The following is a 45735-nucleotide window of genomic DNA, read 5'->3' as shown; positions in this document are numbered from 1 at the left end:
GGAAATTCAAGGGGTTTAATAAAGACAAGCAATGGCAAGGATATAATATAAAAGGAACTTAGTTCCTGGCGCACTAGTACCTTGGACAGGTTTTGTGGTTAGCCATTGTTTTGCCTCACAGGGGGTATCAAAAAATAGCGTTATTATAGGTTGTTGCTCCATACCTACACTAAAAAGTGTCTGTAATGAGTCTTGCGTATCGTGGTCTTTACTTTTAACCAAAGCTATTTTTGATACATTTTTTTTTGCCAGTTTAACAAATAAATTTTTCTCTATCCATTTTTGTGACTGAGCGTCAAGGCAAAAAGTAAAGTTAGAAAAATCAATCAAGGCTTTTTTGGTTTTATACTCATCAATAATGTATAAAAACTGATGAATACTTTGATAAAAATGTAAATGATTACGATGATGGGTGTAATTCCAGGTTTGTTGCAAAATTTCTTCACTTTCGTAGTATTGAAATTTCACAAATCGGCTATTATAGAATGTGATCATAATTTTGGTGTTTTTTGTTTTTAAGCAACTTTACACTTGCTATATAGCTAAAATACCAAATAATCACATCACTCACAAAACAATAGCACGGTTTTGCAAGGTTAACAATCAAAAATAGTAGTAATACCTACACTAATTATAGTAAAACAATCAACAAGGCATGAAGCACTTGACAAATGTATGGAAAAACAAACAGGTTTTTGTACTTTTACCCACCAAAGTAGCCTAACAACACTATGACCATGAAGAAAAAATTAAAAAAATTGGGACTAATATTTCTTGGAATCATTGTTATAAATATAATGCTGATTGTATTTTGCAATTGGCGCATTGAACAAAAGAGCAGCCCAGGCTTGTTCAGCAAAGTAGGTCAGATTCCTGCCAACAAAGTAGGCTTGGTGTTGGGTACTAGCAAATGGCTCAGCGACGGCAGGGTTAACCTTTACTTCAAATACAGAATAGAAGCCGCAGTAGCGCTTTATAAAGCTAAAAAAATAAAATATATATTGGTAAGTGGCGACAACCGCTTTGATTATTACAATGAACCCCGTGAAATGCATAACGCATTGGTTGCCAGTGGAGTTCCTTCTGAAGTCATTGTACTCGATTATGCTGGGTTCAGAACTTTAGACTCAGTTGTTCGCAGCAAAAAGGTATTTGGACAACAAGCCATTACCATTATTTCTCAGCCTTTTCATAACAAAAGAGCCTTGTTTATAGCCTCCAATTATGGTATGAAAGCGGTGGCTTTCAATGCAAAAGATGTTAACCTTTATATGGGGTTTAAGACCCAATTACGTGAAAAACTCGCCAGGGTAAAGGTTTTTCTTGATTTATATGTGACCAACAAACAACCTAGGTTTTTAGGTGAAAAGATAGAAATTGGGGCTTAGTACCTGTTTAACATTTTTTAGTCAATGATCAAAACACAAATTTCAGAAAAAGGGTATGCTATTTATCCATACACCCTGCCTGCACAAGTGACTCAGGAGCTCCTTAATCAAATCATCCAGACACCACTGCCACAAGACAACAGTTACTTTAGAGCCCACCAAGATTTGTTTGCTATTCGTAATTTATTAGGCGAAATACCCTCACTTAAGACAATACTAAAAGATAATCACGTACAACAAATCCTCCAACAACAGTTTTTGAACTCACCTGCCCGTTGTGTCAAAGCCATTTATTTCGACAAACCACCCCAGTCTAACTGGGTGGTAAACTGGCACCAGGATTTAACCATTAATGTAAAACAAAAGCCTGATGATATACCTGTGGGATTCAAAAAATGGATAAAAAAAACTGGGTTTTGGTCAGTGCAACCTCCTATAAACTATTTAGAAAACATTATAACGCTACGCATTCATTTAGATGATTGTACTGCGAATAATGGCGCTTTAAAAATATTAGAAGCATCTCACACACCAGGCCTCAAGCCTTCTCAAAACCTTACTGATCTCAAAAAAACGTATAATGAAATTACTTGTGAAGTGCCAAAAGGAGGCATATTTGTGATGTCGCCTTTACTCTGGCATGCATCGTCAAAAAATAAGAGTATGCTCCACCGTAGAGTAATACACCTGGAATTTAGTAACCTGAAGTTACCTAAGCATTTAGGATGGTTTGAGGATTATACATAAACTTGTATAATACAACCCTATTTTTTTTCACCAAAACAACATACACAAATAACCTACTATAAACCAACAAGTTGAATAATTACGAATATCACAAAGCACTACTCAAAAAACAATATAGTACAATTCACCACCCCAACTTTTTAGACATTGATTCGTATAGAGTACTACCCGATTATCAGGAAGATATGCAGATAAGAGTATGATATCTGGAATGGTTATGCAGCCCCCAAGTCTACTCCCTTTTTAAGCTTTTTCCTACTAACATATTAAAAAACCGCTCACTGGTATACGCCCATCGTTTATGGTGAAACATCCAGTGTGCGCTTATTTTCGGAAATAATTGCTATGTTCTTAAAATACCATTTTTCAACCAGCATGTATTTTATTCATTATTAACATCAGGCAGGCATTGGTTTCACACTTTTTCAGTTTATTAAATATCCACTATTATGGTATCCTATATTTCGTTGCTATTTATCATGTTTATTTGTTTACTGCTTGGCTCCAGCTTATTTGCAGAGACAACCTACCCTACACATAAGTTAGCCCTTCCTGCTTATTCACCAATGGCTCACTGGTACCCAGCCCCTTTGGTTGCTTATCGTTCGGATAAAAATGACACAAATCAATCAAAAAGTTATCGTGAGGCACGCGACAGCAGTCCTATAAGAGACGAGTATGTAGACTCTTTAGACCCCAAAGCTACAATTGAGTATATCATAGATTATTGCAAGAGTCACCCTTCGCCAGATGGTTATGAGGTAGGCTTGATTTACTTTGTACAAATGGTAGCCAGCAAAGCCAACACAGAAGAAGTACAACAACTTAAAGCAAAAGCCATTGCATTACTCAACCAAAAAATTCAAGAGAAGTAGACGGCTGTCAAACAGCTTATAAACCAGAGGGGATTACCCCCTTTGGTCATATTTATTAGGTAGGTAAGCTTACAATTACCCACTTGCCATCAATAAGCTCCAGGCTTACTTCGTCGGTGCCACTGTCTTTACGCCCGTTATATTCTATCTCTACCCATATTTTTACCCACAATTTACCTGGCTTATGTTCTTTTTTACTCACCAGGCGAAACTTAGTAAAAGTCCAGTCTTTGTACTTGTTCAAGGCATAGGTCAAACGACGTGACCAAGGTGTTTTTTTGGGTAATACTTTTTTCCACTTTTGGTCTTGCCTTATTTTCGAAGCATAAAAGTAAGTCACTAACGACCCAGGTTTATTTTTAAACCTCCGAACTTTACGGGCAGACTTTGCCTCTATCTGTTTGGCTTTTTTGTATACTATCCAACCTTTATCTGTATCAGTTTGGGCGTAAGCTCCCCACACTAACAAGGTTAATATCAATGTAATACTATAAGTTTTCATATATCAGGTGATTGATCAAGGTTTTCTAAAGGTTGCCAAACGCCTTGCCAATTGTAAAATTCCGTTCCAGTAAACTTTTTCTTATAATCATAATGCGAGTTTTCAGCAAAAGAATAGCCAGTATACACATATTTTTTGCCTTGAGTCTTGGCAAACTCTATTTCCATTAACAAGGTGTACAAACCGGGGCTATACGCCGAAAACTCAGGCAAAAACATGGCATAAATACTAGAAACCGCTCCAGGAGTTACATCAATAAAACTAATCCCAAATAAGCGGCCATTGAGGTAAAGGCAACACTCTTGAGTACAGCCACAAGGCACCACTGAGGGGTTACGGTCTACAAAATCATAAATAGAAGAGGGTACATTGTCTTTGAACCGCTGACAATGCGCATGAAATATGGCCTCTTTTTCTGAATTGATAGATGCAGGGTTAAACACTACTTGGGTATCATTATTTTTACGCAATGCTTTGCGCTGGCTTTTGCTTGGTTTAAATCTGTTGACATCTATTCTTAATGGAATTACCGGAGTAAGCCTGCCATTATTCCAGCTTATCCTATCACGAAAGAAAAAAGTACCAAAGTGTCTCCACCCGTCGGCCAACAACACCTCCAATTGCCTGGGGGTCAGTCTTTCTATCTCCATGTATTTCCAAGGCTCTTCCTGATCCAGTTCCATTGCTCTTCAAAGATTTTGATGATTGAACTCCGCCTGGCTTTTATCATTACCCACAAAAGCTCAAGACTATTTCATTGTTTTCTTTAAATCTACAAAAGATCTATACAAAATAAAACAGCCTAGCCAATTCACCTAAGAGGATGTTTAAAACTCATGTTCAGCACTAAAAAAGTAATTTTTAATTCCAAACACCTACTTTAAACTTATCTTTAGACGAAAGCCAAGCTGTTTTTCACATTATTTTACGTGCCAGACTACTTACCAATCAGAATAAAAGGCGACCAGTAGTAAGGTGCAGCATAGTTGCTACTGGCAATCATATCTCGTTTAGATTTATGTAAAGCTTCTATTTGGCTCTCCTTCGGGTGCTTCAGCAACTCTTCATAAAAATCCATCATCAATAAGGAAGTTGAATGATCAGCCACTTTCCAAAGAGACACCATAATGTTTTTGGTACCTGCATAAAGCAGTGCTCGTGACAGCCCTATTACTCCTTCACCTTTTGAAATTTTACCCAGTCCTGTTTCACACGCCGATAAAGTTACCAAATCACTGGACAGTTTTAGGTTATAAATTTCGCCAGAATATAGTATTCCGTCTTCATTAATAGTACTATCTTGTGCCAATAACAACCCTGAGAGTTCAGGAGTTTCCTCGTTTACAAACCCATGGGTGGCAATATGAATATAACGAGTATTGCTCAGTCCTCCATTTTTCACAAAAGCTTCGTTGGCTTTCAAGTGGGTGTGTACTTCGCCTGCTTTATTGTACTTGTCAAATTCTTTTAAGATGTCTTTCACTTCTTCTTCGGTCGCCTTAAGTGGTGATACATATTCGCCGCTCAGCAACAAACCACGAGTAACGTTAGAAGTATCAGACACTGCCGAATCCATTAGTTTGAGGGTGGTTTTGGTTTTGATGCTCATCCCAGCCACTTTCTTGTCATCAAACACGGGAGCCAATGCTACATACTCTCGTTTAGGTGTGGTTTTTTTCTGGTCATTTTTGTGTTGCAAAAATGTTTGATAAAGTAAATTTGCTGAAAAGGCATAGCTTACCTGATACTTTTTAATGAGGTAAGGCAATTCCTGAAAACTTTTACCTTCATAGTTTTTATCTGTAATAAGTGCTTCAAACGGGATCGTTGACAACTCACCATCAGGTATAATAATCAGGTGTTTTAAATAAGCTGGTAGTTTACCCGGAAAAAGCTGTTTATACAGTTTATAAGCATACTTGGCATAAAAACTTTTACGTTGGTACAAGATTCCTTTTCGTACTCCTACCACATACTTATCAAAACGATACTCTTTATTGGCTGAGTTTACCAATAAATCGTTTTTGGTTACTACCACCATGAATATCTTTTCGGGGGTAGTAAAATAAGAAACAATGGCAGTAGAATCATCCAACAACTGACGAATAGAGTCAATAGGAGCTACGCCCAGGTTATGCTTTAATTCGTAGTATTTAGGAAAGTGGGTCTCAAAATATTTGATGATATCATCGTACTCACGGTGGGCATTAAACAGTTTCTGTCTGTACATTAGCTCTGTTACACTGTCGGGCTTGGCAGCAATTTCGAGTTTAAGTTCCGCAATTTTTTTACTCAGTGAATCTTCTATTAATAACAAAGAATCGGGAATACCACCAAATGCTTTTGCCTTGGAGTGTACCAACGATTGCGACAAAACAGCTCCTTTATTTTTTTCTGAAAAATAAAACATATCTTTCAGGAATGACTTTTTGGTTTTGGCAATATCAAGCCCTTTACCTAATTGGTCTATGTTATATTTATCTGTAAACTTGTACAAGTTATAACTGGCACTTACGGCTGCTTTGTACAATTTAGCAGCATCTCTTCCCAAGGTTATTTTATCTTTTTCAGAAGTGTGGGTTTGCCTGATTTTTTCTACCAGCGTATCGCACAGATAGTAAGTATCCAACGCTATTTTCAAACCTTTCAAATCAGCATTGCCATCTTTTTCAAAACCTGCCTGAAGAATTTTCGCTTTGAGTTTAAGAAAATGAAACAAGTCATTTTCTACGTAGTAGTTTCGCAATGGCGGATTCACGTAAATATTTTCATCATCAAAATCGGTAATGCTCGCGGTCAACGCACGTTGTAGGTATTCCAAAGCTGTTTCGCGCCTTCCCTGCTCATTGTAAGTTTGCGAAATATTATAAAAAGCATTGGCAACATTGGGGTGTTTGTTTCCATACAAAATACGGTCACTATCAAGGGATTTCTGAAAATTACTCCGGGCAGTTACATACTCAGTTTTACCATAATAATAAATTGCTGCAATATTGTTATAAGCATTTGACGAACTCTTATTATACTCTCCCCGCAGATCGTAGTTAATATCTAGCACCTTATTATAATAATCAAGAGCAAGCCCGTAATCGTTACGTAAAAACGCCAGGTTTGCCAAGCCCAAATAACACTCTACTACTACTGGGTGGTAGTCGCCTATAGAATATTGAAAAATAGTCAAGGCTTTGTTATAGTACTCTCTTGCCTTATCAAATTCATCTTGTTGCTTATATACATCGCCCATGCCCAAATAGCAATAGGCAGGTTTTGGGTTATTTTTTTTCGTGATTTTCTGATAAATAATCAATGATTGGCTGTAGTATTCCAAAGATTTTTCAAGGCTACGTTTGTCACGGTAGATATTGGCAATGCTTACATAAATATCTGCTACTAAGATACTTTCCTCGCCAAAAGTTGCCTTTGCTATACCCAATGCAAGGTCGCAGTTTTTTTGGGCAAGCGAGTAACTTCCCTGATTTGTATAAAAAATGCCCAGATTGAGTAATGCCTGTGCTACTACTGGGTGTCCCTCTCCAAATACTGTTTTGCTTAGCTTCAAACCTTTTTTAAAATTCTCCAGGGCAGGCTTATATTGATCTTTCAGAAAATATACTCGCCCTAGTCCTAAACTAGCCAATGTAGCAAGTCGATTAGCGCGCGCCAGGTTCTTTGTCAAGGTTTGCTTAAAACGATCAATGGCAAGGTCATAATCTCCATTTTCGGTACGAATATACCCCAGGTTCAATAAGGCTTCAAGCGTTACTTCTGGGTATTTATATTTTTCGGCATCTTTCAATAGCTTTTTGCCCAGCTTTAGCGCCCGGCTCAATTGATAACTTCTCCATAGGCTTTCTACCAGTTTTGTCTGCACTTGCAATGCTCGCTTAAGTTGGTTTGCCCGCCTAAAATTAAACGATGATTTTTCAAGGTATAGGGCAGCACTGTCAGGCTTTCCTATAAACAAGAGTTTTTGCCCAGTAGCCAGCAACCTATTCGCCGCAGTAGTGTCAGACAAGTTACGAGACGATTGAGCCAAAGTCATTGATTGGACCATTATACAAAGTATACTTACAAATAGCAGTGGTTTTAAAAACTTCATAGGTTTATGTCTGATTAATTTTTTGGGGACAAAACAAAATAATATGTGACAATCCCACAAGTGGCTGGGTACACCCCAATGGTATGTTCCTCAGCAATACATTTGACATGTCATGCGTTGAGATGTCGTTGCTTTCACATAAAAACTTGGCTGACGAAGAATAAGGTAATTACTAATTTAGTAAATGAAGGATGAGCTGCAATATTCATAAAACCGAGCTCTGATATTCATAGAAGTGTCTACCAAAATTACTCCTAAAATTACTCAAAGTTGTTTTTTTTTGACAGACCTTCTATAATTATCGATGGGCAGGCAATAACTATGGTTTAATACCAAAATACAAAAAACCACCTAAAGAGTTATTACTAAGGCTCAAAAGGTAATCGAATCTACAAAAATCAAAAATAGTAGTATGCCAACTACGGTAAGTAACCTCATTATAATGACCATAACAAAGTAAATTTTCAAAATTATGGCACCAAGAAGCCGAAATAAATAAACCATAAAATTGTATGACCACTTATGAATTTCGGGCATTTTACCCAATATTTGCGTGATGAGTACTTTGATGCTCATGAGTGGAAGTGTTTTTTAGGTGTCGTAAACACAAAAATAGCTTCCACTCTTTTATTTAAAAGGTAATCTAAAACTCCACAGAGTATTGCATGAAAAGACTTATTTTTTTACCCATATTATCCGCTTTATTTTTAAGCTTCACTGTCAGCGCTCAGAAGGAACATGACACAGAGGAAGAAACCATGAAAAAGTTTGTTGAGTTCTTCACTATACATCCGAACAAGAAAGCTGCCGCAGCAGACTCCAGTTTATATCCTTCCAAAATCATACTGGCACCCATTATCACTTTTAGCCCTGAAACAAGCTGGGGTTTTGGGGTTGGCGCTAAGTATTTGTTTAAAATGAGGGGTAGTGGAGATGAGACCAGAACTTCCAATATGCCGCTTTCTGCCATGTATACTTTAGAAAACCAGTTTATTTTATTTTCTGGCTTTGAAATATTTACCAACAGAGAAGAGTGGATGATATATGGTAATTTTATTTACCAGGATTTTCCTCGTTTATATTATGGAATTGGCAGGAGTACGCCCACAGAGAATGAAGAACATTTTAATTTTAACCAGGTATTGTTTGAGCCATTGTTATTGAAACGAATATTCACCAAGCATTTATTCATAGGTGGCGGTATCAGGTATAACAGAGTTTACAACGTAAAGCCAAAAGAAAACGGAATACTTGATGAACAAACATTCCCTGGCTCCAATGGAGCTACCAATATAGGATTGGAGCTTGCGGCTGTATATGACAGCAGGGATAATATTCTTAATGCTACCAAAGGTTGGTTTATGGAACTAACGCATGGTATTTACAGTAAGTCGCTGGGCGGAGAGCACCGGTTTAATCTTACCAGGCTGGATCTGAAGCATTACATCAAGCCGTTCAAGAATGATGATGTGCTGGCATTCCAGTTCAAGGCACATATCAGCCATGGAGATGTACCTTTTAATGAACTGGCACTTTTTGGAAGCCAGGAGATCATGAGAGGATATTATGAAGGCCGATTTATAGAGAGGCATCTGCTGGCGGCACAGGTAGAGTACAGGAAACAACTGATTGGGCGTTTGGGTGGTGTGGCTTTTGTCGGTTTTGGAGATGTTGCCAACAGGCTCCAAGACTTTAGCATCAAGAACCTGAGGATTTCTGCTGGACTGGGATTAAGGTTCTTATTAGAAAAAAGAGAAAGACTGAATATACGCCTGGATTGGGGATTTGGCAAAAATACCAATAATTATTACTTGAATATTGCCGAAGCATTTTAATAGCATCTATCACTGAAAAACGGAATGGCTATGAGCTTTGCACTTTATTTTATACTCATTATGTTACAAGTTATGCTCATATTTAACCACTGATGAGGAAGGCTGCATAGAAGCAAGAGAAATAAGATAATTCTGATTTAGTAAGTGAAGGATAAGCAATATTCATAAAACCAAGCGCTGATATTTATAGAAGTGTATACCAAAATTACTTAACTTTGTTTTTTTTGACAGGTCTTCCATAATTACCGATGGGCAGACAAACGCCAAAAGCCACCCAAAGGCTATTGCTTGGATGGCTTTTGAAATATTTGACCAAAATGGGGATAATTAATACACTTTTTTTGCTTTCCGGGGTTTGTATTCATTTTGAGAAATATTACGCAACACCTGACACCACTCATAAGCTGAGGGACGTAGTTCGGGGTTGTAATGACCTCCGTCAAAGCAACGGATAAACAACCGTTGTAATAGCTTGGGTAACACCTCAAAATGGATATGAGGCTCAGGAATCACATCAAAATATTGTACCCTGATTCCCTGTGGAAATAATCCTGCCTCTATTTTTTGCTCGTTCGAGACCATGTTATGGTAAGGGTCACGACAAGTGCCCGTAAACGGGTGTAAACCAAACATAAGTTTATAAAAAATAACCCCTAACGAGAAACGATCCCAGTTTTCGGGAATAAGGTCAGATTTGAAGTTCAATTGCTTGGCTTCTCCGGGGCTATACTCTGGAGTTAATTTTTCGGCATTAAACAACAAGGCACCATTGTCAATAATTTGTACCGAATCCAGGTCAATGATAGATACTCGACCATCTTGAGTAATTCTGATATTTTCGGGCTTTATATCTACAAATACCACATGTTTGGAGCGGTGCACCTGGCTGAAAGCCGCCGCAATATTGAAACACAACATGGCGCGGTTGTACAAACCTGTTGACGTACCCCGGTCAAATTTATTATGCCAACTATCGTCTAGCTTTGAAGAAGGCTTCAAAGAACACAACGAGGTAAGGTCTGCTTCTCCTAAGGCTCTCTTCATTACAAAACCAATAAAATTATTGGATTCGTCAAACAAAGGTTCTTCAGGATAAATGACTGAATAACTGTCTTGAAGTTCAGGACGATGCTGAATTAAATAATCTATTTTTCTTGCCCTTCTCTCAGAACGCTCTCGTTCGTGGTAAATCTTGGCCACATGGTTGTCATATTGGCTATTATTCAAAATTGCGTGGACACTTCCTTCGCCCCCACTTCCTAAGTGAGCGGTTTTTAGCTCAACAGTTTGACCTTGACTATTGAGCACTTTTGAGGGTAGTTGGTACATAAATTTCCGGGTTAAAAATGGTTTTGCCATAAAGCATCACAAGCGCTCTATGTACAAAAAATGATCACTTGATAAAGACGAGAGGTAGTTATGAATTGTTTTAGTCACAATCAGCTACACATCTATTTATATTATCGATAATATAGGTCTTATGGTTACGTGTAACCCTGGCTTTTCCATCTTTAAATACGGTCACTTTCTCATAACTAAACGGAATAACCAACTTACCCGAAGGGTTAATATATCCCCACAAATGGGTAGAAGTATCTTTTACACCTGCCAAATCATCTCTAAACTCGGTAACATCCCAATAAGCTGGCAAAATCATCCCTTTGCCTTCAGCATTGATATATCCCCACTTTTCTGTAGCAGCTAATTTTACAGGCAGCAATCCCTCAGCGTAAGTCCCCACTGCCGATACTCCTGTAAGTTCAATGCTTTTAAACCTACCTTCAAAATGCAAAATATAGTATTTGTTGTTGTATTGAACAATCGCTATTCTATCGGTTACTTTTTCGGCAAAGTCATATTTAAAAGGCGTCAGTTCCTGCCCGGTATTTTTTACGTAGCCGTATTTACCCGCTTTTTTTACTACCGCTACTTCTTCGTTAAACCCTCCTACCCAATCATACTTTGCCGACAACACCTTGCCCGAAGTATCTACCAACTCGTATTTCCCATTTTTATACCCCCACGTTACACCATCTTCCAAGGGCCCTAATTGGCTGTATTTTTCGCGTAACTTAAACAACTTGCTTTGTTCGCCCGATAGTGAGCTACCTGTAGTTATGTAGTCATCGCCTCCTGTTCCCTCATTTTTCAGGTAATACATGAACATAAAAACCATCCATACTACACCTACTCCTAAAGCCACCCATACAGTCGTAGACTTTAATATATCGGCTTTAGATACCTCTACCGAAGAGTTACGATAGTAGTTATGTGGTGCCTGGTACGTATGCTGTCCTTGTGTATTTTTATATACAGTACGTTTAGGTGGGTTACGATATACTTCTAACTGATAGTCATAAGCAGCTCTTCTGCTATCGTCTGCAAGTGTATGGTAAGCCTCTTGTATTTCTTTAAACACATCCTCAGCATACGTGTGTGTTCCTCCGTGCATGTCGGGGTGGTATTTTTTTGACAACTGACGATATGCCTTTTTTATTTCATCAAAATTTGCGGTAGGTTTTACGCCTAGCCTCTGATAATAATCTTTCATTTGTATGCATTAGTACACTGTAAACTAAATATCTTTACTTATTTCGGCTTCTTTTGCCCTCTGACTTCTCTTGAAAAAAATCGCGTAGCTTTGGCTATGCTCTATTTTTAAAGATCGCCAGCAAACAAAATAAGCTCGAACTACGCAACAACTTACTTAATTTACAGTGTAATTAGTTCTGCCTGCACCACTTGTTTATTTTTGCGAAAAGCATCCGGCAAGACACTTTCCTTTTTTATTAATGGTTTGATGCACATTATTGTATGTAACATCAGCTACCCCACTTTGCCCAAAACTGTTCACGTCATCATAAATAAATGGAATGACCACTTCGCCTTTCTTATTGATAAACCCCCACTTATAGTCATAGCCATTGTGCCATTGTACTGCGGCAAGTCCCTCATTAAACAAGTATACTTTGTGGTATTTCAAGCTTACTACTTCATTTCCTTGCAGGTCTATAAAACCCCACTTACCATTGAGGTAACACTTTGCCAGTCCGTTTTTAAACTCATCTACATAGTCATAACTAAGCTTGACTACTTCTTTCCCCTTTCGGTTAATAATACTGTATTGATGGTTTTGCATGACGAAAGCCCTGCCTTCAGAGAAATCTTCGACAACATCGTATTGAATAGGGGTAATCTCTTTGCCTTTGCTATTGATAAACCCATACTTGTTGTTGCGTTTTACTGGTGCTATCCCTTCTTTGAAATACCCATGCCAATCATACACCGCCTTGATTACTACTTGGCCGGCAGTATCTATCACTCCAAACTTATTGTTATCGAGCACCCAGGATAATCCGTTTCTGAACCCATCAATATAATCATGGTCTTGGATAAAGTCATATATCAACATTCGGTCATCTTTTAGGTCAGGCAACTTGGCCCTTGCAGCCAACCTTTTTTGTTCGGCTTGATAAATAAATATTACCAATAGGCCTATAGCCAAAAAACCACCTAAAAACACAGGAAAAATACCCTTAGCACCTCGTTGCGACTTTACAATTTTCACGTTGGAACGCCTGTTACTACGGTATTGCTTACGGCTTTTGGTAGTTTGATAAGGTGATTGGGCAGTAGCGCTATAGGCAGCCTGGTTGGTAGCAGCATACTGTTTTGCCAGTTCTACCTGATAGTCGTAGTATGCTTTTTTGGTGGGGTCAGAAAGCACCTCATAAGCCTCGCTCACCTCTTTAAAAACTTCTTCGGCGTACTCATTACCACCTTGATGCATATCTGGATGATACTTCTTAGACAGTTTCCGATATGCTTTTTTTATTTCTTCGGTGGTAGCTGTTTTCGAAACCTGAAGCTTTTCATAATAGTTTTTCATAGCAGCTTTATAACCAATGTAAATACTGGTGTGTAGTTTAACAACAGAACAACGGCGTATATCCTGCTTTGCTAATTTGTTGCCCAAACAACCCAATTGTTTGCTAACGCATACAAATAAACATAGACCTAGTGGAGCTTTTTTCTATGTAAAACTACAAAAATAACCTGATCCATTTGACTAAACTCTTACCGCCAGGCTTCTTGAAAAAATAGTTCCGTAGCTTTGGCTACGCAAAGATTTTTTCAATCGCCTGACAATAAGATATTGCACCAAATTTGGATTACTTTATTTTTTCCGTTTTATGTACCAAGACAAAATTAAATATACCTAATATGCAAATATAACTATCATATTATGAGAGAGTTATCTTTACTTGTAGCTTATAGCTAACTGCTTGCTGCTACTTACTATTTAAGATGTCTGGCTCTACCCAGCACTTTTCCTAGCCTGTTGATAATATAAATTTCTCCTTTGATTTTTGCCTTAGTGGTGGCACGTCCGGCAAAATCATCAGCCCAATCAAACCATAACCCTATGACCTCTTTGCCTTGTTGGTTGATAAATCCATACTTGCCCTGACGCTCTACTCTAGCCAAACCTTTGGCAGGGAGGTCAAAATTCCATACACCGTCGTAATACAAGGGCACCAACAACTTGCCCTGTTGATTAATCATGGCCATTTTTTGACGTATACTTACCCTGGCAAAACCATAGCGAAACGCCCAACCTTCGTCATACACCAAAGGAATGGTCACTTTTCCATCTGCATTGACATACCCAGTTTTTGTTCTTAATACAATAGAAGCTAATCCTTCACTAAAGTTGCCTATCCAGTCGTAGTCATAAGGCAATAAAACCTTGCCTCTACGATCTACCAACCCATACTTTTGGCTTTGTCGATGAAGTACCCTGTGGCTTGAATAAGTTGTTTTTTTGCTTGCTACCGTACTGTTTAAAGGAGTGACCACTAATGGAGAAACCGAGGCAGTTTGTTTGAACAAATTACTGGCAGACACAAAACGTACCAATGCCATTAGTATCATAAAAGCTGTAATGTTTACTGCAATCAACTTGGCCACATCACGGTGGGCTTTACTGGGTTTAGAGGGTACATCCACGGGGTGGGTTCGCGCGACGCTTGCCAACTTGCCAGTTATTACTATAGCTTGTTTTTTTATTTTGGGTTTGCCCAAAACTTTCAACTCTTTTTCAAGGGTTTGTTGCCAGCATAATGCATCAGGGCGCTGTGATGGGATCACACTAAAGCTGGCTTCCAGTAACTGTTGTACAAGTGGTGGTAATTGACCAAAAGCCTGGTGAGGCTCAGGAATGATGTCAAAATGTTGTGCCTGATCGCCTAAAGGCAACAAGTTGGCTTGAATTTTTTGTTCGTTCGATACCAAATCTTCGTAAGGAGGCAAACAAGTACCTGTATAAGGATGTAAACCCAGTAATACCTTATAAAAAATTACCCCTAGTGAAAAATGGTCCCAGTGTACTGGCACAATCTCATGTTTAAAATGAATGTGTTTAACCTCTTGTGGAGCATATTCGGGGGTGATTTTCTCGGTGGCAAACAATAAGGCCTGGTCCTGAGTAACTTGAATAGAGTCAACATCTATGATAAACACATCGCCATTGAGGTTTACCTTTATATTTTCGGGCTTCAGGTCAGCAAATACATACTGGCTGGTTTGGTGCAAGCTGGCGACTACCTCAGCCAGGTTTTTACAAATCAATAAACGAAAATATAAATTATAAGGCACTCTGGCGTATTTGTTATGCCAGGCTTCGGGTGCATTGTGGGGCAGGCTTAAACTACAAAGGGAGGTTAAATGATAAGGGGCATTTACTCTAGGCATCAAAAAGCCCACAAAATCTCCCTCCTCGTTATATAAACATTCTTTAGGTAAAATAACTGCCGAAGAAATATTACTATTTGCTCTGGCTGTAATCAAGTGTTTGATTTTAGACACTCGATGTTTGTGTTGTTCATGGCGATGGTACACCTTGGCTACATAGTTTTTAAAAGCAGCAGGCGCTACTACTTCATATACATTTCCTTCTGCCCCACTACCCAAGGGTTGCCCATTCAGCAACATACATTGTTCTGTTGTGTATAACTTCATATTGTGTCTCTTAACAGAAAGGCAGCGCCATTTTACTTAATCCAACCGCTTCTTTACATACCTATTTTAGTCGCTTTCCTTCTTTATTTATATAATATTTCTTTTTGCCTGTGCGTACTTGTGCCCACCCTTTCTTAAAAGAGCGTACTTCGTCATAACGGTAAGGAATCATCAGTTTGCCCTGCTCATCAATAAATCCCCATTTACCATTTTTTCTGACAGCGGCCATTCCCTCTTCATAAGCTCTAAAGTCATCATATTTATCGCCTTGTCGACTAATAAAATGAGGGTTTTCATCACCCACACTTACCATAGCAAATCCATCAATAAAACTGTTGGCTTGGTTATATTTAAATGGAATGATTACTTTTCCAAGCTGGTTTACATACCCCCACTTGCCTCCTTTGCGTACAGCAGCAAGACCTCCATGAAAGCTTTGAGCATCTTCATACTGTGCAGTGACTACTTCCTGTCCTTTTTTGTTTACAAAGCCGTACCTTGCTACCGTTTTATCGTTGATATTTTTTACCAGCATTACTTTTGCCAGTCCTTCGCTAAACTCCCATGCATCGTCATATTTTTCAGGGATCACCACTTTACCAGCCTTTTCTATATACCCCGCTTTGTTGTTGTTAAAGACCCTTACTACTCCTTCTTTAAACTTCCCTACCCATTCGTACTTAGGCGGAATCACCTCTTTGCCGTTTTCATCTACAAAGCCATATTTCCCGTTCTTTTCGGCACGGGCATAACCTTCGTGAAAATACCCCACTGAAGAATATTGTTTTAACCTGCGTATCCGCTCTTTTTCTGTTTCGCTTACCTTTTTCTTAGTAATCGTTGGTCGTTTGGTTTCAGGTATGTTTACCTGAGTAATTAAGGCAATCAAAGCCGCCAAAATAAACCCTGTAACCACTACACTTTTCAATATGTCTTCGTACTTGCCTTTTTGTGGTTCTTGGTCGTCTGCATCACGGGTAAACTTTATTTTGCGCCCAAAACCGCCCTTACTTTTCTCATCAAATTGCTGAGTCATGATCTTCTTTGAGTTTTAAACAGTTCATACTTTGTCTATTGACTGACAATATAAGAACAATCAACTAAACCTTTAATTATGTTGTTGTATTTATTAGTTATAGTTACTGGGTAATTAATAATGATCAATCAATTGCCAGATTGGTAACAGTTGTTACTGATTTGCTGATTATTTGATAGAATGGTATAGCTTGAGTAACCGCTTAGTCTGTTGTTTCATTTCCTGGCGTGACTTGTACCTAAACGGGGCAAGTTCTACTCCTTCCTGATCGTACAAGCCAAACTTAGCTCCTTTTTGCAGTTCTATCACACCTGTTTTGCTGTTATACCATACATTGTCATAAATGATAGGTAATACTCGTTCGCCATTCCGATTAATTAAGCCAAACTTATTGCCTTGCCCTACTTTAAGTAAACGTTTGCCAGTGGGTAGAGTGGTTCCCTCTATGTAGTCATACTCAAACGGCACAACCTGCCGTCCCTGTAAACTGATAAAGCCATATTTTCCTCGTTTTTTTACTTTTGCCGCTCCGTCTGCAAAGTCATAAGCTTCTTCAAACGTTTCATTAATTGCCCATTTATCCCAACGATCTACATATATATAACTGTCTTTGCTGTATTTTTGCCAGGCAACACCATCGTGAAAGGTACCCATAGTAAGCAGGCGTTCTGACGCGGGTGCATCACTTGAGTTAAACGACAAACTACTATTGGCTATCCCAAATATAATTCCTGCACCTACTAAAATACTTACCATGCCTACTAAACGTATGTTTTTATTAAGCTTTACCTGTAAAGTTTGCCAAGCACTATTTACTGCTTGAGGCGATGAGGGTAACGGTGCGCCAGCTTGCACATTTGAATGAGCACTTGACAATGATTGCAGCTCCCAGTTTTGTACAGTATGAGTTGACTTAAACTCAAAAGCCTTGGTTTGGGTCAACACTTCCATCCACTCATGCATAGTGGGGCGTTTGTTGGGTTGTTGATGCCCCTCTTCAAATGCACGTAAAAACAATTGTTGTAGTTTACGTGAAATAAGCTTAAAGTTTTGATGAGGGGTAGGTATCACTTTAAAATGCTTTTTTTGACTCCCATGTACAAATAAACCCTTGGCTATTTTTTGTTCGTTGGTCACATGTTGCTCAAAAGGTGGTTGGCAACTTCCAGTATAGGGGTGCAGCCCAAACAATATTTTATAAAATACCACTGCCAATGAAAACCTGTCCCAGTGCTGGGGCACATATTCTTTTTTAAAGTCCAGCTGGGCAATTTCGGCTGGGCTGTATTCATGTGTTAGTTTTTGTGCTGCAAAGAGCAGTTGATTGTTTTCAGCTATTTGAATAGAATCTATGTCTATCAAAGACACAGCGCCATCATAAGTAAGCTTGATATTTTCTGGTTTAATGTCGACAAATACAAACTTGCCTGACTGGTGCAATTGGGCAAATGCCTGGGCAATGTTATAACATACTTTTAGCCGATTGCCCACCCCCTGAGCAGTGTAACGGTGGTATTTTTTATGCCAACTGGCATCTAATTTTGCCGATGGTGTAAGGCTACACAATGATGTGATGTCTACTTGGTCGATGGTTTGTTTCATCAAAAAGCCGACAAAATCGCCCGCTTGGTTATACAGAGGCTGTTCGGGAAAAATGGCACTATTGGTCGCCTCCAGTTGAGGAGCATGCTCAATCAGGTATTTGATTTTAGGCTCACGTAAGTCAGTACGTTCTTGTGGGTGGTATATTTTAGCCACAAAGTTACCATTGAGTCGAGCATTTCGGGTTTTGTATACCACCCCCTCCCCTCCTTGTCCCAGTGGAGGGTTTTCAAGCAAAACAGGTATTTGATCAGATGTATATACAGTCAGTTTTTTCATAGTGTAACAACGTTGGTCAGGCATTAAGTAAAACTACAAAAATAACCTAATCCACTGAATTTCGTCTCTGACCGTTGTACTTCTTCAAAAAATAGTTCCGTAGCTAAGGCTACGCAAAGATTTTTTTCATCGTCCAACAAACAGATACTGCCTTCTTTTGGATTACTTTATTTTTTCCATTTTACTAAGGAACATGTTCGCAATAACTGTCCGGTTTAGAATAAATTAGCTTCGCAGAGCTTGAACTTCGTTCTGCGGTTCTCATTACTGCCTTTTGTTATTTTTTTCAGCCGTAGTACCGTCTCACGGTCTGGCTCAACATCCCCCGGATGTTGCCTTGCCCTCAAAAAATGCCGCAGTCAGCTTTGAGCCTTTAACCAAAATCTGGACACCTATTTTGAATACGTTCCTAAATTATCATTGTTTTAGTGCTTAGGCGGAACATAATTGCGTACATACCCACCTGCTTTATTAATATAATGTTTTTTTAGCTTATCACCTACTAATGCTACGCCTGTTTCGTCAAAGTTATGCGCATAAATATACTTCAGTGAGATTATTTCGTGGCCATTTTCATCAATAAACCCTATCAGGTCTCCCGTTCTGACCACGGCTCTCCCGTAATAAAAGTCCCCGATATAGTCATACTTACGGGTCACTGGCTTACCATCACGATCAATCAGGAGGTACTTTCTACCCTTAGGAGTAATCATTTCTATTTGTGCTTTGCCATTGAAAAAAAATGCTGCACCATCATATTGTAAAGGGATAACGACCTTGCCTTGTTCATCTATAAATCCATACTTTCCGTTTTTTGCTACACAAGCAACCCCTTCTTTAAAATCGCCGGCATAATCGTATTGCAAAGGAATAACCACTTCATTTTTGCTGTTCAAAAAACCATACTTACCGTAATTGAGCACCAAACGACGCCCTTCGATTATAGGATGGGCCACCTGATAATCGCCAGGAAAGTATTGTTTGTAATATTCATAATCGGCAGCATACACAGGCACTTCACCAGCAATGTTTTTGAATATGATACTCAGAAAAAAAAGTAACATGACTGCGGCACTGAAAAATCCCCACAATACCACCTTTGATTCTTTGACTGCCTGTACTGGAATAGTAGCATTGTTTGACGACTCAAACTTGGTGAGTACTGGTGGTGCCACACGCACCATACCCGCATACTCGTGATGGGCTATCTGCCCGAAGGCTTGCTCCCACTCTGTAGCCTGAGGACGTGCATCAGGGTTTTGGTGTCCCTCTTCAAAACAACGATAAAAAAGCGCTCGTAGTTCTTCGGGCATTTTGTTAAAACTTTGATGAGGGTGGGGTATGATAGAAAAATATTCTTTTTGGGCACCATGTGGAAACAACCCTTCAGCTATTTTTTGGGCATTGGTGGTAAGCTCGTCGTAGGGTGGGTAACAACTGCCCGTGTAGGGGTGTAAACCCAACAATAATTTATAAAAAATAACTCCCAGCGCAAACCTATCCCAGGCTTGGGGAATAAAATCTTGTTTAAAATGAAGATCTTGATATTCAGGAGGACAATATTCTGGGGTAAGTTTGTTTGCCGGAAAAAGTACTTCGTTTTTTTTAACCACCTGCGCCGAGTCAATATCAATCAGTGATACCTTGCCCTGAAATGACACATGGATATTTTCGGGTTTTACATCTACTAACACCAACTCTTCGGTTTGATGAATCTGGGCAAATACCTGGGCTATTTTCTGACATAACTGGGCAAACTCAGCTACTCCTGCCCCCTCATAACGGTCATACTTTTGGTGCCACTGACTGGGCAAACCCGCAAATAGTTTTAACAAACAAAGGCTTGATAAGTCGGTGTCGCCAGGGGCTTCCCGCATCAAAAACCCCACAAAATCGCCTTGTGCATTATACAATGTTTCCTCTGGAAAAATAGCCGAACAATTGGCCGATAGTTGCGCCTGGAACCTCATCAGGTGGCGAATTTTGGCTTCGCGGGTAGGTTTGCCTTGTTGTTGATTGGTCGCTTCTCTTTCTAATTCTTTGGTATGGTATATTTTAGCCACCAGTGGCACTTCATTGTCATCCACCACTACACTGTATACGTTGCCCTCGCCCCCTATGCCTTTTGGGGTAGCCTGTAGCAATACAGGTTTTTGTTTGCTTGTAAAAAATTGTTGGTTCATTAGGTTGGGGTTCTTTACTTGTACTGTATTTGGCTATCATTGAGTAATTGATTTTATTGCCATTACAATGTCTTGTTAAAACAGTAAAAACAAGGGGAATGTTACAGGATTTTTGTTAATTATTTGGCTCAACTACTTACTACTTGACAACACTTGTTTGCCTTCTTTAACACTGTCGTAAAAAAGAACCGACTAAAGTATAACAATGCATTATGTTAAGTTTAAACATCTACCCGCTAAAACACCACAACCCTGACGCTTGAAACATGCCAGGGTTGTAATCATGGGCTTGACATTAATCCAAGATAATACCACCAACAAACTTTGGCAGTTGAATTTACCCTGATGGTTTCAACATTGGAAAGGTCTACTCAAGAGGTTCCGTTTGGAAAATAAGCTCCAATAATCATTGTTTTATCATCGGGTTCGTTCTTGATTTTTTCGTTACCCTCACGCAAAAACTTATTCCATTTGCCCTTGATCTCATCATCAGTCATACGGTTTTGCTTCATTTGCACCAAACCATTGACTACCGGATTGAAAAACTTTTGATAAGGACGATTAGGATCATAATATTTTTCTTCTTTTTCGTCCCACACACTGCACTCAAACGAATGCATTTCGAGTCCATCAGACATGAGCGTAAACGCAAATGGTTTTTCGTTGATTACCTTGCTTTCTACAAACTTGTTTACCTCTTTATCTGCCCAAATGTCTGAAGTCAAAAAAATCGTTTCATTGGCATACTCACCCTTCCAGGGAGTAAACAATGGTTTCCATTCGCCTTTCGAATTACTATAGCCTCCCCTGCCATCGCCTATGTGGGTGCACAAAATGCCCAATGGCGAAAAAATAGCTACCATAATGGTAGAGGCCAGTTGCCCCAACTCTTTGTTGGTTTGCTTGGCTTCTTTTGCCAGCATATTCCTGAGTTGCTTTAGGCTGGTTTTTGCCAACTTATGCCATTTGTCCTGTTCGGGCAGTTTTTTACTTGTCGTCCACTTATTTTCGGTGACTATTTTTTTAAACAAGCTCATCCCTTCTTTTACTACAAATTGAGACCCTTGATGAGAATAATCTGCCGAGCCAGCACCATCGGCTACAATTGCAATACCCCATCCATTCTCCATTTCTTCGTACAAGTGGCTGTCCTGACAAGGAATATTATTTTTTACGTGGTTTAGCCCCATAACCGAATCACCTACGACCACCCAGAGTTTTTGTTTTTTTTTTGCCATTCGTATGTAAAAATTTGTCTTTTCCTGTGGTTAATTTCTGTACCGCAATTTTGAGGTAATTACCATATTTGTCTTTCAGTTTCCAAAACTTTCGCCTCAAAATATCGGCAGTACAGCTGACGCTCGCATGAAACAACACTTTTTTGGGGTAGCCATTATCGGTTACTTCCAAAGTAACAGTATCATTTTTTACCAGTGCCAATGTATCTTTTTCGTTTTTATCAAACCGGAGTTTTTTTTGGTAAGTGTACCGCCTTGTTTGATAAAGCTTATACCTTTGAATGCGCACTGTTAACTGTAAAGTACGCGTTTTTAAAGGTTTCGTTATCGTGTCTTTTTTACGCATTTTCAAAAATACCGGACGTATTTTTAAGCATTGCATGGGGGGTAATGTAATAGCGCAGGTTTGCTCTTTATACATTACTCTGCTTGATTGTTTCTGGGGGTATCCAGTATAAAAGATGGTGCTTCTAAGCCCAGTTAAAAACGCGCCTACCTCCAACTGAATCTTTAGCTTACCAGTATATTTTGCCAATACAGCATAAGGCAAAAAAGAATCTCGTAGCCACACCTTGTTTTGCCACCCTGCCAATTGCTTTACCTGAAACCGCTGATGCCCCCATACCCTCTGTAAATTGTTTACTTTCCCAAAAAGTTGCAGTCTCAAAAAGTTATGTTTTAAGTTTTTGATATAAAACGAAGGTAATTGTAAATTTACTCCAAACGATATACCACTTGCGTTATATTTACGTACAGGCAACAGTGATATCTGCCCTTTTAAATCATAGCCATCTTCGCGTCTGTATTTTGTTTTTACCCAAAAACTTGTGAGTAAACACGCCTCGGCTACATGTACCAACTGAAAACCAATGCTTGGTCTCCAATAAGGCAACTCATGGTAAGGAATAAACAAGGCAAAATTCAAAGTATCAGACGTAAAATTAAGCATCAAGTCGTTTACTAACTTTCCCTGCTCTATTCTGTAAATTAACAATGGCTGTGGGCGACGTTTTTGCATCAATGCTTTTACATACCCTTTGCCTTGATTTACGCCTGGTGGCAATAGGTATTTTACTAACACTTTTATTCCTGATACTCCCTGAATATTTTCTTTATGATAAGTGGTTACCCACAACCTTGGCGCTCCAGTTTGTGTAGGGGTGAGCAACTGCTGATGCAGTACCATAGTTACGGTAGTGTATGTGTCTAACCGAATAGTATGAGTTTGTTGAGTACCCAACGAATCATTGGTAAGACTAAAAGTATGGCGTTGTTCTATAAACGGACTTTGAGAGGAAGAAAAACGGAGGTGGATCACGTGTTGAGAAGCAGCATTGAATGCTAAGTTTTTGGAAGGCCGATTTGTTTGATTACTTAGTTTTTGTTTACCCAAAAGTCCAATACATTGTGTGTCCTTATATTGTTCAACAAAAACAGTCCATTTGTTTTTTGTGGCACTATTTGCCGTTTTTTGCCGCAACTTAGGGGACACTTTTAAAGTGCAACGATAGGTGTTTTGGGCTTGCGCACTTGCCCAATTACCCCACCCTAAGATCATTATGTAATAAAAAACATAATGAGTAAAAGGAGGCATTTGTATGCCTGAGATATAATACAAATGCCTCTGCATATTTTAAACTAAGAAATGGAAGATTTTGTGAGGTGCGTGAGCACTTGTGCTGGGCAAGCTCGCCAAATACGTTTATGCGAGTTTTTGTTTTACCAGATATAAATAAGCTTCCGAAGTTTACCTCCGGAAGCCAATATTTTTATACTACAGTGCTTATGAATAATTTAGATAGCAATTTGTCCCCAACCTGATGTATCGGGAAGGTTTACTTTGTCTCCTTCTTTCGATTTAGTGATCACGCTCACACTATTGCTCAACCACTGGAAAAACTCATTAAAGTTTAAGCCTCGCAACATCATGGGAGGAGTACTACGGTGCGATAACTGTCTCAATACGTCCATGTTGGCATCTTGTACTCCAATTGGGAAAAATAAAAATTCTTTATTGTCAACTCTTATATCAATATCTTGTGATACACCTTTTACATCCTGATCGGCGTCAGGCTCGCCATCTGTAATCATAATTACAAACGGACGGTAATAAGGTTGTCCGGTTTGCTTGTACCAGTTTTTTCGGGTGGTTACTTTTAGTATTGCACGGCGCAAACCATCTACCAGTGCAGTAGAACCTCCAGCTTTGAGCGTGGGCATTTCAAAGTTATGAATCAATGAAGGTTCTTGAATACAAGCCACCCGCCCTGAAAATGTAATAATGCATATTTCAAGTCGTTGAGAGGCTATTTCATCGTTCATCACTTGTTGTTTAAATCGTTGCAGCCCTTCGTTTAATTGTTGGATGGGGTTACCTATCATCGATCCAGATACATCCAATACAAGTATACACAAACATTTCTGCTCAAAATTTTCCGGAGTTTCGGCTAAAAAATCGTTAGCTGCCATATTATATATTTTAAGATTTTACCAGTTTATCTAATAAGTTGGGTGTTTTGTATGCCTTCTTGACAAACAAAACAAGGGGTAGTTTTAAAATTTTTGATTGTTTGGTAACAACGCCTAAATAATTAGCTGTTTTTAAAAAAATCAATTGTTTATTTTGGCATTGTGAACCTACGAAGAAACTAAGCTTCATTATAATACTCTTACCGTCTTTATGATGTTTTAGTTGCACAGAATTTGGCTTGCTTTTATGTGCGATACAATTTTATCCAAAAATCTGTTTTTTTTCTCATAAAGGTTGCGCCTTACAATTTATAAGATCATTTTCGTATCTCAAAATCTGACCTATTGAATTCGCCGTACAGGTTTGGTTCTATAATTTTATTGGGCTTGAGAGGTGTATATATAAGCTTGATCCCTGTTAAACCAAATAATATTTTACAATACTAACTTGATACAGATAAAATAAGTTGCATTTTCTCCAATTTTAAAATCAACGGCTTTACTTCAGAAGGTCTTTATTTGTATTATTTCAACATTTACTTAAATAATAGTATGTCAAAAGGATTTTTCAGTATACCCTATCCAACCAACGAGCCCGTACTGTCTTATGCTCCCGGTTCACCCGAAAAAGCAGCACTCAAGGCTACCATTGCAGAATTGCGCTCTCAAGAAGTTGACGTACCGATGTACATTGGCAACGAGTTGGTTCGTACCAATGTCAAAAAGAAGCTATCTCCTCCTCATGATCACCAACACATATTGGGGCACTTTAACTATGGAGACCGTAGCCATGCAGAGAAGGCGGTTCAAGCGGCTTTAGATGCAAAGACAAACTGGGAAAACTTAGCCTGGGAACATCGTGCGGCTATTTTTTTAAAAGCAGCTGATTTGATTGCAGGTCCTTACCGTGCCAAGATCAATGCGGCTACTATGCTTGGGCAGTCAAAGAATGCTTATCAGGCAGAAATAGATGCTGCTTGTGAGTTTATAGACTTCCTTAGGTTTAATGTACATTATATGGGCGAGATTTACAATCAACAGCCTATAGTGCCAGGTAGTCCTAACACCTGGAACCGTACCGAACAACGTCCGCTGGAAGGGTTTATATTTGCCATTACTCCGTTTAACTTTACGGCAATTGCCGGAAACCTGCCAGCCGCTCCAGCTATGATGGGTAACACTGTAGTATGGAAACCTTCTGAAACTCAAATTTACGCTGCCAATGTAATTATGGAAGTGTTTAGAGAAGCGGGTTTGCCTGACGGAGTGATCAACCTTATTTATGTAGACGGACCCGAAGCAGGTGATGTGGTATTTAACCACGCCGATTTTGCCGGACTACACTTTACCGGAAGCACGGGCGTGTTCCAACACTTATGGAAAACAATTGGTGAAAATATAGCCAAATACAAAGCTTACCCCCGCATTGTAGGCGAAACAGGAGGTAAAGATTTTGTGGTAGCTCACAAATCGGCAAATGCTAAAGAGGTTGCTACTGGTTTGGTAAGGGGTGCTTTTGAGTTTCAAGGGCAAAAGTGTTCGGCGGCATCACGCGCTTATATTCCTGCCAATATCTGGGAGGATGTAAAAAAACATATGCAAGCTGACCTTGCCGAGATAAAAATGGGGGGTACTGAAGACTTTACCAATTTTATCAACGCGGTGATAGACGAAAAAGCTTTTGATAAAATTGCGGGTTATATAGACCAGGCTAAACAAGACGCTGGAGTAGAGTTGATTGCAGGCGGTAACCACGATAAGTCTACGGGTTATTTTATTGAGCCTACTGTGTTGAGAGCCGATGACCCTAAATACCGTACCATGTGCGAAGAAATTTTTGGCCCTGTATTGACTATTCATGTGTATGACCCTGAGAAGTTTGAAGAAACGCTCAAGTTGGTAGACGAAACTTCGCCTTATGCTTTGACTGGTGCTATCTTCTCTAAAGACCGTTATGCGGCAGAACTTGCTACCAAACGTTTGCACCAGGCTGCGGGTAACTTCTACATTAACGACAAGCCCACGGGTGCAGTAGTAGGGCAACAGCCTTTTGGGGGTGGACGTGCCTCTGGTACCAATGACAAAGCCGGAGCAATGATTAACCTCTTGCGCTGGGTGTCGCCCCGTACTGTAAAAGAAAACTTATTGCCTCCCACAGACTACAAGTACCCTTTCTTACAAGAGTCTTAGTATGTCCAATGTGTGTAACTGAGGACTTGATAATATCATTTAGAGTATGTTTAAATTTTGTCTTCGGAGTTAAAAATGATGAGTTTTTTGTGCTGGCGAGGCGTATTTTTAAGTGAATAGCCATAGCTATTGACGCAAAAATCAACAAAGTCAGCGCGTAAAAGTCACTTTTTTAACCCAGATTATGATTTTTAAACATACTCTTACACCCCTAACACTGGTCATTGATTTGGCCAGTGTTTTTTATTCGACCCTGGTCTGTCTGGTTGCTCGCCCTCAAGGTGCCAAGTTTTTTAGTTAGCACCTGTTTTTGAAAATTGTTACCGTTTTTTTGGGGCAACTGAGCCTATAATTTAACTTTGGTACCCTTGCCGGGTGATTCTAAAAAACATTTTCCGGGAAAGGTGTTGGTGAACAAATTGATCACAAAATATTGAATTGTTTTTTCTGCCTGATACGTTACAAATCTACAGGATTCAAAATATATCGACTCATGATGAAAAAAACTATACTTCTATTTATTTCACTTTTAATAGCCGGGGCTCAACTGGATGCTCAGGCACAAAAAATTGGGGAAATAAAAGACAAGTCAGAAAAAAGCGGTAATCGAAGCAATCGTTCCAGTTCGGGTAGTAGTGGAGGGGGTTGTGGAGATGCCGGGGCGGGTTGTGCCGGAGATGCACTCGGTAGTATGTGTAGTAGCATTGGTTCTACGGTTTGCTCTTCTTTTATCAACGAAATATTGGCTAACTCGTTTGCTCGGCGAAACGCTGAAACTGGTGGTACTTATGTGCCTATCAGCTTTGAAATTGGGGGAGACGCTACTTTTGTTCCCAGTACAGAAAGCCTTTATCGCCCCAGGGCGCGGTTTAGGGTGGGCTTTTTATCATTTGACTATAGGTATACTTACCTTACCGAAACCGTGCTAGGCAACCGTACCAGTTTTCCCACCCACGAAATACAACTGCTACAAATCAACCCTATCATAGATCCAGCCTATGACTTTCGGATCGGCTGGGGACTCTACCACGAACAAGACTCAAACAGTCCCAACCCTACTTTTAGTGAGCTTACGGCTGGCTTTGATGCTTTTCCAACCAGAATGAAATTAGGAACGGAGTTTCGTTATGTCATTGCTCGTAACTCTACCGTGGGCTCGCCTCGTTGGGAGATCAATGCGCAGGCTAAATATGCCTTGGTAGACAACCCAAGCACCAAAATTTATTTCGGTTTTAGCGGCTCTTATGCCGAGTATTATACCATAAGCATTTGGGGCATTGGGCTAGGGCTTAGTTTTAAGTTTGGGAGCCTTTAAAAATAGCAGGAAGTGTTCATTGATCTGTACTAAAAAAGCCAATGCTGACTATCAACAGGGTAAAAACCCTCAGCACATTTCTCTGAGCACTTCCGTTCATGATTTTTCTATTTGCAATCCTTTGGTTTGCCTTCATCTTTTTACCTGTTGTCTGGGAAGAAGAAAATAGGGCTTTCTTATAAAAAGTGAGAAACCTCTCTGAAGCTTGCAAAGCACAAGGTTTCGATCGGGCGTGGAGACGCTGCCCTCCGAGGACAAACTCGGAGCAGGCGAGGCGGAAAGTTTCAAGCTTTTTCATTGAGGTGAATAAATATTTATGAAGCAACTTTATCCAGGTATTAAAACCCTCAAAAGTGATGATATTTGATTTTTTTGACTCAAAAAGCCATACTTGGGCGTCTAAAGTAAAGCTGCCTGACACACATCCATTGTCCCAAGCTTGGCTTCAAACAATTGGTTGTGTGAGGCAAATTGTATTGGTGGGGAACACTGGGTGACATGTGCTCCAGCGGAGGATAAAAATATTTTGTCAAAAGCTACCAAATCTAAAAAAAGATATGCAAATTGTAATCATTAAAATACCTGTTTTGGTCAGGTAGCGCCTTTTCCGGAGGGCAATTTATTTGTGGTGGCACCAAACACGCCTTTAAGCCCTTGTAAATGAGCAGCTTACCTATTCGGAAAATGTGCTAAAACAAGCATTAAAAGCTCTTTGAATTCTTGATTTTTTTATTTTTAGCCTATAGTAATTATGCTGTAACTCACTGATAGTTAGCCGATAACAAAGAAAGACGTCTTTCAGAGCAACATCCATTAAAACAAGGATTGAAACAAGCATTTGCGAACGCTCTATGAGGTTGATATAGACACTTTCAGAGCAACATCCATTAAAACAAGGATTGAAACTCATCAAGGTCACTGTCTTGAGTTTGCGTAACAAGGCTTTCAGAGCAACATCCATTAAAACAAGGATTGAAACTCCAATGGCTTTCGTGTATTGGGTTAAAGCTTCCTAACTTTCAGAGCAACATCCATTAAAACAAGGATTGAAACATTGTCAATATCAACTACTACTACGTGTTAGGTAACTTTCAGAGCAACATCCATTAAAACAAGGATTGAAACATCATGCTAAAGACCTGGAGCAACAAATAGCAAGAACTTTCAGAGCAACATCCATTAAAACAAGGATTGAAACGAAATAGCGCCCTGAGCATTGGTGGTGCTCTTTTAGTTTTCAGAGCAACATCCATTAAAACAAGGATTGAAACTTTAATTCCCCAAATTTCAAATTTTGCAGCACCCGTACTTTCAGAGCAACATCCATTAAAACAAGGATTGAAACAGTATGAGCAAGAAGATATACATACCAAGCGGCGCACTTTCAGAGCAACATCCATTAAAACAAGGATTGAAACCCAATAAAACCATCCGGCAAGCCAGCTAGTCCAAATTCTTTCAGAGCAACATCCATTAAAACAAGGATTGAAACTTCTTGGTAGTGATGACTTGGACGGCAGCCAACACAGCTTTCAGAGCAACATCCATTAAAACAAGGATTGAAACCAAGCTTGGCTTATGGGGCACGGGAGATGTAAAAAGTCTTTCAGAGCAACATCCATTAAAACAAGGATTGAAACCCATTCACCCGTGCCATTTCAGTCATTTTGCTTATCTTTCAGAGCAACATCCATTAAAACAAGGATTGAAACTAATAGTGCCCAAACTCGTGCAGAAGTATTTGCATTCTCTTTCAGAGCAACATCCATTAAAACAAGGATTGAAACTGTATACATTGTTACTTAAATTGATGGATTCAGAATCTTTCAGAGCAACATCCATTAAAACAAGGATTGAAACTCTCTTGCTTGCTAAACCATTGAGTCTCTTTTTTAGGTTTCGATCGCTCCCGTGTAGCGGGATTTATCAATTGGTGAAGACACACAACCGAGGCGAGGGTGGTAATAAAGCAAGGAGAGCAACATCCATTAAAACAAGGATTGAAACTCTCTTGCTTGCTAAACCATTGAGTCTCTTTTTTTTAGGTTTCGATCGCCCCCGTGTAGCGGGATTTATCAATTGGTGAAGACACCATAGCCGTCAGGTTAAGAGGAGCATAGTAAAAAATCACTTAAAAAATACCGTCACCGCCTCAGCGAGTGTCCCCACGCGCTGATCGAGTCACCAAAACTTGGGCACTGAAAGATATTTCAGGGGTAAAAAAATAGTAGCCTGACGGCTCTGGTGAAGACACACAACCGAGGCGAGGGTGGTAATAAAGCAAGGAGAGCTACTTCCATTAAAACTGCACTACGGCAAACCAAACGCATACATAATTTACCAGATCTAAGAGCAACTTCCATTAAAACAAGGATTGAAACGTAACAAGTTTTGGTGTAAAAGATGTGGCAGAACTTTCCGCCTCACCTGCTCCGAGCTTGTCCTCGGAGGGCAGTGTCTCCACGCCCGATCGAAACCTTGTGCTTTGCAAGCTTCAGAGAGGTTTCTCGCTTTTTATAAGAAAGCCCTAATTGTGCATAGAGTTTTCTCCTTAGTTTTGAGGATATTGGGGCAAACAAACGCCTCAATCACCCTATATTCCCCTCACAAAGCCTATACTCAAGCGCTTGAGCATTGCTATAATACAAACCCCAAGGGAACGCGTCTACTGGCCCTTCTTCCTTGATTTCGCTCGCTACACTTGCCCATTTGCTCCCAAAGCGAAACCTTGGGCTGCTTTCTTTGCTTGCTGTGCGGTTTTAAAAACCTCTGTGATGTGGGCAAATATTGAGGGGGTACCAAAATATATTTATCATTTTTGCGAATTTGAAACACCAATTAAAAAGCTAACAGGAGTTTTTGCCATACCTCTTAGCCTGGTGTGCTGGGTCCTGGATGTGACCAAAGTCAAATTCGCCCTGAGCAAAACCCACCCTTACAGCCTAGGGTCTACTTCTTCGCTCTCTAGCGCCAGTACACCAAAGACCGATTCGTGTACGCGTCTCAAAGGCTCTTTGCGGACAAAACGTTCCAGAGCTTCAACCCCCAAAGCAAACGCTCGCAAAGCCAGGGAACGTTTACGCCCCAAGGCGCGGTTTTTAAGTCGCTGGAGGTTTGCAGGCAAGTCATACTCTGGGCCATAAATAATGCGCAAGTATTCGCTCCCTCTGCACTTTACGGCAGGCTGCAATAAGCCCTCTTTGCTACCATACACCACAAAGTCGTAGGGTTTCACTACCATTCCTTCACCTCCTTTAGCCGTCAGTTCCATCCACCAATCAATGGCGGTTTGTACACTAGCCTCGTTTTGGGTGTCTATGACTTGGTAAGGGGTGGCTCGGAAAATTTGCGGATCAGCCGCGCAAACTTTGCTGATTTGCTCCATGTGCCACCCATGGTTTTTATCCGTGTGTACTCCTCCTTCGGTAGCCAACACATGAAAGGGAGCCAGTTGATAATCTTCTACCGAGCTTACCTCCCAACAATAATTGCGATAAGCTTGTTGATATTTGCTGATGGCTGTCTGTTTATAGGCAAACTTCTCCAGCAAATCTTGGGCATCGGTCAGGCCACGATCAATGGCTTGTTGTAATACTTGATTGACCTCAAGTAGGGCGTTTTCGGCAGATGCCCCCACCGAGGCGTATTGATTTTGCAACAAAGCTTGGGCTTTTGCCGACCAAGGCATGAGCTCTGTATCTAAACATACCCAGTTGGTCTGATGTGCCTCCCAAAAATTAGCCTTGGTTAAAGCCTGGTTCACGCGCAGTAGAAATTGTTCTTCCAGGTTTTTATCGGTAAAAAAATTTCTTCCTGTGCGCGTATAGGCTACCCCGATGCCTTCGTTGATGACGCCAAAGCGAGATTGAGCCACCGATTCATCTCTGCAAATGACCAACACCACCCGGGAACCCATATGTTTTTCTTCGCAAACGATTTTTTCAACGCCCCGACTTTTATAATAATTGATGGCTTGTTGGGGATGTTCTAAAAAGTTGGGCAATTCGCTGGTGGCACAAGGCGACATAGTGGGCGGCAAATAAATCAACCATTTGGGGTTGATGGCAAAACGACTCATGACTTCCAACGCCGAAATGGAGTTTTCTTCTTGAATGGTGATATTATGTCTTAGCCGGGTTTGCACAATTCGTTTTCCGGTCACATCTTCTATATCCAGTAGGTCATCATACGCCTGTTGATGGCTCAGCACTTCTTCTTTTTTGGGCTCTAATGGGCGCACAGGCTCGCTGTACACTTTTTTGGCTGCCACCGACACCAGGGTTTCTTCAGGATAACGCAAAGCCGTTAACTTTCCACCAAACACACAGCCTGTGTCAATGTCAATGGTTTTATTCAACCACTCGGCTTCAGGCACAGGCGTATGCCCATACACTACCTTGGCATTGCCTCGGTATTCATTTGCCCAGTGGTAACGCACCGGCAAGCCAAACTCATCAATTTCGCCAGTAGTTTCACCATATAGGCAAAAAGCCCTTACCACCCCCGAACCTCTCCCCTGCATTTCTTCTTTGATGCCTGCATGAGCTACTACGAGCTTGCCCCCATCAAACACATAATGGCTCACCAACCCATACAAAAACTCTTTGACCTGTGCTATAAACGCGGGTGGTTCTGCGGCTAATTGTTCCAAGGTTTCGGCTAAGCCGTGGTTAATGGCCACTTGTTTGCCCTTGAGCTTTTTATGCAGCTTGAGGTCGTGATTGCCAGGTACACACCAAGCCACCCCACTGTTTACCATACTCATCACTAGTTTCAACACGGCAGGCGAGCCAGGGCCTCTATCTACCAAGTCTCCCAGAAAAATTACCTGGCGATTTTGAGGATGGCTTACCTCCACTCCAAAGTTGCTGCCGTTGTCTTGGGTTGCCTCTAGTTGGTAGCCAAGTTTTTCTAGCAACTCAACGGTTTCGTCATAACAGCCATGAATGTCTCCGATGATGTCAAAAGGTCCCGAAATATGTTTTTTATCATTATAGAGTTTTTCCCGCCCAATGCTGGTAACGCTTGCTACTTCTTCGGGAGATTTGAGCCTATAAATCTTACGAAAGCCCTCTCTTTTGAGCCCTTTGATAGATTTTTTGAGTTGTTGCAATTGTTGGCGAACCACATGCCCCCCAAAGTCACGATCTGCCCTTGCCCGATTGCGTGCTTCGCACACCTTTTGGGACAGCTCTAACACAATGACTACGGGCAATACATGGTATTCGCGGGCAAGTGCTACCAACCCCTTGCGCGACGACGCTTGCACATTGGTGGCGTCTACTACAGTCAACAAGCCTCTCTTGAGGCGTTTGCCCACCATATAATAGAGCAAATCAAAGGCGTCGTTGGTGGCATCCTTGCTGTTTTCGTTGTTCGACACCATCGCACGGCATTCGTCGGACGATACCACCTCATACTGGGCAAAATGCTGACGGGCAAAGGTGCTTTTACCCGAACCCGAAGCCCCTACCAGCAATACCAATGATAATTCAGGTACATTAATTTCCATTTTTTTATGATTTCTTAATTGTAAAAATACCCATTTGTGACGGTGCTCCTATGGCTGGTTCTTCTGAGCCTATGGGCAAAAAATTTACCGTATAATTATGTCGTTTGGCAAGGTCAGTTGCCCAACTTTCAAACGCTTCTCTTGTCCATTCAAAGCGGTGGTCGGTATGCCTCATGTGCCCTGCCTCCAGGTGGTCATACATCACATTATATTCGGCATTGGGGGTGGTAATAATCATTGTTTGGGGGCGAGCCAGTTCAAACACCACTCTTTCCAGCGATTTCAGTCGACTTTCGTCTAAATGCTCAATCACCTCTACCAATGCCGCCGCATCATACCCCTCCAGCCTTTTGTCTCTATAAGTCAATGCACCTTGAAAAAGTTGAATCCGCTCTTTTTGCTTGGGTGCCATCTCGTCCCAGTATAATTTATTTTTGGCTTTGAGCAACTCACCAAAAGACACATCCATCCCGGCAATTTTCTCAAACTGTTTTTCCTTAAGCAACATTTTCAACAACTTGCCTTCGCCACACCCCAAATCAATGACCGATTTAGCCCCCGCTTTTTTAAGTTGTTCCAGTACTTGCCCAAGCCGTTGCTGATGCAGGGTTTGCTTCTTTTGTTTTATCTCTTCTGGTACTTCATCTGCTGTATTGTCCTCTACCGCTTCGTTGAGCCTGTTTAAGGCTTCTTTGGCAAGCGAACCTAGACTAATCAAGTACCTTCGAGTGATTTGTTCTTTGGCGGGATGTTTTTCTAGCCAACCCTTGCCTTTGTCCAATAATTTATCAATTTCCCCTTGGCTTACATAATAGTGTTTATCATTGTCTAAGGCGGGAATGAGCACATACAAATGCGACAATAAATCTTTGAGGGCAATGGTATGCGTCAGCTCTAAAGTGTAGTATTTGCTTTCTCCCCACTGAGCAAATTGCATATCCAGGGTGTGGCGCTGCAACCCAACGGTGTAACCCAATGGTTCAAACAATTTGCGAATCAATTGTTCTCCACCCGCAGGCGCAGGCAATACGGCTATCCTGACCACGAGTGGCATTTCAACCGATACCAGCGCTGGGCGGGCATTGCATTTACCATTCATGGCTGTAGAAAAAGCCTTTGCCAAGGCTACGCTCATAAAAGAGGAAGCTACATAGGGGCGGTCGTTGACATATTGCCCCAAAGCAAAGCCTTTGCCTGCCAAGTTTCGGCTTCCCCTCACCATGTCTATTGGGTCAATGTCTAAAAGTAAAGCCACGGTTGTTTTTTCGGGGGTACTTTCTGGATAAAAAATGTGCGCTTTGCCAATAGATAGCGCTACCGATTGAAACTTATCGGGGTGTTTGTGTAGCAAGTATCCCAAATCGGTGGTGGGCTGATGAGTGGTAGTGATTGTAAGTAGCATTGTTTTTTATGTACCAAATGGTTTACGTTTGTATTGATGCTACAAATTTAAAAGGGGGACTGCGCAGTATTTTTGCGTACCTGTGTTTTTTTGCGCTTTTGTCAAACTAAACCAAGGGGCTTCCCTATCTTCCAAAAGACCTTTGCCCCTAAAACACCCCTACACAATCGTAATCGTCTCATCGTTTAGCTTGGCATGTTGGGCTTGGGCATCATCGTATTGGGCTTGGGTCATGCGTACTTGGCTAAAGAGGGCATTGGTGAGTGTTGCCCCACCCAACAAGGTTTGGCTGAGGTCTACCCCTTCAAACACAGCCCTGGACAAATCACTGCCTGATAAGTCTGTTTCATAAAGCGAGGAACCTATCAATTGGGCATTTTGGAGTTGAGCCAGGTGCAAGTTAGCATGGCTCAAGTTAGTATTTATGAGCTTGGCATCTTGCAAATCGGCTTGCTGTAGGTCAGCCCCTGTCAGGGTTGCTCCGGTTAAGTTGGCTTGTTGTAGGTTGGCTTTTGCTAAATTGGTGTTTTTTAGGCTTGCTTTAATTAAATTAGCACGATTAAAGTTAGCTTGACTCAGAGTAGCTTCGTCTAAAACCGCCTCTTCAAAGTCCGCATATTTAAAACTGGCTTCGAGTAGGTTTGATTTAACAAAAGATGTATTTCGAAGGTTAGCTTCATCTAACTTGATACTACCCAGATAAGACCTTTCCGAAATAGTATTATTCAAAATTGCCCCCTGAAGATTAGCACCTGTAAGAATAGCGGCTGATAGGACAGTGTCTTTCAAGTTAGCTCCTGTTAAGTCAGCACCATCTAAGTTGACTTGATTAAGGCTGGCTTGTTGAAAGTTAGCTTTATAAAGTTGAGCGCCCATAAGATTACTTTGGGGAAACTCGCAAAAACTAAAGTCAGCATGTTTCAAAAGAGCATCCTGTAAAAAAGCTTGCGTCAAATCAGCGTGTTCAAAACTTTGATGATTCAAAGACAAACCTTTGATTCTGGTGTGTTTGAGGTAATTATTCCATTGCCTGGTAGTACCCTCATCAAATATGTAAGTTTTCTCCGCTTCCAAATGATTGAGTACCCACCAAAAATTATAACAAAATGCCTGACTTTGCTTTAAGGGAGACAAACGCGGGTTGGGCGCATTTTCATATTGATACACAAAATCATTCTTTAGCAAATACGGAAATGCCTGCACCAAACAATGGGCTATTTTTTGGCGTTGGATGGGTGCTACTGCGCCTAGCAGCTCTACCAAATAATCGGCAATTTCGACGCTGAATCTATGTAGTCCAAGCAAGCCTTGCAAAGCCCCAAATATTTCGCTGTTTTGCTCATCGGTCAACGCTGCTGTTTGATACCTTGCCTGGGCAAATACTTGCAAAGCCTCTTTGACTTTTTCGGCAGTAAGAAACTCTTGCAACGACTTATGTAAAAACTCAATCGCGCCTTCGTTATGCAACTCTCTAAAGTAAAAATTAGCCAACAGATGGCGTCGGTTTTCCCTCACTCCTTCAGGTATGTCCACTTTATCTTTGGGAATAAAATCGGTGCCCATAGCAAATATATCAAAAGCAAGGCTTTGCAAAAACTGACGGTATTCTTGTTGTTGTTGAGGGGTAGAATGATGCACTCGTACACCATCGTCGTAAGTACGCTTGAGCACTACCTCAAACACCTTTTCGTAGATTTGTGCGCGGGTGGTATCTTCGGTCAAGGGCTCGTCTATTTGAGCAATAAAATAGAGCAAAATAGGCAGGCGCAACAATTCGTTAAGACTTTTGTATTTAGGTTTGCCAGTACGCGGGTCTATTTGACTATATTCTTCCAAATGCTCCAGCGTAAACTTGTTCGGATAGACTTGGCTAAACTTTTTTACCCACTCCTTTTGTTGGTCTTGGTCAAACTCCTCTAGCTGCATAATAAAAGTAGTTGCATGTGTTCCATTTACCTTGTCAAAATCCAGGTAGTGCAAACGAGAAGTCACCACAATTTTCATTTGGTCATACAATTCGTCATCTACCCATTGCTGTAGCTTGCCGCAAAAATCGTTGGCAACATCTTCATTGTCGCGCGAAACCATTGCCAGCTCGTCCAACCCATCAAGAATCAATATGCTATGGCACAAGTCTGTTTCATCCAAAGATACTTTCTTTACCTGTTTTTTGATGGTTTGGGCAATTCTTTCAAAAATAACCTTTTGTGGGTTTTTAATCACCTCATCGGGCAACACCCGCAACCGCACATAAAACACATATTGCTTCAGGTGTTGGCTGGTGGTGAGGTCATAAAACAAGCGGTGACAAAACGAGGTTTTTCCTTGCCCTGGCATTCCGAGCAAAAAGAACAAGCGCGATTGCTGGAATTTTTGTGGAAGAGCTGCTGCTTTATTAGCAAAGGAGGGATCGTTTTCACCGAGCAAAATTGTTTTCAAAAAATCATTGGCTGAGATGGGTTGATGTAAACCAACAAATTGTTTTTCTTTATGGTAATAAAGCTTTTCTTGCTTGTGGGTTCTTCCCAACTCCTTTATCTCAACAGTGCTGATGCTACCTGATTGGTTGGGTGTGCCTGCCAAACACGAGTGATGACTACTAAAGGAAGGTTCTACATAAATTTGATCCAAACGCATGTCTTGCGGGTCATGCAAGATAACACCTTGGTAATTTTTTTGGTTGTTTGCCTCATAATAAGCCACTATATTTTGTGGGGTCAGCGGAGGCGGAGCGTGGTAGTGGTAAATATTGAGGGTGCCTATTTGCGAGTTATTGATTTGATGGACGACTTCTCCCAGATTCACTACATTTTTATCGCCAATTACTTTGGCCACTTGTTTGATCACTTCTTTAGTTTTCTGGTAAATCTCCTGATTGCTCGGCGTATGCTCAGAAGCTGTCATCTTAAGTAAGAAGCCTTGGCGTAGCTCATCAATATTTTTAATGCATCGTTGTATTTCAGCTTCATAACTTTGCCGTTGGGTCTTGTCTATAGCATCGTTTTTTAGCTTGCGGTACCTTACAATGCTTTCAAACTGGTTGGCTACTTGAGCCTTTAGTTCTTTTATAAACTCCTCAGGAAACTGCTCCATAAATCAAATCAATTGTATTGTCAGGCATTGAACTCTCTTTGCCCCGATTGGGCAAAAATACAACGATTCTCTCACTCTTCCCTCCTCAGTTTTGAGGATACAAAAAAATCATCAGAACTGAGGATAAACCTTGGCGACAAAGTGTGTTACTTGCCCACCTCATTCTTCCTGGCCAGCCAATTTATCTAAACTCAACAACACTCTATGACAAACACCATCACTTTTACCTGCCAAACCATTACACCCATGTTTTTGCATGGGGCAGATGGCTCCACGCCCGAACTACGCCCCGCCAGCGTCAAAGGGGTGTTGCGCTTTTGGTGGCGTGCCTTGCATGGACACTTACCTCTTGCCCAACTTAAGGAGCAAGAGGGGATCATTTTTGGGAGCACCGAGCAACGAAGTACTTTCTCGCTGAGGGTGCTTGACCTAAGGCAACAGTTTAGCTCTACAGAAATCACCAAAGTAAGCCCCTTGCCTCACAAAGAAGCTGCTAGGTTTAAGCTATCAGCCATTCCAGCGGGCACCACGTTTCGGTTGCAGTTTACTTTTTATAAAATCGCTACAATCAATGGAAAAAAGTTTGATGTACAAGCGTTACAAAACTTGTTTGGGTTGGTGTCTATGCTGGGGGCTTTGGGCAAAAGAGCCCGCCGGGGTTTTGGAAGTTTTAAAATTACCCGCACCCAAACCGGGCTAAACCCTGTGGCTCTTTTTCAAACAAACCCTTCGTTGGCAAGCATCCAACAGCTATACATTGAGGTAACAGGGCAAAGCTTGCAACTCCAAAACAATGCGCTGCAGTGTCAGGAAGGAGAAGGCAGGGCTAACTTTCCTTACATCAAAAAAATACGCCTGGGCAAGGTGGTGCATCCAAATTTGCTCAAAAAAATAGGCTTTGCCACCAGCGCAGTACAAGCCTCTAATAACAACTCGCGAGACTACCAAAATGCCATAGGGTATGCTATGGAGAAAAAACGTCTTGCCTCGCCCGTGTTTGTGTCAGCCATCGACTCGCCCAAAGGTTTGTTGCCGGTGATTACTACCTTAAACACCACGCAAAGCACCTCAAAACAAGAAGCTATTCAGGAACAATTCCAACACCATATTCTATGAACCAATACCTATTCATTTTCACCATTGGTCCGGTACAATCGTTTATAGCCCAAGCCCGCAAAACCCGTGACTTGTATGCGGGCAGTACCCTACTCTCAGAATTGACAAAAGTGGCCATTGAGGTAGTTGGGGCTCAAAATGTGGTTTTTCCTTATGTCAAAACCCAACAAGGGCTTGACGATGCCCAAAGTTTGCCCAACCGTTTTATAGCTTGGCTAACTCTAGACCAAGACACTTGTCAAGCCTTTGGCACTGGGGTAGCTCAAGCGGTGCGGGAGGCTTTTCGCCAAAAGGCAAACGAGGCTTTGGGTAATAGAACCAAACCACTTGGTTTTGACGAACAAATAGCCCAACACTTGCAAATACATTGGGTGGTGCAGCGCTTGCCCAAAGATGGCTACGCTCAAGGCTTTAAAGACATTGAAGAAAACCTGGGCATTGCCAAAAACCTGCGCACTTTTGCCCAATATGACTATGCGAAGCAACTGGGCGAACAAGGGCGTAAGTGCAGCCTGGACGGGGAGCGCAACGCGGTGTTTTTTGGTAAAGGAACCAACCCGCGTTACCTCAATAGGTGGAATCCTGGTGCTAAGACCTTGCCTCCCAATATAGTAGATGCCAACGAAGGCTTGAGTGCGGTGAGTTTTTTGAAAAGGTTTTACAAACAAGAAGCAGGGCATTTTGAGAAGTTTCCTTCTACGGCAAAGGTGGCTTTGCTGGAGTCGTTGCGCCAAGCCACTCCTGAAGTTGTTGAAGAGTATAGCAAGTTTTTCGGATTGCTGGAGGGTAAACAAGTAAACATTGGAAAAAATGATGATTGGACATCTTTTGGCCACCAATTCTTTTTTGAAGAAAACCTCACCAGTAAACAGGTGCTTTGTGCCGACCAACTGGCAAACGCCCGCCTACAACACCAAAAGGTAGCCGCTGACTTTACCCAAAAGGGGCTCACCTTTCAGAAATACTACGCAGTGTTGATGTTTGATGTAGACCAAATGGGTAGTTGGCTATCTGGCGATAAACTAAAGAGCACTTACCAAGGCGAAAAACTACTCGACTTTCATAAAGCTTTTTCTCAATTGTTGTTGCAATATGCAGCTGACACCAGGCAAGTATTATGTCCTGAACACCACAACGGGCAAGTGGCATACGCCGGGGGCGACGATTTTTTGGGATTTATCAACTTGAGCCATTTGTTTGAGGTAGTGCAGGAGTTGCGTGATTTGTTTCTAGAAAAAGTAAGCACCCCCGTGCAAGACCAATATGCCGAGTCGGGCGAGTTGTTGCATTTTTCGGCGGGTATCGTACTTGCCCATTACAAGGCGCCCTTTGCCGAGGTGCTCAAAAAAGTCCGCCAGATGGAAACCCTCGCCAAAGAAAAAGGTGACCGTAACGCCTTTGCTATTGCGGCTATGAGGCATTCGGGCGAGGTGCAAGAGGCGGTGTTTAAGTGGAACGATTCGGCCGAAGCCTCAACCCCTAAACATTGGCTGGACATAGGATTAATTGCCGAAAGCTTAAGCAAGGATCAGTTTTCTAATAAGTTTATTTTCAACCTTTCTCAAGAATTACTTCAGTTGGCAGGGGTCAAGTCGCCCAAGATTATAAAACCTTTACCAAAAGCCTTGTTTACCGAAATGAGGCGCTTACTGGAGAGAGCCAAGGCACAAGACACTTCTGAAGGGGTTTTAAACAGGGTTTTAGAAGCTTTAGAAAGCCTTTATGATGCTTCGTCATTTCAAAATCAACCTGTTCGCAACTTTATCCACAGTTTACACATTGCTGATTTTATCAGCCGAAATTCCGAATAACTCATTGACCATGAAAATAAAGATTGATGCTTTAGACACCTTGTTTTTCCGCGATGGCAAGCCCTTTTCGCTGGGCGAAGAAACCTGGGCAGAAGGCTTGTTTCCGCCTAGTCCTGGCGTGTTGTACGGTGCCTTGCGCAGCCTCTACTTTTCGTTGCACCCGCACGAAATGGACAAAGCAGGACAAGATAATGATCCAACTAAAGAGCTCATAATCAAAGGAATTTACTTTTTTATGGAGGATGAATGGCACTTGGTGAATCCACTGGATTATGTGAAGGAAAAAAAAGCGTATAGACCCAGGTTTCATTTACTTTGCTTAAAAGATTTGCCCCAAGAAATAAAAGGCACGAGTTACCCTTTGAGCAGTGGCCTTGTCCCACCCAAAAATATACAAGTAGAAAATGTAGAAGGAATGATAAGCCTGGATGCCTTAGAAGACTATGCAATGTTGAATGAGGCATCTGGCGAAATAAAGCCTTGGGCAAGGTATGTACACGTTGAGCCCAAAGTAGGCATAGGACGGAGCAAAATCACCAATTCTACTCGCGAAGGTTTGCTCTATAGGGTGGGTATGGTACGCCCTGCCTTTGACCCTGTCAAGGAGGGGGAAGCTCCAAATGTTGATGCAACTTTTGAAAGGCTTTCTATAATCATCGATTTTGAGGGTTTACCTGCAATGGATCACCTCCCTGCCAAGGGCTTTTTCAGGCTTGGGGGCGAGAGCAAAGCAGTGGCTTATGAAGTGTTTGAACCAACCATCAACCTACCCTCGCAAGCGATAGAAGGGCAAGGCATTTTTAAGTTGGTTTTGCTCACCCCTGCCTTGTTTGATAATGGGTGGTGTCCTGCCTCTATCAACCCCACCACAGGTAGAGGAACACTGACGATTGCCCCCCAAAAAATGGTGGAGGTAGAACTATTGGCGGCAGCTACTGGCAAGCCTGTGCCCGTGGGTGGGTTTGATATGCAAGCCAAATTGCCCAAGCCCATGCTGAAGGCAGTGCCTGCGGGGGCGGTGTATTATTTCCGTTTGGCAAACGCCGAGGATGCGCCACTGTTGCAACAAAAATTTAGCCCCGCTTCATTGTCCGACCAAAGGGCAAACGAGGGTTTTGGGCTTGCTTTATTTATACACACTAAAAATAGTCCACAGCCTTGACAGGGGCAAGTCCTTAGATGCCGATGCATATCGGTGCTTCAAGTCCTTGGATACCGATGCATATCGGTGCGACAAGTCGCAAGTCCTTAGATACCGATGAATATCGGTGCTACACCTTGTTTAACTCCGTTGAGCTCATCACAGCAAGCTGCCCCGATGAAATGAATCGGGATTTAGAAATAGATTCGGTTCACAAGTAACCACGCTTTTGTATCACACTGATTTTCAGTTATTTACAAAAATCGTAGTTAGAAGTCTCTATAAGGCACTAGGTTCTGGGTACACCTTGTTCCATCGGCAACTAACAAATTCATAGTACACTTATTTTCAATAGGTTATGATTTTTTTAGTTGAAATCGATGGCCAGTAGAGACTTCTTTAAAGGCTAAAATTGAAAAATAATCTTATGAAAAAATTGAAACTCATCACGTTTGTAGGTACTTCTTTGTTTGAAAATTTTCAGAAATGTACGACGGATAGGTTCATCGAGTTTGAAAACCTTGCCGAGCAGTTGCCCACTTTTGCTGAGTGGTATCATTTGGGAAATAAAACAAAAAAACTGAGCGCTAAAGTGACCAAACAGAAAAGGTTTTGGCAAAAAGACAGGTGCAGTGCAGAGGTGGGGAGCATTTTAAAAATTGCTGAGCAAACCAACCAAACCATTGAGGTTCATTTGCTTGCCACTGACACAACATTGTCGGTATTGGCTGCTGTTTTGGTAAAACAATGGTTTGCAGAAAATCATACCAATATAACCAAAGTGCATTTTGAATTACCTCCTGAAAAAACTCATCCTTTTGACGCTCAAAGTAAAAGCAGGCACATTGTCAAGAACCTCAATTTTAAACAGGGCAACGACTACGAGGCTGGATTGTGGAATCTACGCCAAGTGTTAGATAATGAAGTTAACCTGGCAAAGAAGGCAGGGGATATATGTATGCTAAACATCACGGCAGGATACAAGGCAATCATTCCTATGGTTACTTTGTTGGCGTATGCCAGAGACGTAGGGTTGTTGTATATGTATGACGAACAGCACTCACTCGCAAGCACTCCTCTTATAAAATATGATTTAAAAAGTTTAATAAAATAATCACTTTAAAAAAAGATTCAAAATACCATGTACAGAACAGCAAATCCTTTGTTTTTGACCTGTGAAACGCCCACCCACGCCGGAAGCGGGTCGGAGTTGGGCGTAGTAGACTTGCCCATTCAGCGAGAAAAACACACCGGCTTTCCTAAAATGGAGGGCAGTACCCTTAAGGGAAGTTTTCGGGAAGCTATAGAGCGCAGAGTAGGCAGGCAAGAAGTAGCTAAGTTTGCCAGCTGGAATGCCCCTGACACCAAAATACAGCGTATTTTTGGTTATGACGATGGCAGTCTGGATACCGCCCAAAAAGAAGCTTTAAAGCAATGTTTTACGGATAAAAAGAACCAACTCAATAACGAGTTTTCGGGCTGTGTGGGTTTTGCCGATGCCCGCTTGTTGTTGTTTCCGGTCAAGTCGATGAAGGGCGTCTTTGCCTGGATCACTTGCCCCCAGGTATTGCAGCAGTTTGCCCTGGATATGGAGCTGGCGGGGGTAGAGGGTATTGCAATACCCAAAGGGGCTGGATTGGTGCCCGAAACCTCAAACCTGACGCTGCCCGGCAAAGATGGGCTCAATGTGGTATTAGAGGAGTACGCCTTTGGGATAAGGGCTGACAAGGACACTTCTCAATTTTGCGAGTGGCTTTCTGAACATGTTTTTCAGGCAAGCCAGGGGTTTAGCCAACAAAAGGTAAAACACGACGTGGTGGTATTGCCTAATGACGATTTCAGGGATTTTGTAAACCTGAGCACGGAGGTGATTACCCGCACTAAAATAAATAGCGATACGGGCACGGTAGAACAAGGACAGCTTTTTACCGAAGAATACCTGCCCGCCGAAAGTGTGCTGTATACCTTGGCGTTGGTGGCACCGGAGTTTAGCAAACAAACAGATAAGATGAAAGAAGCGGAGGTACTCAATTTTTTGAAAGAAAACTTGCCTGGGGTGATGCAAATAGGTGGCAATGCTACCTTGGGTAAGGGTATTGTAAGAACCAGGTTAATGAACATGGCAACTGCTAAAAAAGCAGAGAAAGGAGCGGCCAAACAATGAGCCAACAAACGTTGAGAACTACGCTGGAGCAAGGGCGGGCGGCTTTTGCTTTTGAGTGTGCCCAAAAAGGCATGCAAACCAAAGGTATTAATGAGACTTATGAGCCTCAAACTACCCGATTGCCCACCCTCATCAAAACCAATGGCTTGGGGGCTGCTATAGCATTTTTTGCCAGCAATAAGCCTGTGCACAAGCATATTTGTTTAGACATTTTAAGTTGGCTGCAACAGAGTCCAGTAAATGCAGTAGTTGATATGTCTCAAATAAAAGATGTAATGGGTTTTGCGGAAAAAATAACCCAGCTCGATACGGCAGATTACAAAACGCTGACTATAGAGGTGCTGGCGTTTTTGACTTGGTTGCGTCGTTTTGCAAAAGGTTTGGATAAACAAAAAGACAATGAGAGGAAAAATAAAGCTTAATAATCAAGGGGTTTTTCGAATAGAAGTTCCAAAGCAGAAATTTTACCCCAAGGGGTTTGCCTTGACCAAACAGCATAAAAACAAATGGTGTGAGTTTGAGGTGGATAAAGAGGCTCAAGTGCTGTCCATAACTATAGAGGCTACCCAGGAAAAATTAACCCCGCTGGCTGATTTGTTGGCAACTGCTCAAGCAGCAGATGAAGAAAAGAGAAGAGAAGCAGACAGGAAAAAATCTCAAAAAGAATTTAAAGAAAAACACGAGGCAATGCTTGCCAGGCAAGAGCAGTCTAAAGATAGTTATGAATTATTTGAAACATTTGTACCAACCTGTACTAAAAACACGCTGTTGGACGACCCTGACAATTTTCACCTGAAGCTAAACAAGCTTGCTTATTTTGACAAAAAAGAAGGAAAGTTTAAGTTTTTTGAAACTAAGGGGGGAAAGCTAATTCGTAAAATCAAACCCAACTTTGGCCACTTCAATTTTGCCCAAAACTGCCAAAAACACCTTGCCTTGGCAAAGGGCTTATGTGCTGAAGTCACCCCCTACTCTATGCCCGTAGATGGGCGGTTGGTGGTGGGTTTGGGGCAGGCAAGTGTATACGAGACCTCTATGACTTTGCACCATGTGTATGGCATTCCCTACATTCCAGCAAGTAGTATCAAAGGGGTGGTGCGGAGTTGGGTTATTCGGTCGCAGTATTTAGAGGATACTGAAGCAAATACGGCAAAACACGGCAGCCAACCAAGCGAAGGGGAGGCCGAAAAGCTTGCCTTACAAGACAAAACTTTTTGCGACGTGTTTGGCGGTGACGAAGAAAGTATGCACAAAGAAGCCCGGCAGGGGAAGGTGGTCTTTTTCGATGCTTTTCCTTGTGCCGAGCCTACGCTGGAGGTAGACATTATGAACCCGCATTACAGCGATTATTATAGCGAAAAACCAAGGGATGCCAAGGTAGCCCCCGCTGACTATCACAATCCTATCCCTCTTCCTTTTTTGACAGTGGGCAGGCAAACAGCAGGGGCTAAGTCTACCCCACTTAAGTTTCAGTTTGTATTAGGCATACGCCAAAGCACCACCACGCACCAAAAGCTTTTGGCGCAAGCTGCTACTTGGCTCAAACAAGCGCTCACCCAACAGGGTATTGGGGCTAAAACAGCGGTGGGTTATGGGTATATGTCTGGTTGATGGTTTATTTTAGTCGATAGTTGGGAGTCGGGAGTCGGGAGTGCTGACGCATCCACCTGAGCAAGGCGAACCGATACTTATGTTTGAAAAACCCGCTGCTGTTGGG

31 protein-coding genes and 1 CRISPR repeat array are annotated in these 45735 nt (G+C 41.3%); of the genes, 13 read left to right on the top strand and 18 right to left on the bottom strand.

Going from position 1 to position 45735, the window contains the following annotated elements; genetic code table 11:
* Positions 1-15: 15 nt before the first annotated feature.
* Positions 16-495, bottom strand: coding sequence for a hypothetical protein (locus Q0954_RS15290; RefSeq protein ID WP_299458304.1), 480 nt, complete (start codon positions 493-495; stop codon positions 16-18).
* 302 nt (positions 496-797) lie between these two features.
* On the opposite strand from Q0954_RS15290, the gene Q0954_RS15285 reads away from it, so the two are divergent.
* From Q0954_RS15285 to Q0954_RS15275, 3 genes are all read left to right on the top strand, one after another.
* Complete coding sequence (locus tag Q0954_RS15285) at positions 798-1388, top strand: ElyC/SanA/YdcF family protein (RefSeq protein WP_299458303.1); 591 nt, start codon at positions 798-800, stop codon at positions 1386-1388.
* A 24-nt stretch (positions 1389-1412) separates the two neighbouring features.
* Positions 1413-2135, top strand: coding sequence for a phytanoyl-CoA dioxygenase family protein (locus Q0954_RS15280; RefSeq protein ID WP_299458301.1), 723 nt, complete (start codon positions 1413-1415; stop codon positions 2133-2135).
* A 566-nt stretch (positions 2136-2701) separates the two neighbouring features.
* Entirely contained in the window at positions 2702-3010 is a 309-nt protein-coding gene (locus Q0954_RS15275; RefSeq protein WP_299458299.1) for a hypothetical protein, read from the top strand.
* A 55-nt stretch (positions 3011-3065) separates the two neighbouring features.
* On the opposite strand, the gene Q0954_RS15270 is transcribed toward Q0954_RS15275, so the two are convergent.
* The 3 genes from Q0954_RS15270 to Q0954_RS15260 all read right to left on the bottom strand — a co-directional run bounded on the left by Q0954_RS15270 (position 3066) and on the right by Q0954_RS15260 (position 7554).
* Positions 3066-3512, bottom strand: a complete 447-nt coding sequence (locus Q0954_RS15270) for a hypothetical protein (protein WP_299458297.1) — start codon at positions 3510-3512, stop codon at positions 3066-3068.
* On the bottom strand, positions 3509-4195 hold the full coding sequence (locus Q0954_RS15265) for an arginine-tRNA-protein transferase (protein WP_299458295.1): 687 nt from the start codon (positions 4193-4195) through the stop codon (positions 3509-3511). The genes Q0954_RS15270 and Q0954_RS15265 overlap by 4 nt, the downstream gene beginning before the upstream one ends.
* 254 nt (positions 4196-4449) lie before the next feature.
* Positions 4450-7554: a CHAT domain-containing tetratricopeptide repeat protein gene (locus Q0954_RS15260; protein WP_299458293.1), complete on the bottom strand. Its 3105-nt coding sequence runs from the start codon at positions 7552-7554 to the stop codon at positions 4450-4452.
* 722 nt (positions 7555-8276) lie between these two features.
* Between Q0954_RS15260 and Q0954_RS15255 the strand changes: the two genes are divergently transcribed.
* On the top strand, positions 8277-9446 hold the full coding sequence (locus tag Q0954_RS15255; protein WP_299458292.1) for a BamA/TamA family outer membrane protein: 1170 nt from the start codon (positions 8277-8279) through the stop codon (positions 9444-9446).
* Between the two features lie 327 nt (positions 9447-9773).
* Here the strand turns inward: Q0954_RS15255 and Q0954_RS15250 are convergent, their stop codons facing one another.
* The 10 genes from Q0954_RS15250 to Q0954_RS15205 form a co-directional block, all read right to left on the bottom strand.
* On the bottom strand, positions 9774-10775 hold the full coding sequence (locus tag Q0954_RS15250) for a hypothetical protein (protein WP_299458291.1): 1002 nt from the start codon (positions 10773-10775) through the stop codon (positions 9774-9776).
* A 100-nt stretch (positions 10776-10875) separates the two neighbouring features.
* Complete coding sequence (locus Q0954_RS15245) at positions 10876-11997, bottom strand: WG repeat-containing protein (protein WP_299458290.1); 1122 nt, start codon at positions 11995-11997, stop codon at positions 10876-10878.
* A 195-nt stretch (positions 11998-12192) separates the two neighbouring features.
* Complete coding sequence (locus Q0954_RS15240) at positions 12193-13335, bottom strand: WG repeat-containing protein (protein ID WP_299458305.1); 1143 nt, start codon at positions 13333-13335, stop codon at positions 12193-12195.
* A gap of 410 nt (positions 13336-13745) precedes the next feature.
* Positions 13746-15467, bottom strand: a complete 1722-nt coding sequence (locus tag Q0954_RS15235; protein WP_299458289.1) for a WG repeat-containing protein — start codon at positions 15465-15467, stop codon at positions 13746-13748.
* A 61-nt stretch (positions 15468-15528) separates the two neighbouring features.
* Positions 15529-16503, bottom strand: coding sequence for a WG repeat-containing protein (locus Q0954_RS15230; RefSeq protein WP_299458287.1), 975 nt, complete (start codon positions 16501-16503; stop codon positions 15529-15531).
* Between the two features lie 168 nt (positions 16504-16671).
* The gene (locus tag Q0954_RS15225) at positions 16672-18384 is read right to left on the bottom strand and encodes a WG repeat-containing protein (protein ID WP_299458285.1); all 1713 of its coding nucleotides are present in this window, start codon (positions 18382-18384) and stop codon (positions 16672-16674) included.
* A 425-nt stretch (positions 18385-18809) separates the two neighbouring features.
* Positions 18810-20567 (bottom strand): WG repeat-containing protein, encoded by a 1758-nt coding sequence (locus Q0954_RS15220; protein ID WP_299458283.1) that lies wholly within the window; start codon positions 20565-20567, stop codon positions 18810-18812.
* A 371-nt stretch (positions 20568-20938) separates the two neighbouring features.
* Positions 20939-21805 (bottom strand): PP2C family serine/threonine-protein phosphatase, encoded by an 867-nt coding sequence (locus Q0954_RS15215; protein ID WP_299458281.1) that lies wholly within the window; start codon positions 21803-21805, stop codon positions 20939-20941.
* A complete protein-coding gene (locus Q0954_RS15210; protein WP_299458279.1) occupies positions 21765-23435 on the bottom strand; it encodes a hypothetical protein in 1671 nt (556 codons plus the stop codon). The genes Q0954_RS15215 and Q0954_RS15210 overlap by 41 nt, the downstream gene beginning before the upstream one ends.
* Before the next feature lie 164 nt (positions 23436-23599).
* Positions 23600-24274 (bottom strand): VWA domain-containing protein, encoded by a 675-nt coding sequence (locus Q0954_RS15205; RefSeq protein ID WP_002698871.1) that lies wholly within the window; start codon positions 24272-24274, stop codon positions 23600-23602.
* Positions 24275-24826: 552 nt separating this feature from the next.
* Here Q0954_RS15205 and pruA point away from each other — a divergent pair.
* Together pruA and Q0954_RS15195 are read left to right on the top strand one after the other, a co-directional pair.
* Positions 24827-26464 (top strand): L-glutamate gamma-semialdehyde dehydrogenase, encoded by a 1638-nt coding sequence (gene pruA / locus Q0954_RS15200; RefSeq protein ID WP_299458276.1) that lies wholly within the window; start codon positions 24827-24829, stop codon positions 26462-26464.
* A 493-nt stretch (positions 26465-26957) separates the two neighbouring features.
* Entirely contained in the window at positions 26958-27779 is an 822-nt protein-coding gene (locus Q0954_RS15195) for a hypothetical protein (protein ID WP_299458274.1), read from the top strand.
* Positions 27780-27795: 16 nt separating this feature from the next.
* Here the strand turns inward: Q0954_RS15195 and Q0954_RS15190 are convergent, their stop codons facing one another.
* The 4 genes from Q0954_RS15190 to Q0954_RS15175 all read right to left on the bottom strand — a co-directional run bounded on the left by Q0954_RS15190 (position 27796) and on the right by Q0954_RS15175 (position 37786).
* Positions 27796-28077 carry a hypothetical protein gene (locus Q0954_RS15190; RefSeq protein ID WP_299458271.1) on the bottom strand — a complete coding sequence of 94 codons (282 nt, stop codon included), beginning with the start codon at positions 28075-28077 and terminating at the stop codon, positions 27796-27798.
* A 497-nt stretch (positions 28078-28574) separates the two neighbouring features.
* A CRISPR array of direct repeats spans positions 28575-29639; the repeat unit is 37 nt; unit sequence CTTTCAGAGCAACATCCATTAAAACAAGGATTGAAAC.
* A gap of 1075 nt (positions 29640-30714) precedes the next feature.
* Positions 30715-33291, bottom strand: a complete 2577-nt coding sequence (locus Q0954_RS15185) for a polynucleotide kinase-phosphatase (protein WP_299458269.1) — start codon at positions 33289-33291, stop codon at positions 30715-30717.
* A 4-nt stretch (positions 33292-33295) separates the two neighbouring features.
* Positions 33296-34693 (bottom strand): 3' terminal RNA ribose 2'-O-methyltransferase Hen1, encoded by a 1398-nt coding sequence (locus Q0954_RS15180; RefSeq protein ID WP_299458266.1) that lies wholly within the window; start codon positions 34691-34693, stop codon positions 33296-33298.
* A gap of 159 nt (positions 34694-34852) precedes the next feature.
* On the bottom strand, positions 34853-37786 hold the full coding sequence (locus Q0954_RS15175) for a pentapeptide repeat-containing protein (RefSeq protein ID WP_299458263.1): 2934 nt from the start codon (positions 37784-37786) through the stop codon (positions 34853-34855).
* Positions 37787-37990: 204 nt separating this feature from the next.
* Here Q0954_RS15175 and cmr1 point away from each other — a divergent pair, with 204 nt between their 5' ends.
* From cmr1 to cmr6, 7 genes are all read left to right on the top strand, one after another.
* Positions 37991-38902 (top strand): type III-B CRISPR module RAMP protein Cmr1, encoded by a 912-nt coding sequence (gene cmr1 / locus Q0954_RS15170; protein ID WP_299458261.1) that lies wholly within the window; start codon positions 37991-37993, stop codon positions 38900-38902.
* Entirely contained in the window at positions 38899-40713 is a 1815-nt protein-coding gene (gene cas10, locus Q0954_RS15165; RefSeq protein ID WP_299458260.1) for a type III-B CRISPR-associated protein Cas10/Cmr2, read from the top strand. Before cmr1 ends, cas10 begins: the two co-directional genes overlap by 4 nt.
* Before the next feature lie 10 nt (positions 40714-40723).
* Positions 40724-41875, top strand: a complete 1152-nt coding sequence (locus Q0954_RS15160; RefSeq protein ID WP_299458259.1) for a type III-B CRISPR module-associated protein Cmr3 — start codon at positions 40724-40726, stop codon at positions 41873-41875.
* Positions 41876-42281: 406 nt separating this feature from the next.
* The gene (locus tag Q0954_RS15155) at positions 42282-42968 is read left to right on the top strand and encodes a hypothetical protein (RefSeq protein WP_299458257.1); all 687 of its coding nucleotides are present in this window, start codon (positions 42282-42284) and stop codon (positions 42966-42968) included.
* 27 nt (positions 42969-42995) lie between these two features.
* Positions 42996-44018 (top strand): type III-B CRISPR module RAMP protein Cmr4, encoded by a 1023-nt coding sequence (gene cmr4, locus Q0954_RS15150; protein ID WP_299458255.1) that lies wholly within the window; start codon positions 42996-42998, stop codon positions 44016-44018.
* Positions 44015-44440 carry a type III-B CRISPR module-associated protein Cmr5 gene (gene cmr5 / locus Q0954_RS15145; protein ID WP_299458253.1) on the top strand — a complete coding sequence of 142 codons (426 nt, stop codon included), beginning with the start codon at positions 44015-44017 and terminating at the stop codon, positions 44438-44440. Before cmr4 ends, cmr5 begins: the two co-directional genes overlap by 4 nt.
* Positions 44418-45629 (top strand): type III-B CRISPR module RAMP protein Cmr6, encoded by a 1212-nt coding sequence (gene cmr6 / locus Q0954_RS15140; RefSeq protein WP_299458251.1) that lies wholly within the window; start codon positions 44418-44420, stop codon positions 45627-45629. Before cmr5 ends, cmr6 begins: the two co-directional genes overlap by 23 nt.
* Positions 45630-45735: the final 106 nt, after the last annotated feature.

The organism is uncultured Microscilla sp. (assembly GCF_947493425.1).
In the GTDB taxonomy this organism is placed as follows: domain Bacteria; phylum Bacteroidota; class Bacteroidia; order Cytophagales; family Microscillaceae; genus Microscilla.
Note: the sequence above shows the minus strand (reverse complement) of the source record. Positions and strands in the feature narration are given on the sequence as shown.

Excerpts from the sequence above, each read along its gene's own strand:
- Q0954_RS15225 (WP_299458285.1), bottom strand. The coding sequence starts at position 18,384 with ATGAAAAAACTGACTGTATATACATCTGATCAAATACCTGTTTTGCTT.
- Q0954_RS15250 (WP_299458291.1), bottom strand. The coding sequence starts at position 10,775 with ATGTACCAACTACCCTCAAAAGTGCTCAATAGTCAAGGTCAAACTGTT.
- Q0954_RS15215 (WP_299458281.1), bottom strand. The coding sequence starts at position 21,805 with ATGGCAAAAAAAAAACAAAAACTCTGGGTGGTCGTAGGTGATTCGGTT.
- Q0954_RS15235 (WP_299458289.1), bottom strand. The coding sequence starts at position 15,467 with ATGAAGTTATACACAACAGAACAATGTATGTTGCTGAATGGGCAACCC.
- Q0954_RS15270 (WP_299458297.1), bottom strand. The coding sequence starts at position 3,512 with ATGAAAACTTATAGTATTACATTGATATTAACCTTGTTAGTGTGGGGA.
- Q0954_RS15175 (WP_299458263.1), bottom strand. The coding sequence starts at position 37,786 with ATGGAGCAGTTTCCTGAGGAGTTTATAAAAGAACTAAAGGCTCAAGTA.
- Q0954_RS15190 (WP_299458271.1), bottom strand. The coding sequence starts at position 28,077 with ATGAAAAAGCTTGAAACTTTCCGCCTCGCCTGCTCCGAGTTTGTCCTC.
- cas10 (WP_299458260.1), top strand. The coding sequence starts at position 38,899 with ATGAACCAATACCTATTCATTTTCACCATTGGTCCGGTACAATCGTTT.
- Q0954_RS15220 (WP_299458283.1), bottom strand. The coding sequence starts at position 20,567 with ATGAACCAACAATTTTTTACAAGCAAACAAAAACCTGTATTGCTACAG.
- Q0954_RS15230 (WP_299458287.1), bottom strand. The coding sequence starts at position 16,503 with ATGACTCAGCAATTTGATGAGAAAAGTAAGGGCGGTTTTGGGCGCAAA.
- Q0954_RS15155 (WP_299458257.1), top strand. The coding sequence starts at position 42,282 with ATGAAAAAATTGAAACTCATCACGTTTGTAGGTACTTCTTTGTTTGAA.
- Q0954_RS15160 (WP_299458259.1), top strand. The coding sequence starts at position 40,724 with ATGAAAATAAAGATTGATGCTTTAGACACCTTGTTTTTCCGCGATGGC.
- cmr5 (WP_299458253.1), top strand. The coding sequence starts at position 44,015 with ATGAGCCAACAAACGTTGAGAACTACGCTGGAGCAAGGGCGGGCGGCT.
- Q0954_RS15240 (WP_299458305.1), bottom strand. The coding sequence starts at position 13,335 with ATGAAAAACTATTATGAAAAGCTTCAGGTTTCGAAAACAGCTACCACC.
- pruA (WP_299458276.1), top strand. The coding sequence starts at position 24,827 with ATGTCAAAAGGATTTTTCAGTATACCCTATCCAACCAACGAGCCCGTA.
- cmr4 (WP_299458255.1), top strand. The coding sequence starts at position 42,996 with ATGTACAGAACAGCAAATCCTTTGTTTTTGACCTGTGAAACGCCCACC.
- Q0954_RS15285 (WP_299458303.1), top strand. The coding sequence starts at position 798 with ATGCTGATTGTATTTTGCAATTGGCGCATTGAACAAAAGAGCAGCCCA.
- Q0954_RS15210 (WP_299458279.1), bottom strand. The coding sequence starts at position 23,435 with ATGCAGAGGCATTTGTATTATATCTCAGGCATACAAATGCCTCCTTTT.
- Q0954_RS15245 (WP_299458290.1), bottom strand. The coding sequence starts at position 11,997 with ATGAAAGATTATTATCAGAGGCTAGGCGTAAAACCTACCGCAAATTTT.
- Q0954_RS15180 (WP_299458266.1), bottom strand. The coding sequence starts at position 34,693 with ATGCTACTTACAATCACTACCACTCATCAGCCCACCACCGATTTGGGA.
- Q0954_RS15255 (WP_299458292.1), top strand. The coding sequence starts at position 8,277 with ATGAAAAGACTTATTTTTTTACCCATATTATCCGCTTTATTTTTAAGC.
- Q0954_RS15185 (WP_299458269.1), bottom strand. The coding sequence starts at position 33,291 with ATGGAAATTAATGTACCTGAATTATCATTGGTATTGCTGGTAGGGGCT.
- Q0954_RS15280 (WP_299458301.1), top strand. The coding sequence starts at position 1,413 with ATGATCAAAACACAAATTTCAGAAAAAGGGTATGCTATTTATCCATAC.
- cmr1 (WP_299458261.1), top strand. The coding sequence starts at position 37,991 with ATGACAAACACCATCACTTTTACCTGCCAAACCATTACACCCATGTTT.
- Q0954_RS15260 (WP_299458293.1), bottom strand. The coding sequence starts at position 7,554 with ATGACTTTGGCTCAATCGTCTCGTAACTTGTCTGACACTACTGCGGCG.
- Q0954_RS15195 (WP_299458274.1), top strand. The coding sequence starts at position 26,958 with ATGATGAAAAAAACTATACTTCTATTTATTTCACTTTTAATAGCCGGG.
- Q0954_RS15205 (WP_002698871.1), bottom strand. The coding sequence starts at position 24,274 with ATGGCAGCTAACGATTTTTTAGCCGAAACTCCGGAAAATTTTGAGCAG.
- Q0954_RS15290 (WP_299458304.1), bottom strand. The coding sequence starts at position 495 with ATGATCACATTCTATAATAGCCGATTTGTGAAATTTCAATACTACGAA.
- Q0954_RS15265 (WP_299458295.1), bottom strand. The coding sequence starts at position 4,195 with ATGGAACTGGATCAGGAAGAGCCTTGGAAATACATGGAGATAGAAAGA.
- cmr6 (WP_299458251.1), top strand. The coding sequence starts at position 44,418 with ATGAGAGGAAAAATAAAGCTTAATAATCAAGGGGTTTTTCGAATAGAA.
- Q0954_RS15275 (WP_299458299.1), top strand. The coding sequence starts at position 2,702 with ATGGCTCACTGGTACCCAGCCCCTTTGGTTGCTTATCGTTCGGATAAA.